The sequence below is a fragment of the Moraxella bovis genome (genome assembly GCF_002014975.1).
Classification (GTDB): domain Bacteria; phylum Pseudomonadota; class Gammaproteobacteria; order Pseudomonadales; family Moraxellaceae; genus Moraxella; species Moraxella bovis.
Genome location: NZ_MUXV01000048.1, coordinates 1 through 57,671, shown reverse-complemented (window position 1 = coordinate 57,671; position 57,671 = coordinate 1). Strand labels below are relative to the sequence as shown.

The 57,671-nt window shown below is 45.1% G+C and carries 60 protein-coding genes and 2 pseudogenes; 42 read left to right on the top strand and 20 right to left on the bottom strand.

Annotated features, from left to right (window positions below; translation table 11 throughout):
- Positions 1 to 7 precede the first annotated feature (7 nt).
- From B0182_RS10965 to dnaJ, 8 genes and pseudogenes are all read right to left on the bottom strand, one after another.
- Positions 8 to 871, bottom strand: coding sequence for a PilW family protein (locus tag B0182_RS10965; RefSeq protein WP_244893685.1), 864 nt, complete (start codon positions 869 to 871; stop codon positions 8 to 10).
- Between the two features lie 18 nt (positions 872 to 889).
- Positions 890 to 964: pseudogene (locus B0182_RS15375) on the bottom strand (prepilin-type N-terminal cleavage/methylation domain-containing protein); the annotation flags it as partial.
- Positions 964 to 1,518, bottom strand: coding sequence for a type IV pilus modification protein PilV (gene pilV / locus B0182_RS10960; RefSeq protein ID WP_078274974.1), 555 nt, complete (start codon positions 1,516 to 1,518; stop codon positions 964 to 966). The pseudogene B0182_RS15375 and the gene pilV, both read right to left, overlap by 1 nt.
- Entirely contained in the window at positions 1,512 to 2,027 is a 516-nt protein-coding gene (locus tag B0182_RS10955) for a GspH/FimT family pseudopilin (protein ID WP_078274973.1), read from the bottom strand. The genes pilV and B0182_RS10955 overlap by 7 nt, the downstream gene beginning before the upstream one ends.
- 353 nt (positions 2,028 to 2,380) lie before the next feature.
- A complete protein-coding gene (locus B0182_RS10950) occupies positions 2,381 to 2,737 on the bottom strand; it encodes a hypothetical protein (RefSeq protein ID WP_029103448.1) in 357 nt (118 codons plus the stop codon).
- Between the two features lie 527 nt (positions 2,738 to 3,264).
- Positions 3,265 to 4,002 (bottom strand): hypothetical protein, encoded by a 738-nt coding sequence (locus B0182_RS10945; RefSeq protein WP_078274972.1) that lies wholly within the window; start codon positions 4,000 to 4,002, stop codon positions 3,265 to 3,267.
- 120 nt (positions 4,003 to 4,122) lie between these two features.
- Entirely contained in the window at positions 4,123 to 4,917 is a 795-nt protein-coding gene (dapB, locus tag B0182_RS10940) for a 4-hydroxy-tetrahydrodipicolinate reductase (RefSeq protein WP_078274971.1), read from the bottom strand.
- Between the two features lie 254 nt (positions 4,918 to 5,171).
- Complete coding sequence (gene dnaJ / locus B0182_RS10935) at positions 5,172 to 6,362, bottom strand: molecular chaperone DnaJ (RefSeq protein ID WP_078274970.1); 1,191 nt, start codon at positions 6,360 to 6,362, stop codon at positions 5,172 to 5,174.
- Positions 6,363 to 6,451: 89 nt separating this feature from the next.
- Between dnaJ and B0182_RS10930 the strand changes: the two genes are divergently transcribed.
- Positions 6,452 to 7,201: a DUF2939 domain-containing protein gene (locus B0182_RS10930; protein ID WP_078274969.1), complete on the top strand. Its 750-nt coding sequence runs from the start codon at positions 6,452 to 6,454 to the stop codon at positions 7,199 to 7,201.
- A gap of 74 nt (positions 7,202 to 7,275) precedes the next feature.
- On the opposite strand, the gene erpA is transcribed toward B0182_RS10930, so the two are convergent.
- Positions 7,276 to 7,608 (bottom strand): iron-sulfur cluster insertion protein ErpA, encoded by a 333-nt coding sequence (erpA, locus tag B0182_RS10925; protein WP_062500809.1) that lies wholly within the window; start codon positions 7,606 to 7,608, stop codon positions 7,276 to 7,278.
- A 114-nt stretch (positions 7,609 to 7,722) separates the two neighbouring features.
- On the opposite strand from erpA, the gene B0182_RS10920 reads away from it, so the two are divergent.
- From B0182_RS10920 to B0182_RS10900, 5 genes are all read left to right on the top strand, one after another.
- A complete protein-coding gene (locus tag B0182_RS10920) occupies positions 7,723 to 9,654 on the top strand; it encodes an ABC-F family ATP-binding cassette domain-containing protein (RefSeq protein ID WP_078274968.1) in 1,932 nt (643 codons plus the stop codon).
- Complete coding sequence (locus B0182_RS10915) at positions 9,651 to 10,298, top strand: J domain-containing protein (RefSeq protein ID WP_078274967.1); 648 nt, start codon at positions 9,651 to 9,653, stop codon at positions 10,296 to 10,298. The genes B0182_RS10920 and B0182_RS10915 overlap by 4 nt, the downstream gene beginning before the upstream one ends.
- Before the next feature lie 85 nt (positions 10,299 to 10,383).
- The gene (locus tag B0182_RS10910; RefSeq protein WP_078274966.1) at positions 10,384 to 15,174 is read left to right on the top strand and encodes a RecQ family ATP-dependent DNA helicase; all 4,791 of its coding nucleotides are present in this window, start codon (positions 10,384 to 10,386) and stop codon (positions 15,172 to 15,174) included.
- A gap of 101 nt (positions 15,175 to 15,275) precedes the next feature.
- A complete protein-coding gene (locus B0182_RS10905; protein ID WP_078274965.1) occupies positions 15,276 to 16,244 on the top strand; it encodes a YheT family hydrolase in 969 nt (322 codons plus the stop codon).
- Positions 16,241 to 17,350 carry a metallophosphoesterase gene (locus B0182_RS10900; RefSeq protein ID WP_078274964.1) on the top strand — a complete coding sequence of 370 codons (1,110 nt, stop codon included), beginning with the start codon at positions 16,241 to 16,243 and terminating at the stop codon, positions 17,348 to 17,350. The genes B0182_RS10905 and B0182_RS10900 overlap by 4 nt, the downstream gene beginning before the upstream one ends.
- 314 nt (positions 17,351 to 17,664) lie before the next feature.
- Here B0182_RS10900 and B0182_RS10895 read toward each other — a convergent pair whose 3' ends face one another.
- The 3 genes from B0182_RS10895 to B0182_RS10885 form a co-directional block, all read right to left on the bottom strand.
- Entirely contained in the window at positions 17,665 to 18,054 is a 390-nt protein-coding gene (locus tag B0182_RS10895) for a S24 family peptidase (protein WP_244893689.1), read from the bottom strand.
- A 27-nt stretch (positions 18,055 to 18,081) separates the two neighbouring features.
- On the bottom strand, positions 18,082 to 18,369 hold the full coding sequence (locus B0182_RS10890; RefSeq protein WP_078274962.1) for an ORF6C domain-containing protein: 288 nt from the start codon (positions 18,367 to 18,369) through the stop codon (positions 18,082 to 18,084).
- Between the two features lie 194 nt (positions 18,370 to 18,563).
- The gene (locus B0182_RS10885) at positions 18,564 to 18,863 is read right to left on the bottom strand and encodes a helix-turn-helix domain-containing protein (protein ID WP_078274961.1); all 300 of its coding nucleotides are present in this window, start codon (positions 18,861 to 18,863) and stop codon (positions 18,564 to 18,566) included.
- Positions 18,864 to 19,027: 164 nt separating this feature from the next.
- Between B0182_RS10885 and B0182_RS10880 the strand changes: the two genes are divergently transcribed.
- The 9 genes from B0182_RS10880 to B0182_RS10840 all read left to right on the top strand — a co-directional run bounded on the left by B0182_RS10880 (position 19,028) and on the right by B0182_RS10840 (position 24,167).
- Positions 19,028 to 19,237: a helix-turn-helix domain-containing protein gene (locus B0182_RS10880; protein WP_078274960.1), complete on the top strand. Its 210-nt coding sequence runs from the start codon at positions 19,028 to 19,030 to the stop codon at positions 19,235 to 19,237.
- 14 nt (positions 19,238 to 19,251) lie between these two features.
- Positions 19,252 to 19,740, top strand: a complete 489-nt coding sequence (locus B0182_RS10875) for a DNA-binding protein (RefSeq protein ID WP_078274959.1) — start codon at positions 19,252 to 19,254, stop codon at positions 19,738 to 19,740.
- Positions 19,741 to 19,807: 67 nt separating this feature from the next.
- Positions 19,808 to 20,437, top strand: coding sequence for a DUF3164 family protein (locus B0182_RS10870; RefSeq protein WP_078274958.1), 630 nt, complete (start codon positions 19,808 to 19,810; stop codon positions 20,435 to 20,437).
- 10 nt (positions 20,438 to 20,447) lie between these two features.
- Complete coding sequence (locus tag B0182_RS10865) at positions 20,448 to 20,681, top strand: ANR family transcriptional regulator (protein WP_078274957.1); 234 nt, start codon at positions 20,448 to 20,450, stop codon at positions 20,679 to 20,681.
- Between the two features lie 92 nt (positions 20,682 to 20,773).
- Positions 20,774 to 21,493 (top strand): DUF2786 domain-containing protein, encoded by a 720-nt coding sequence (locus B0182_RS10860; RefSeq protein WP_078274956.1) that lies wholly within the window; start codon positions 20,774 to 20,776, stop codon positions 21,491 to 21,493.
- Positions 21,400 to 22,296 (top strand): phage portal protein family protein, encoded by an 897-nt coding sequence (locus tag B0182_RS10855; protein WP_158079698.1) that lies wholly within the window; start codon positions 21,400 to 21,402, stop codon positions 22,294 to 22,296. The genes B0182_RS10860 and B0182_RS10855 overlap by 94 nt, the downstream gene beginning before the upstream one ends.
- A gap of 1 nt (position 22,297) precedes the next feature.
- Entirely contained in the window at positions 22,298 to 23,638 is a 1,341-nt protein-coding gene (locus tag B0182_RS10850; RefSeq protein ID WP_158079697.1) for a phage minor head protein, read from the top strand.
- Positions 23,639 to 23,643: 5 nt separating this feature from the next.
- Positions 23,644 to 23,973, top strand: coding sequence for a hypothetical protein (locus B0182_RS10845; protein WP_078274953.1), 330 nt, complete (start codon positions 23,644 to 23,646; stop codon positions 23,971 to 23,973).
- 2 nt (positions 23,974 to 23,975) lie between these two features.
- The gene (locus B0182_RS10840; protein WP_078274952.1) at positions 23,976 to 24,167 is read left to right on the top strand and encodes a hypothetical protein; all 192 of its coding nucleotides are present in this window, start codon (positions 23,976 to 23,978) and stop codon (positions 24,165 to 24,167) included.
- Here B0182_RS10840 and B0182_RS10835 read toward each other — a convergent pair.
- Complete coding sequence (locus tag B0182_RS10835; protein WP_078274951.1) at positions 24,148 to 24,336, bottom strand: hypothetical protein; 189 nt, start codon at positions 24,334 to 24,336, stop codon at positions 24,148 to 24,150. The genes B0182_RS10840 and B0182_RS10835 overlap by 20 nt on opposite strands.
- A 22-nt stretch (positions 24,337 to 24,358) precedes the next feature.
- On the opposite strand from B0182_RS10835, the gene B0182_RS10830 reads away from it, so the two are divergent.
- The 7 genes from B0182_RS10830 (at position 24,359) to B0182_RS10805 (ending at position 28,618) form a co-directional block, all read left to right on the top strand.
- Positions 24,359 to 24,706 carry a hypothetical protein gene (locus tag B0182_RS10830; RefSeq protein ID WP_078274950.1) on the top strand — a complete coding sequence of 116 codons (348 nt, stop codon included), beginning with the start codon at positions 24,359 to 24,361 and terminating at the stop codon, positions 24,704 to 24,706.
- A 118-nt stretch (positions 24,707 to 24,824) separates the two neighbouring features.
- Positions 24,825 to 25,775 (top strand): hypothetical protein, encoded by a 951-nt coding sequence (locus B0182_RS10825; protein ID WP_078274949.1) that lies wholly within the window; start codon positions 24,825 to 24,827, stop codon positions 25,773 to 25,775.
- Between the two features lie 9 nt (positions 25,776 to 25,784).
- Positions 25,785 to 26,159, top strand: a complete 375-nt coding sequence (locus B0182_RS10820; protein ID WP_078274948.1) for a hypothetical protein — start codon at positions 25,785 to 25,787, stop codon at positions 26,157 to 26,159.
- A gap of 44 nt (positions 26,160 to 26,203) precedes the next feature.
- A complete protein-coding gene (locus B0182_RS10815; protein WP_078274947.1) occupies positions 26,204 to 27,196 on the top strand; it encodes a major capsid protein in 993 nt (330 codons plus the stop codon).
- A gap of 154 nt (positions 27,197 to 27,350) precedes the next feature.
- Positions 27,351 to 27,470 carry an Acb2/Tad1 domain-containing protein gene (locus tag B0182_RS15370; RefSeq protein ID WP_425319930.1) on the top strand — a complete coding sequence of 40 codons (120 nt, stop codon included), beginning with the start codon at positions 27,351 to 27,353 and terminating at the stop codon, positions 27,468 to 27,470.
- A 2-nt stretch (positions 27,471 to 27,472) separates the two neighbouring features.
- Positions 27,473 to 27,799 (top strand): Gp49 family protein, encoded by a 327-nt coding sequence (locus B0182_RS10810; protein ID WP_078274946.1) that lies wholly within the window; start codon positions 27,473 to 27,475, stop codon positions 27,797 to 27,799.
- Between the two features lie 66 nt (positions 27,800 to 27,865).
- Positions 27,866 to 28,618: a phage tail tube protein gene (locus B0182_RS10805; RefSeq protein WP_078274945.1), complete on the top strand. Its 753-nt coding sequence runs from the start codon at positions 27,866 to 27,868 to the stop codon at positions 28,616 to 28,618.
- Between the two features lie 43 nt (positions 28,619 to 28,661).
- Here the strand turns inward: B0182_RS10805 and B0182_RS10800 are convergent, their stop codons facing one another.
- Complete coding sequence (locus B0182_RS10800) at positions 28,662 to 29,006, bottom strand: helix-turn-helix domain-containing protein (protein ID WP_078274944.1); 345 nt, start codon at positions 29,004 to 29,006, stop codon at positions 28,662 to 28,664.
- 122 nt (positions 29,007 to 29,128) lie between these two features.
- Here B0182_RS10800 and B0182_RS10795 point away from each other — a divergent pair, with 122 nt between their 5' ends.
- The 10 genes from B0182_RS10795 (at position 29,129) to B0182_RS10750 (ending at position 39,524) form a co-directional block, all read left to right on the top strand.
- Complete coding sequence (locus B0182_RS10795; RefSeq protein WP_078274943.1) at positions 29,129 to 29,335, top strand: helix-turn-helix domain-containing protein; 207 nt, start codon at positions 29,129 to 29,131, stop codon at positions 29,333 to 29,335.
- A 106-nt stretch (positions 29,336 to 29,441) separates the two neighbouring features.
- A complete protein-coding gene (locus B0182_RS10790) occupies positions 29,442 to 30,041 on the top strand; it encodes an antA/AntB antirepressor family protein (protein ID WP_078274942.1) in 600 nt (199 codons plus the stop codon).
- 1 nt (position 30,042) lies between these two features.
- Complete coding sequence (locus B0182_RS10785) at positions 30,043 to 30,258, top strand: hypothetical protein (protein WP_078274941.1); 216 nt, start codon at positions 30,043 to 30,045, stop codon at positions 30,256 to 30,258.
- A 142-nt stretch (positions 30,259 to 30,400) separates the two neighbouring features.
- Entirely contained in the window at positions 30,401 to 30,589 is a 189-nt protein-coding gene (locus tag B0182_RS10780; protein ID WP_078274940.1) for a type II toxin-antitoxin system HicA family toxin, read from the top strand.
- Positions 30,590 to 30,651: 62 nt separating this feature from the next.
- A complete protein-coding gene (locus B0182_RS10775; RefSeq protein ID WP_078274988.1) occupies positions 30,652 to 31,059 on the top strand; it encodes a type II toxin-antitoxin system HicB family antitoxin in 408 nt (135 codons plus the stop codon).
- A gap of 75 nt (positions 31,060 to 31,134) precedes the next feature.
- A complete protein-coding gene (locus B0182_RS10770; protein WP_078274939.1) occupies positions 31,135 to 36,219 on the top strand; it encodes a phage tail tape measure protein in 5,085 nt (1,694 codons plus the stop codon).
- Positions 36,220 to 36,272: 53 nt separating this feature from the next.
- Positions 36,273 to 37,079 carry a hypothetical protein gene (locus B0182_RS10765; protein ID WP_078274938.1) on the top strand — a complete coding sequence of 269 codons (807 nt, stop codon included), beginning with the start codon at positions 36,273 to 36,275 and terminating at the stop codon, positions 37,077 to 37,079.
- Positions 37,080 to 37,424 (top strand): hypothetical protein, encoded by a 345-nt coding sequence (locus B0182_RS10760; RefSeq protein WP_078274937.1) that lies wholly within the window; start codon positions 37,080 to 37,082, stop codon positions 37,422 to 37,424. It abuts the gene before it with no gap.
- Complete coding sequence (locus tag B0182_RS10755) at positions 37,412 to 39,241, top strand: hypothetical protein (protein WP_078274936.1); 1,830 nt, start codon at positions 37,412 to 37,414, stop codon at positions 39,239 to 39,241. The genes B0182_RS10760 and B0182_RS10755 overlap by 13 nt, the downstream gene beginning before the upstream one ends.
- Before the next feature lie 58 nt (positions 39,242 to 39,299).
- Positions 39,300 to 39,524, top strand: coding sequence for a DUF2190 family protein (locus B0182_RS10750; RefSeq protein WP_078274935.1), 225 nt, complete (start codon positions 39,300 to 39,302; stop codon positions 39,522 to 39,524).
- Positions 39,525 to 39,651: 127 nt separating this feature from the next.
- On the opposite strand, the gene secA is transcribed toward B0182_RS10750, so the two are convergent.
- Positions 39,652 to 42,540, bottom strand: a complete 2,889-nt coding sequence (secA, locus tag B0182_RS10745; RefSeq protein ID WP_078274934.1) for a preprotein translocase subunit SecA — start codon at positions 42,538 to 42,540, stop codon at positions 39,652 to 39,654.
- A 354-nt stretch (positions 42,541 to 42,894) separates the two neighbouring features.
- Positions 42,895 to 44,184, bottom strand: a complete 1,290-nt coding sequence (gene hemL / locus B0182_RS10740; protein ID WP_078274933.1) for a glutamate-1-semialdehyde 2,1-aminomutase — start codon at positions 44,182 to 44,184, stop codon at positions 42,895 to 42,897.
- Between the two features lie 331 nt (positions 44,185 to 44,515).
- On the opposite strand from hemL, the gene B0182_RS10735 reads away from it, so the two are divergent.
- Entirely contained in the window at positions 44,516 to 44,731 is a 216-nt protein-coding gene (locus tag B0182_RS10735) for a hypothetical protein (protein WP_147287302.1), read from the top strand.
- Positions 44,732 to 44,780: 49 nt separating this feature from the next.
- Here B0182_RS10735 and B0182_RS10730 read toward each other — a convergent pair whose 3' ends face one another.
- Positions 44,781 to 45,704: a pseudouridine synthase gene (locus B0182_RS10730; protein ID WP_211271644.1), complete on the bottom strand. Its 924-nt coding sequence runs from the start codon at positions 45,702 to 45,704 to the stop codon at positions 44,781 to 44,783.
- Between the two features lie 121 nt (positions 45,705 to 45,825).
- Between B0182_RS10730 and B0182_RS10725 the strand changes: the two genes are divergently transcribed.
- From B0182_RS10725 to B0182_RS10705, 8 genes and pseudogenes are all read left to right on the top strand, one after another.
- Complete coding sequence (locus tag B0182_RS10725) at positions 45,826 to 46,152, top strand: ArsR/SmtB family transcription factor (RefSeq protein WP_078274930.1); 327 nt, start codon at positions 45,826 to 45,828, stop codon at positions 46,150 to 46,152.
- 134 nt (positions 46,153 to 46,286) lie between these two features.
- Positions 46,287 to 46,595 carry an LLM class flavin-dependent oxidoreductase gene (locus B0182_RS15230; protein WP_280522597.1) on the top strand — a complete coding sequence of 103 codons (309 nt, stop codon included), beginning with the start codon at positions 46,287 to 46,289 and terminating at the stop codon, positions 46,593 to 46,595.
- Positions 46,496 to 47,272 carry an LLM class flavin-dependent oxidoreductase gene (locus tag B0182_RS10720; RefSeq protein WP_280522603.1) on the top strand — a complete coding sequence of 259 codons (777 nt, stop codon included), beginning with the start codon at positions 46,496 to 46,498 and terminating at the stop codon, positions 47,270 to 47,272. The genes B0182_RS15230 and B0182_RS10720 overlap by 100 nt, the downstream gene beginning before the upstream one ends.
- Before the next feature lie 254 nt (positions 47,273 to 47,526).
- A pseudogene (locus B0182_RS14960) lies at positions 47,527 to 48,143 on the top strand (oxidoreductase).
- The gene (locus B0182_RS14955; protein WP_244893682.1) at positions 48,059 to 48,625 is read left to right on the top strand and encodes an oxidoreductase; all 567 of its coding nucleotides are present in this window, start codon (positions 48,059 to 48,061) and stop codon (positions 48,623 to 48,625) included. Before B0182_RS14960 ends, B0182_RS14955 begins: the two are co-directional and overlap by 85 nt.
- A 67-nt stretch (positions 48,626 to 48,692) precedes the next feature.
- A complete protein-coding gene (locus B0182_RS14420; protein ID WP_158079696.1) occupies positions 48,693 to 48,845 on the top strand; it encodes a hypothetical protein in 153 nt (50 codons plus the stop codon).
- Between the two features lie 152 nt (positions 48,846 to 48,997).
- Positions 48,998 to 49,402: a hypothetical protein gene (locus B0182_RS10710; protein ID WP_078274929.1), complete on the top strand. Its 405-nt coding sequence runs from the start codon at positions 48,998 to 49,000 to the stop codon at positions 49,400 to 49,402.
- Between the two features lie 132 nt (positions 49,403 to 49,534).
- Positions 49,535 to 50,029 carry an Rrf2 family transcriptional regulator gene (locus B0182_RS10705; protein ID WP_078274928.1) on the top strand — a complete coding sequence of 165 codons (495 nt, stop codon included), beginning with the start codon at positions 49,535 to 49,537 and terminating at the stop codon, positions 50,027 to 50,029.
- A 280-nt stretch (positions 50,030 to 50,309) separates the two neighbouring features.
- Here B0182_RS10705 and B0182_RS10700 read toward each other — a convergent pair whose 3' ends face one another.
- A complete protein-coding gene (locus B0182_RS10700; protein ID WP_078274927.1) occupies positions 50,310 to 52,670 on the bottom strand; it encodes a helix-hairpin-helix domain-containing protein in 2,361 nt (786 codons plus the stop codon).
- A gap of 480 nt (positions 52,671 to 53,150) precedes the next feature.
- On the opposite strand from B0182_RS10700, the gene B0182_RS10695 reads away from it, so the two are divergent.
- Positions 53,151 to 55,079, top strand: a complete 1,929-nt coding sequence (locus tag B0182_RS10695; protein ID WP_078274926.1) for an NAD(P)-binding protein — start codon at positions 53,151 to 53,153, stop codon at positions 55,077 to 55,079.
- A gap of 76 nt (positions 55,080 to 55,155) precedes the next feature.
- On the opposite strand, the gene recF is transcribed toward B0182_RS10695, so the two are convergent.
- Together recF and dnaN are read right to left on the bottom strand one after the other, a co-directional pair.
- Positions 55,156 to 56,301: a DNA replication/repair protein RecF gene (gene recF, locus B0182_RS10690; RefSeq protein ID WP_078274925.1), complete on the bottom strand. Its 1,146-nt coding sequence runs from the start codon at positions 56,299 to 56,301 to the stop codon at positions 55,156 to 55,158.
- A 10-nt stretch (positions 56,302 to 56,311) separates the two neighbouring features.
- Positions 56,312 to 57,454, bottom strand: a complete 1,143-nt coding sequence (gene dnaN / locus B0182_RS10685; protein WP_078274924.1) for a DNA polymerase III subunit beta — start codon at positions 57,452 to 57,454, stop codon at positions 56,312 to 56,314.
- Positions 57,455 to 57,671: the final 217 nt, after the last annotated feature.

The following is a 57,671-nucleotide window of genomic DNA, read 5'->3' as shown; positions in this document are numbered from 1 at the left end:
GACATGATTAAGAACGACCACGTGAGTTACGTAGCATGATGTTAGTCTCATAGACACGACGAATAAATCTGCCTTGACCATCTTTCATCCCAACTTGATTACCTAAAATGCTATAAGTTGGATTTTCTGGAGCGTCAATCGATGAGACACTACCTTTAGTCAAAAGACCAAGCTGAATGGCGATGATTGCTGTGTTAGCTCCCATACCATTATATTCTGTCGGCGTCACATAATGAATACCGTCACCATTGGCAACACCAAATCTCACCTGAAAATCATCAATGCCTGAGACAATCAACGCCCCGTCATCGCCAAAGCGATGGATGTTATTCTGCTCGGTGGCACCCGTTAGAATGGTCGCATCTGCCGTACCCTGACCACCATCTTCAACGATGACATCAGAGACATATAGACCAGCATCACAGCGAAGCTCTAAGGTATCGCCATTGGCTCGGACAAAGTATCGCTCGATAATAATCTGACCATCAATGGGCCCGACAGGGTTACCTGGCATTTCTAAAACACCCGTTCTAGGCCCTAACACCAAATTACCTTCACAGTCACGCATGTTCACAGGTGCTCTATACTGAATGGTTAGCTGATCACTACCACCACCATTGGTGTTTGTCGTGGTAGCATCTAATGCATCTCGACTAAGAAGATCAGTGGTAAGATTGCCTAACGCGCGAACAGCCTCAGCATTAGCGCCACCTGCTAATACGCCACTGTCCACAGCACTGGCCTTGGAAGCCTCTGACAGACCCAAACCCGCCATACGGATATTATTCTCAATATGTTGCAGACCAAACACATTGGCATCTAGGATACTAGAACCCGCTTCTTGGACAGTGGCTGTACGTACGCTGATCACATATACCTGACCAACTGCTGCGATGATAAGCAAAGCTAACACAAGAGAGATCATCAACTCTATGAGAGTAAAACCTTGTTGTTTATTGATCATTAGTAAGTCTCCAATACAACACAGCTTGAACCACGATTGTAGGTGCCTTGATCAGAAATACAGTCTTCATTGCCACCACCAACGGTCGGAGTTGTCTCTCCCCAGCTTGCAATCAGACAAACACGCACCAATCCTGCACCAGGACAGTCCAAAGCGTTTAGCATCATTTGGTTATCTGCAGCCAGTCTCATGGCTTGATGGGCAGTATAATCCACCTGCTGTGCTGCAGTGCAAGCGGATGTTGCACAGTTTGTGTCAGGTGCAGCTGGTATGGCTGCTGCATAAGTGGCAGGGTTTGCACTAGTGCCATGTGCAGCGATGGCATCACGATATCTTTGCTTCATGTCTGCGGTAGGATGCAAACGCATGTCCTCTGCAATATTACGTACTGCTACCATGGCATCGCTACGAATAAGCGTCTCATCTGTTGCCTTTACCGCTCTCATCTGCATGGCACTAAACCCAAGCACAGCAACAGCAAGCAGTAGTAATGATACTATAACCTCTACCATGCCCAAGCCATGTTGGCCAATACAGGTATTCTGTCTTAACATTGGCTATTCTCCGAACGTAAGCTAACATTACCATTAACATCAACCGCCACCACTCGTCCTGCACGAGTTCTTTCACTATCACAAGCAACCGTAAAGGTCGATGCTGGATTAACTCGCTTGTTTGCTAAAAATACCACCGTGGCAGCACCGCTTGATGTTGTTACTGGCGTTGAGGTGTTGATATTAAAATTCTTTAATGTGGTACCCGCTACCGTCAATGTCGCATTATTTCCCGTCAGAGTAAGTGTCACATCCTGTCGGCGCATCATACTCTCTGCACGTGCCTCTTTCATGGCAGCGACAATGGTTTGGGCGGTAGATTTATTACGCTGACTCTCTAATGACCTATTGATATTTGGAGCAGCAATAGTGGCTATGACACCTATAATTACAACAACAATGATTAGCTCAACCAAGCTAAACCCCAGCTGTTTAGATGGTATCACATGACCACATCTAGATACTGAAAAGGACACGGTGTATTCCTTATAATTTTGCCGAATTGTCATACAATCTCAGCTTTTTAGGACAAAAATACAAATATAGATAAAAGAATTGTTGCAAAAATATTCCACATATCGCAAATTTTAGGGGAATAGGGCTTTTACTTTCATTATTCATACAAAAAACATAGAAATACAGCCTGTTTATGCTAAAGCTCATATTATGCAACAATCCATTGACGGTCTGTAGGATTTTTATTTTTTGCGAATTTATTTTGTTATTATACAACTAGGGCACCCCAAAATACCAAATATAGCGACCAACCGACAAATAATTGGCATTATTGGCAAAGTGATTGTTTGAAAATAAAAAACACCTGCCAAAGACAGGTGTTTTTTAATCATTATCTTAATTAGAATTAAGAGAAGTCTAATTCAGTTTCAAAACCTTTTAGGCTGTGACGAGCCATTGCTAGGTTTGATTTTTGACGATCAAGCACTAGGTACAAAAATAGATTCTCGTTACGTACTAGTGGACGGAGAAGGTGATATTGACCGCTTAGAGTAATCAGGATGTCTTCAATAGACTCGTTAAGACCCAATGCTTTTGCAGTTTTACGCTTAGCACGTACCACTTCAGTGTTACCAGCAGCAGCTAGTTCTAGGTCAACGCCAGTACCCAAAGCAGCTAGGGCAAGACCTGATTCGCTATCAACCAATGCTGCTGCAATGAAACCGTCGATGTCGCTTAGACCGTCAAGAGATAATTTAGCCATGATGCTATTCCTTAAAAAGTAAATTAATATTGAGATTAATGACGATTTAAGTAATAGTTATCAATAATTAAAGATTTTAAAATTAACAAGTTAATTTAAAATTTTAATGACTATTAACAAATTTCTAAAAATCGTCATATCATAACAAAATCATGTATTAGCATTTTGTTATGTGTGTATTAAACCACACCAAGAAATAAAATGCAAGCATTATTTTGAAATTTTGTGCGGAAAAAATAGAAAAATCAATTTTTTAATAAAAATTTATATAAAAATCAATTACTTTTATAATGTACACTCTACAAAATGAAAAAGTGCTACGGTTTCCGTTCGTGGTGAGCCTGTCGAACCATGACGGAAAATAGCTCAGGGCGAACAGTTTCCGTGGTAAAATTCAATTTTGTTAGCTGTATGGTTTTTTTAAAAGATTATTTTTAATTTTTAAAACTATTGATTTAAGCAAACACCCAATATGGCTCAAGACATACCTAATATAATAAATGATAATCATATACAATATCTTACCATCAATCCACCCTAACCCAAATCGGCATGGTCTGTGAATATTGGCTCGTGCCATAGCTCCCACGTGTGGTGTTGTCGGTGCGAATGTCGCCGATTTTTGTCCATTGTCCACGGTGTAGCATGATGTCATTGGATAGATTTTGGATGCTAAGCGTGCCTGTGCGTGCCGACTGGTGTAGACTTAGGCGGATTTGACCGTTTGGTGAGACGGTCGCTTTGGCAGAAAAACCATCTGTGAGCGCCACCCAAGACGCACCAAAATTCACCCACACTCTGCCATATCGCTGATGAGCTTGCCCACCTACAAGCCCGATGAGCGTGCTTTGAGTGATAGACACAGGCGAGCCTGACAGGGTTTGTACGGTGTAGTGCTGATTTGTGGTGCTTTGGCTTTGGGTGTTGTGATATTGCCCGTTTATCCACACCTGCCGAGAGATGCCGACATTGACATGACCGCCTTGACTGCTTTGGGCGGTTTGGTTGTTTAGGGCAAGCGAGATGTTAAGCTGGGTGGGGGCAACATCCACTTGACGGACAAGGGCGGAGATACGCTCATAGTCGGCAGGGGTCGCCTTGATGATGAGTTTGTCTTGATATAGCCGTGCCGTGCCACGATTGCCAAGCTCATCTTGGATGATGTCAAGTAGGGCAGGGCCGCCATAGGTGTGAATGACATACATTTGGGTGTTGGCGTGGGCGAGCGTGGCAAGAAAGCTTAAAATGATGAGTGGTTTTTTCATAAAAAATAAAAGGTTAAAATGGCTTTTTAAGTAACTTTTAGCTATTTTAACCTTTTTTAGAAAGGAGCTTGTAGGTTTATTGTGTGCAAAAATTACCAGTCAAACCATTTGACAAGCCATTTATTTCAACCCAAGCACGTCCTGCATGTCATACAGCTGTGCAGGTTGGTTATGGAGCCACAAGCCAGCTCGTACTGCCCCATTGGCAAAGGTCATACGGCTTTGGGTTTTGTGGGTAATCTCGACAATCTCGCCATTCATGATAAATTCCACAGTATGTTCACCGACAATCTCACCTCCACGCACCGCATGAATGCCAATCTCGCCATCGGTGCGTTTGGCTTGCCCTTGTCTGCCATAGACAGCGGATGTTTTGAGCGTTTGTCCACGGGCATCTGCCACCGCATTTGCCATCATGAGAGCCGTGCCGGACGGTGCGTCTAGCTTATGTTTGTGATGATGTTCGATGATTTCGACATCTGCGTCCATGCCTAGCACTTTGGCGGTGGTGGCAAGTAGATTTAACGACAAATTCACCCCTGTGGAGTAGTTGCCAGCATAGACGATAGGGATGTGTTTGCTTGCCTCATGCAGTTTGGCTTCTTGGGCTTCGTCAAGCCCTGTTACTCCCATGACAAGGGCGACTTTGTTGGCGATACACGCCTCTAACACCTCATCTAAGGCATCGGGCAAACTAAAATCGATGAGCACGTCCACCCCTGACAAATCTAGCGTAGAGAGTGTAACCCCACATTTACCCACGCCCACAAACTCGCCTGCGTCCACGCCGATAAGGCTAGATATAGAACGGACAAATGCTCCCGCTAGGTTGGCTTTGGGGTTGTCTAGTGTGGACTGGATGAGCATACGCCCCATGCGACCTGATGCACCCATGATTGCGATGTTTAGTGCCATGATGATTTTCCTTGGGATTAAAGTTTAAGATGATTTGATGATAACCAAAAATTTGCCAAAAGTAAATTTAAAAAATAAGATTTTGGCTCAAAAAGCATGCTACAAGGGAAAACTATTGCCTGCTCATAACGGTTTTCCGACCCGTAGGCATGGCTCAGAGCGAACGGAAAACCTAGTTTGGCATACTTTTTAGGCTACCACCAAAAATAAAAAACACGGTAAAATTTTACCGTGTTTTATTTGAAAGGTTAGGTTTAATCAAAAATGTCTTTAACTTCATCTTTGATTTTATCAAAAAAGCCTTTTTTCTTGGCACTTACTCCGTTGTCGCCATTTAGGGTTTTGGCGAATTGTTCGAGCAGGGATTTTTGTTCGCTTGTCAAGTTAGTGGGTGTCTCAACGATAATGCGACAAATTAAATCGCCCTGCATGCCACCACGCACGGTCGTTACACCCTTGCCACGCACACGCAGGAGCTTGCCACTTTGGGTGCCTTCGGCGACTTTGATTTTTAGGCGACCACCGCCTAACGTGGGGATTTCTACTTCATCGCCAAGTGCGGCGGTGGCGATATTGACAGTAATATCAAGGTGCAAATCCGCCCCATTTCTGATAAAGATGTCGTGCGGTCTGACATGAATCTCGACATATAGGTCACCATTTGGCATGCCACTGTCGCCCGCTTCGCCCTTGCCTGATAGGCGGACACGGTCGCCATTGTCCACGCCGGCAGGGATGGAGACTTCTAGGGTCTGAGATTTGTGCTGTTTGCCTTTGCCATGGCAGTTGTGGCAGGGGTTTTTGATTTTTTTGCCAGTGCCGCGGCAGTCAGGGCAGGTTTGCTGCATGACAAAAAAGCCCTGTTGGACACGCACCTGACCATGTCCGCCACAGGTAGGACAGCTGACGACATCGCTGGCAGACTTTGCCCCTTTACCATCGCAGGTCTCACAGTGAACGCTCGTGCTGTATGTGATTTCTTTTTTACAGCCAGCCACCGCTTCTTCTAGGGTGAGATTGATTTGGTAGAGCAAATCCGCTCCTTTGCTAGCACGAGAAGAGCCACGAGAGTTGCCAAACATATCACCAAAGATGTCGCCAAAACCGCCACCGCCACTAAAACCACCACGAGCCCCACCGCCAAAGAAACTGCCAAAGATGTCGTTTAGGTCATCGGCACTAAATCCGCCAGCATTGCCAAAACCACCGTTATTCATGCCCTGCTCAAAGGCACTGTGTCCCATGCGGTCATAAGTGGCACGTTTTTGAGCATCCGAAAGCACTTCATACGCCATCGTCGCTTCTTTAAACTTTTCTTCGGCACTTGGGTCGTCTGGATTTTTGTCGGGGTGATATTTCATCGCAAGACGACGGTAGGCTTTTTTAATCTCTTTATCGTCTGCCGACTTGTCCACGCCCAAAATGGTATAAAAATCTTTACTCATGTGTTGTCCTGATTGGCTTTTGGCTACTTAGGCGACCCAAAAAGGTCACGATTTGCAAAAATAAAAACTTGCCTATTTATGGTGCTTTTATGCCATTTATCAAGCGTGATTGGTGTGATTTTTTACCAATTTTCAAAAATTTATGGCAAAATACCCCACATCATCCCTATTATCATCATGTGTTTATGAAAATCACCAAACTGCTCTTGGCACTTGTCATCATCGCCCTTGTCATCGTGGCAGGCTCGCCCTATTATAAGCTCTACACCCTAAAAAACGCTTATGACAATGGCGACTACGCCCCCATTATTAACAGTATAGACTTTGAGACACTACGCCCAAACCTAAAACATCAGCTCATCACCAAAACCGATAACTGGCTCGGCTCTAACGACGTGGTGCAGGGTTTGCCACTCTTTGGCGGACTGCTTGGGCTAGATGGTGCCAAGCTTAATACCATCGCCCACAGCTTTATCAATACTGCCGTGGATAAGGGCATTACCCCTGAGAATCTAACTCGGCTTGCCCAAGGCGACGTTCAGCCTGAGATTGAACCCATGCTTGTGGGCATTGCCTTATTTGGCGGTTATGTTGATACCGAACGACTGCTCACCGACTACATCAGCACAGGCGACATGAACATCGCCATCAATAATCAAAAAACCGCCATCGCTACCAAGGCAAGCGATAACATCGGACAGCCAACCCAGCCCAAGCTGTCGTACTGTGGTATCAACTGCTTTGAAGTTGATACCACCATCAAAGATAAGCCCTATACCACCATCATGCACCGCCATCAAGTGCTAGACTGGCAGATAGTTAATATTGTACTGCCTTGATTTGTCAGACTGAACGTGCAAAACAAAACCGCCATTAAGACGGTTTGATTGCTACTAATCCAAGAATCCTCAAACTAAATCGAAAAAGACGAGCCACAGCCACAGGTAGTCGTGGCGTTGGGATTGTCCACGACAAAGCGAGAACCTTCAAGCCCTTCGATATAGTCAATCGTTGAGCCGTGTAGATACTGATAGCTAAGACTGTCCACCACGAGCGTGGCATCGCCATTGTCAAAGGTGGCATCATCATCGTCTAGCTCATCGGCAAAATCAAAGCCGTAGGAAAAACCCGAACAGCCACCGCCTGTGACATAGACCCGAAGCATGAGCTCATGATTGCCTTCGGCATCTTTTAGTTTTTGTAATTTTTTGGCGGCATTGTCGGTTAGGGTCATGACATTTTGCATGGTTTTTCTCTTTTTAAAATTTTTACAATTCTTAGGGATGATTATACCATAATAAGCCCAAATTTTAGCGATACAAGGTATAATGGATAATTTTTATAATTTGCACAAAAAACCATGATAGAACTCTCCCAAGTCGCCGTCCGCCGAGACGGTCGCCTGCTGTTTAGCGGGGTCAATCTACAACTTCATCAAGGTCAAACTATCGGACTCACTGGCAACAACGGCACGGGCAAATCCACGCTGTTCGCCACACTCTTAGGCGAGCATGGCACGGACGCGGGCAGTGTGTCCATGCCAAAAAACTGGCAAATCGCCCACATGGCACAAGAAGTCCACGCCAGCGAGCAGACCGCCCTAGACTATGTATTATCAGGCGATGATGAATGGTATCGTCTTAACGACAAAATCCAAAACCAATCCGCCTTATCCGAGCATGACATCGCCCCCATTTACCAAAGGTTTGATGAGATAGACGGCTATCGCACGCCGTCTAAGGCAAGTCAGATTTTGTCAGGGCTAGGATTTGGCGAGCATGAACATACCCGTATGGTGCGTGAGTTTTCGGGCGGTTGGCGTATGCGATTAAACCTAGCTCGCACGCTCATGCACCGAGCAGACGTGCTACTGCTTGACGAGCCGACCAACCATTTAGACTTAGATGCGATTTTGTGGCTCGAAGATTGGCTTGGTAAATTTGACGGTCTCATCATCGTTATCAGCCACGACCAAGCCTTTATGGATACCATTTGTACGCACATCGCCCACATTGAGCAAGAGAGCATCACGCTCTACACTGGCAACTATGCCCAATTTATCCGCACCCGAGCCGAACGCTTAGCCCAGCAACAACAAACCTTTGAACGCCAAGAAGCGATTAAGGCTCACCTTGAAAACTTCATTCGCCGTTTTGGGGCAAAAGCCACCAAAGCCAAACAAGCCCAAAGCCGTGTCAAACAGCTTGCCAACATGACCGACATCACTCCCGTCATGGCGGACAGTGAGTTTAGTTTTGCGTTTTATCCACCTACCGCCTTATCATCACCGCTCATCAGCCTAGATAATGCGTCTATCGGCTATGATAAGCCCTTGATAAATAGGGTCAATTTGCAAATCACGCCCGACACACGGCTTGGCGTGCTTGGGGCAAATGGGGCAGGCAAAAGTACACTGATTAAGGCACTTGTGGGCGATTTACCGCTACTTTCAGGCACGCACCGAGCGTCTGATAATCTCATGCTTGGCTATTTTAATCAGCACCAAATGGACGCATTGGACGAATCTGCCACCCCGCTCATTTTGCTTAGGCGACTGGCTGGCACGACATCGGACGCGGATTTGCGGGCGTTTTTGGGCAGTTTTAATTTTCGTGGCGATAAGATTGACACACCTTGCCGTCTGTTTTCTGGGGGCGAAAAAGCACGGCTAACCCTCGCCCTTATCGTCTGGCAACGCCCCAACGTGCTGGTGCTGGACGAGCCGACCAACCACCTTGACCTATCCATGCGTAACGCTCTCATGCTCGCCCTACAAAACTTTGAGGGGGCGTTAATCCTAGTCTCGCACGATAGGGATTTGGTGATGAACGTCTGCGACAATCTCATGCTGGTGGCGGACGGACGAGCGGACGAATTTACAGGCGACATGGCGGACTATGCTGAGCATTTAAGACAGGCTCGCCTTGCCAAACTTGCCCAAAACAAGGCAGAAAATAAAGAGACCAAAGCCAACACCACCACGGCCGTCAGCGACAAACCTGCCCTATCCAAAGAAGAAATCCGCAAAAAAAATGCCGAAAACCGCCAAAAAACCGCCCCACTTCGTAAAGAGATTGAAAAACTCGAAAAAGAGCTAGATAAACTCACCAGCGAGCTTGGCGAGATTGAACACGCCTTATCCGACCAAAGTCTGTACGATGATGACAATAAGGATAAATTGCTAAATCTACTTGCCAAACAAAGCGAATGGCAAAAACAAGTGGCGGACATCGAAGAGAATTTACTGTTAAAAATGGACGAACTTGAAACGTTGGAGAATGCTTTGTCGTGAAAAAACAGCCCCCCAAACACGATTATTATGCCATTTTAGGCGTGCCAAAATCCGCCAGCACGGACGACATCAAGCACGCCTACCGTCAGCTTGCCAAACGCCACCACCCCGACCGTGCAGGCGAAGGCGGACAAATCGTACTAATAAACGAAGCCTACGCCACCCTAAAAGACCCCAAAAAACGTGCCGAATATGACGTGTATCACGCCGTCTATTTTAGTGCGGTAGGCAAATTGACCCAAAAAATCAACCAAGAAATCCAAAAATCGCCCACTGTTATGGCAAATTTGCAAAAATTTGAAACAAACGCCCAAAGATTTGCCAACTTTGCCGAAAAGCGTATCCACGAATTACAAAGAGATTGGCAAGCGGATAAGGGCATTTTTAAAAATGCCAAAGCCCTACTTGCCAAAGCCCAAACCATCATCGCCCAAACTGCCAAAGAAGCGAGCAAACCCCCAAAAAACACCTTCCCCACGCTCGTCATCAGTAGGGAGCTTAGTCAGCAGGGCGGACAAATCACCTTTACCCATCAAGGTCGCACCGTTCGCACCACACTCCCGCAAGGTCTAACAGACGGCTCACAAATCAAGCTCACGATTGGGGGTGTGGGGGTGTGGTTTGTGATACGGATTGCCAATTAACATACATGGATAGAAAAGTGCTAACGACTGGATTTTTACCCAAAAATTTTATAAACTAAACCAAATTCATCAGCACCCAAACCCCATGCCTTACATTGCCTACCTTGACCTAGAAATTGACACCCATACCAAAAAGATTATGGACATTGGGGCGGTTTTTGCCGATAAAAATCTACATACTGCCAAAATTAGTGAGATTATCAACCAAATAAAAGACGCAGATTTTATCTGTGGGCATAATTTTTTAAATCACGATTATACTTATATTCAATCGGATTTGCAAAGCATTAATAAAAATCCCACAGACATTATTGATACGCTCTATTTGTCCGCCTTATTATTTCCAAAAAGACCGTATCACGCCCTAAATAAAGACTATAAAACCGATTTTGAAAACTCCAACAATCCTCTAAATGATTGTATGATTATAAGAGAGCTGTTAGAACAAGAAATCATCGCTTTTCATCAATTATCAGAAAATTTAAAAATCATCTTTTATCAGTTATTAAAAGAAAAAGCAGGGTTTGCACCATTTTTTAAAATTGTTAATTTTAATCAAGAGTGCTCATCAATCGTTACGCTCATTAAAAATCACTTTCAACATAAAATTTGCGAGCATTCCATCTTAAATGAGTTTATTCAAAAATATCCGATTGGACTGTGTCATGTTTTGGCACTCATTGAGTGTGATGAACGCCATTCTATTAACCCAAGCTGGGTGTTATATAAACACCCAGAAATTGAGTATATTTTTAATGAACTTCGTGCCACACCGTGTCATAAATCCTGTGTTTATTGTGATGAGAAATTAAATGCCAAAAAAGCACTGGGTAAATATTTTGGTTATGATGATTTTAGAAGTTATGATGATAAGCCATTACAAGCACAGGCAGTACAGTCTGCCATTAATGGTGAGTCTTTATTAGCGGTATTTCCCACAGGGGGCGGAAAGTCCATTACTTTTCAAATTCCTGCATTAATGGCTGGAGAAAATAAAAAAGGCTTGACGGTTATTATTTCGCCCTTGCAATCTTTAATGAAAGACCAAGTGGACAATTTAGAAAGTCGTGGTATTACCGAAGCAGTTACCATTAATGGACTGCTTGACCCCATAGAACGCCAAAAAGCCATTACTCGTATTAAAGACGGCACGGCAAGTTTATTATACATTTCGCCTGAAAGTTTGCGTTCTCGCACCATTGAAAATTTAATTGCCAGTCGTACGGTTGCTCGTTTTGTCATTGACGAAGCTCACTGTTTTTCGGCGTGGGGGCAAGATTTTCGGGTGGATTATTTGTACATTGGCGAATTTATTAACCGCATTCAAAGCCAAAAAATGGTTGGGCTCAATATTCCTGTGTCTTGTTTTACCGCCACTGCAAAACCACAAGTCATTCTTGATATCAAACATTATTTTAAAGAACAATTGGATTTGGAATTAAAATTATTTTCGGCAAGTGTTGAAAGAAAAAATTTGCAATATCAAGTCATTCCCCAAAATAATGAAGAACAAAAATACCAAACACTGCGAGAACTGATTCAAATTTATGACTGTCCAACGATTATTTATGTTTCTCGTACCAAAAAAACTGCAGAGATTGCCACGCAATTATCCCAAGACGGATTTAATGCCTTGCCCTATCACGGCAAAATGGACAGCGAATTAAAGATATTTAATCAAAATAGCTTTATCACGGGCGAAACGCAAATAATGGTGGCAACTTCTGCGTTTGGAATGGGCGTAGACAAAAAAGATGTGGGCTTGGTGGTGCATTTTGAAATATCCGATTCTTTGGAAAATTATGTGCAAGAAGCAGGACGTGCAGGACGAGATGAAAATATACAAGCCAAATGCTATGTGTTATTTTCCAATGATGATTTGGATAAGCATTTTATTTTATTAAATCAAACCAAAATATCACAAAAAGAAATCGGGCAAATATGGCGTGCCTTAAAAGAAAAGTTTGCCAAAAATAAAGCAATGTCCATTTCCGCCCTAGAAATCGCCCGCCAAGCAGGATGGAATGATGAAATTAATGACATAGAAACTCGTGTTACTACCGCGATTAATGCCCTAGAAGAATCTGGTTATGTTAAGCGTGGGCAAAATATGCCAAAGGTTTTTGCCAATAGTATTTTGTCGCCCAATACCCAAACCGCCATTGAAAAAATCAACAATTCTACTTTAATTGCTTTTGATGATAAACAAACCGCCATTCGTATTATCAAAAAACTCTTTTCACAAAGAAGTCAAAGGCAATTAACCGATGAACAAGCAGAATCCCGAGTGGACTATATTGCTGATGTTTTGGGATTACAAACCGAAAAAGTCGTCAAACTCATTACTTTAATGAGAAAAGAAGAAATCTTAGCCGACCAACAAGATTTACAAGCCTATATTCCTAAAAATAGCCGAAGTTATCCGATTGTTAATAAAATTAATGAATTGTATGGCATTGAGCTTTTATTATTGGAACAATTTCAACTGGGCGAAGGGGTATTATGCACAAGCCTAAAAGCACTCAACCATAAATTTGCCAATCAATATCATCATGATAAAATCAGTCCAAAAACCATTAAATCTTTACTTACTTTTTGGAAAATAAAAAACTGGATAAAACGAGCCGAAGAGTCTTATCAAGAAATCAATTATGAGCTAAATCATTCTTATGATGATATTTTGGCTTTTATGCAAAATAAAAAAGAAAAAGCCATTTGGCTTGCAGGTTATTTATATCAACTGGCACAAGCACAAAATAAAGAAAAAAGCGATAAAAGTAATGAGACTTTGCCCGTTGATTTTTCATTGGGAGAATTACAATCGGCTTTTTATAATGGTCAAAAATCCAAAATTAGCTTTGATGAGTTAGAAGACGCTTTATTTTATATTTCCAGAATGGGATTAATTAAAATTGACGGTGGATTTTTGGTGATGTATCAACGGCTACATTTAACACGCCTAGAAATGGATAATAGAAAACAATACACCAAAGACGATTATAAAAAACTCTATCATTATTATAAAACTCGCCGTGAGCAAATTCATATTGTCGGTAAATATGCCAATTTAATGACCGAAAATCAAGAATCCGCCCTACAACTTGTCAATGATTATTTTAGCCAAGAGTATCAAAAGTTTTTAAAAACCTATTTTAAAAACAGCGATGTTTTAAATAAAAATATGACCGAACAACGCTTTAATGAGTGGTTTGGTAATCTATCAAGCGAGCAATTAGCTATTATTAATGACAATCAAAGTCAGCATATGGTGGTATTTGCAACCGCAGGCAGTGGCAAAACAAGGGTGCTGGTGCATAAATTGGCAAGTCTTTATCAAATGGAAGACATTAAACACGAGCAATTATTAATGCTCACCTTTTCTCGTGCCGCCGCCATAGAATTTAAATCGCGTTTGGTGGAGCTTTTAGGTAATGCAGGACGATTTATTGAAATAAAGACTTTTCATTCTTATTGTTTTGATTTATTGGGACGGGTTGGTGATTTGAAAGACGCCGATAAAATCATTAAACAAGCGATTGATAAAATTAACAAGGGCGAAGTAGAAGAAAGTCGTATTGCCAAGTTAGTGTTGGTCATTGATGAAGCCCAAGATATGAATAAAACCCAATTTGAGTTAATTCAAACTTTGATGGCAAAAAATGAAGAAATGCGAGTGATTGCGGTGGGTGATGATGACCAAACCATTTATACTTTTATGGGGGCAAGTCCTGATTATATGGGGCGGTTGTGCGATATGGGGGCGACACGCCATTATCTAACGCATAATTATAGAAGTCAAAAGCACATTGTGGATTTTTGCAATCATTTTGCTAAAAATATTCATAATCGTTTAAAAAGTGAAGAAATCATTGCTGTTAATAATGCACAAGAAAAAGTAAAAGGCGTACATTATTCTGGCGATGTTATGCCTTATTTAATAGAACAGGTAAAGCAAAAAATCTTGCTGGGTGGCAGTATTGGCATATTAACCCAAACCAATGAAGAAGCGATTTATATTGCAGGACAATTAAGACAGCACAATTTACCGTGTAAATTGGTGCAGTCCAATGACGGATTTAAGGTAAAAGATTTATTAGAAGTACGGGTATTTGACCATTATTTAAAGATTGCAGAACATCAATCTTTAATTGATGATACCACTTGGCAATCCGCCAAAGAAAAAACCAATAACGAGCGTTGCAAAAACAGTAAAAATCTATTTTTACTAAACAATTTAATCAATGCTTTTGAATTGGCAAATCCCAATCAAAAATATGTGTCAGATTGGCGTATTTTTATAGAAGAATCAAGATTGGAAAACTTTTATCACGTAGAAACGGGCGGTATTTTTGTTTCTACCATTCACAAAGCCAAAGGACGAGAATACGACAGTGTTTTTGTATATTTGGACAATCCTAAATACCAAACAGACGATGAAAAAAGGGTGCTATATGTTGCGTTTTCTCGTGCCAAACAGCATTTAAGTATTTTAAGCAATCAAAAAGGGCTATTTGAGTTATGCCAAAATATTGATATGGCAAATTATACGCATACCAAGAAAGAAGTAAAACAGTTAGCACTATATTTAACCCATGAAGATGTAAATTTGGGTCATTTTAAAGAAAAACAAGAACTGATTAAAAATTGCTTGAATGCTGGTGATGCCTTATTTGCAAATGATACTGGTGTATTTTATGACCAAAAACAATTGTTTGCTTTTTCTAAATCGAAGTTTATTCCCAAGCTAGGTAAATATTTAAAGAAAGGCTATTATGTTATTGGCAGTGAAATAAATTTTATTGTTTTATGGTATGATAAAAATACCCAAAAAGAATATCGTATTATTTTACCAATTATTTATTTACAAAGTTATTGATATTAAGCAATTAATTTTATACAAATCTTTAATTTATTTTACATTGAAAAATTATTACATTTGTACTAAAATAGCTACTTTATTAATCAGCCATTATTAATATGATGACAACCACCTTTCACCCACCCATTTGGCTTAAAAATCCCCACCTACAAACCATTTTGCCCCGCTACATCGTCAAATACACGCCCAATTATACACGCAAGCTCATCAAAGATTCTTTGAATGAAAGCGATGTGGCGTTTGATTACCTACTGACTGACGATGTCAAGGTGGACGGCAAATACCAAAAACCACTCATCGTGCTATTTCATGGCATGGAAGGGTCAAGCCAAAGCCATTATGCCAAGTCGCTCGCTTTTGCAGTACACGGGGCAAATTGTCATTTTGTGGTCGCTCATTTTCGCTCGTGTGGCGGTGTGGCGGTCTCAGGCAAGGTATTTTATAACGCAGGGGATACTGGCGAGATTCATCATAATTTGACACATTTACAAAACGAATTTGCCCACATCTATGCCGTTGGCGTGTCTCTTGGGGGCAATGCCCTTGCCAAATACATGGGCGAATATGGCACAGACGTGATTTGTCAGCGTGCGGTGGTGGTATCCGCTCCTGTGGACTTGGCAAGCAGTTCAGTGGCTATGGAGCGACTTTTAGGGCGACACATTTACACGCCATACCTGCTAAACCCCATCATTAAAAAAGCCCTAGACAACCATCTCACCACCGATGAGATGAATATCCTTAAATCCGCCAAACGCTTGGGTGATTTTGACAATGTTTTTACCGCTCCCCGTCATGGCTTTCGCTCCAAAAACGACTACTATCGTCAGTCGTCTGCTTTGCCTTTTCTTATCCACATCAACAAACCCACGCTCATCATCACAGCCCAAGACGACCCATTTTTGGGCGTAACTGCCGAACGCTCGGACGTGTCTGATGATGTGCGTCTATTGGACACCAGATATGGTGGGCATATTGGGTTTTTGGATTATGATTATCGCACTCGCTCGTTTGATACGGGCTTTATCGGTCGGCAGGTGATGGGGTTTTTTGGGGTGGGACAATGAGACGACTTTTCTTTTTAGCCACAACGATTTTACTCATTGAGCTGTTTACTTACATCGGAGCAAAGGGTATATTTTGGCTTATCAAACCTTATCTACCCAATGCCAAAACGGCGGTGTTTGTGGGTATGTTTGTCATCACGCATTTGTTTTTGGTTACGCTGTTTGTGGGCATGTTCCGCTTTGGTATGAGTTATATGGCGGTGCTGTGGCTTGGTGTGCTAAGTATCATCATGACCACACTGCTTGTGATTGCCATAAAACACATCTCATCTTTTGGTACTATCATGGGCGGGGTAGATGGGGTGATGGTGCGTACCTTTGGCGTGGCAAGCTTTATTGGATTGGTTGGCTTGTCCGTTTATAACGCCTACACGCCTGTGGTGCGACATCTATCCATACAGATTGACAAACCGATGAATCCTGTCAGGGTCGCTGTGGCAAGCGACACCCATTTGGGTTCTTTGGTCGGCAGTCGCCAGCTTAAACGTTTGGCAGACATTTTAAAACGTGAAAAAGCAGACGTACTGCTCATGCCGGGCGACATTATGGATGATGACACGCACGTTTATCATGGCGAAAAAATGCACACCGCTTTTGACAATTTGGTCAAATCAGTCAATGGCAATCTCATCGCAAGCCTTGGCAATCACGACCTGTATAACGCCAAAGAACGCCATGCCATCGTACAGGCGGTGCGTGATAGCGGAGCGATACTGCTTGATGACACCGCTCAGATGTTTATTATCAATGACGTGCCAATGACGATTATCGGGCGATATGATGACCATTACGCCGACCGTCTGCCCACGCACGAGCTCATGCGTGGCGTGGATACTCGCTATCCTGTGATATTGCTTGACCACAGACCAAGCGAGATTGTCCAAAATGTACAGCTACCCATAGACCTACAAGTATCAGGGCATACCCACAACGGACAAGTTTTCCCTGCCAATTTTATCGTCAAAGCCATCAACCGTGTGGCATACGGACACGAAAAAATCAACGGCACGCATGTGGTGGTCTCATCAGGCTATGGCTTTTGGGGCGTGCCGTTGCGCTTGGGCTCACAAGCAGAAGTATGGATAATTGACATGCGTGGCAAGTGAGAGTTTAAAACAAAAAGGGCATGACGCCCTTTTTTTGATGTATGGGGGACTGATTAAACCTGCATAGACCAGACCAGAGAGCAGACCAAGCCCGAGCCATTGATACATCTAAGCTGTGGGCGGTTGGGCGGTCAAGAATATGCAGAAAACAAAATGATTAAAATTGATGGAAAGTGATAGAAAAATGATGAAAAAACCTGCATAAATGATAAAATTTTGATGGGCGTTTAAATAGTGTTTAAACGCCCATCATCCAGCCTAAAAATCAAGCGACCATACCAAGTAGTGGTCGCTTTTTTATGCGTGAGTGGTAGCTAGTGGGGTAAGTCGTAGCTGATGTGGATGACTTGCCCATAGATTTCAATGTCGGAGCTGTCTAGGTCGGCTTTTGATAGGTCTATGGGGTCGTAAATGGTGTTGTCACTGATGAGTCGTAGCCCTGTTGGTAGCCACTGGGTGCGTTTGACATACAACTGCTCGCCGATGCGTATCACATAGATACGACCGTCTTTGGCGGTGTTTTTTGATTTGTCAATTAAGACAGTAGCGTTTTCTGGTATTGTGGGGAACATACTGTCGCCGTCTGTGTTAATGGCGACAAGCTGGCTTGCTGTAAGGCTTGTGCGGTTAATCCAGTCTTGGCGAAATGCCAAAAACTCATCTGTGCCTATCACGCCATCGCTAAACTTACCGCCCCCCTGCACTGGCAATAACCCCTTTAAAATAAAAGCTCATTGTGTGTTTGGTATCATACCTTGCAAAAATGACAATACTTCATCGTAGTTGTCTTTCTTTATGCTGTGGTAATTGGAAACACCACAATGCTCAACCAACGCCAACCAAATATCCATAATCGTTTTTTGGGGATTGTTCAAATGCACTTCATTAACAAGTTTTTCTAGTGTGTCTTTTTGTTCTTGCGACAAGCATTCTTTTCTGTATCTCTCCACCTCGTAAGAAAAAAGAAAAATTGGCTCTTCTGTGGGGTCTTCTAGAAGTGTTGGTTTGTGGTTAATCATAACGATTTCCTTATTTGCTAGTTTACAGTTTGTGTTCTGTAACCGTAAACTTTTTAGAAAATTAAAAATTTGGTTTACGGTTTATGTATATTGTTGATTTACAATATAATTTTTTTGGATTTATTGAATTTTCTTAATTTTAAACCGTAAACTCACAAAAACCATTTAAGAGTAAAAATTTTACGGTTTATCTTTCAATTATTTAATAAAAATCTCATTACCGCACTTTTTTGCTCATCGGGCAACTGTCGCAATTTTTCTATTAACTGTCTCTCATTTTCATCTAATTGGGTGAGTGCTGTCTGTTGCCCCGTTACCAAATATCCAACATCTACGCCTGCTTGGTGGGCTTTTTGTAGGTAGTCAGCATCTGGACTGCGTTTACCACTTTCGTAATTGGACTGTGCCAACAATTTGACACCACACAACTCGCCAAATGTCTCTTGGGTTAGCCCAAGTCGTTTTCTTTCGGATTTTAGGCGTTCGCCAAACATTTGATTTTCCTAGATTTTTAAAAATATTTATTCAAATGAATAAAAAAATATTGATTTATTCATTTGAATAAAATATAATGCACGCATACAAGGAAATATCCTTGTAAAAACAGGTTAAAAGAAAGGGTAATTATACCATATTTTCAAGCAAATTGGGAGTTTTTATGACCAGAGAACAGCAGTCAAACCTAATAAAACAAAGGTTGTACTCGCAAGGTATGACTGTCAAAAATTGGGCGTTGGCAAATGGTTATCCAGTAACCGAAGTCTACAAAGTGTTAAATGGCGAACGCAAGGGGCTTTATGGGCGGTCGTTTGAGATTGCTCAAAAACTTGGGTTTTGGGATTTGGATAAATTTAATTCAAATGAATAAATTTGGGGTATAATATGAATGCTTATTATACAGCACAAGAATTAGCAGACTTAGGGTTGCAGTTGTTGCCAAAAACCAAAATGGGCGTATTTAAAAAAGCCAAAAAAGAAAACTGGCTCTCTCGCCCCCGCACAGGTCGTGGCGGTGGCTTAGAATACGCCTTTGATGGTCTGCCAAAAGCGGTGCAAGATGAAATCACCACCAAGCACCTTATGGCACAAGTTAAAGGCGATGCCCCTACCCAGCGTGTCAGTGGTAGCGAAAAAGCCTTGATTGCAACAGAGCGAGATGTGGCGGACTTGACCGACAAAGACCGCACCACGGCGGACAGTCGGCTATTGATGGCTCTATTGGTAACTCGTTATGCAATAGAACAACAATTGCCTAGAACCCGTGCGATTAAACTTGTGTCCAAGCTGTCTCGGGCGGGAGAGTTGCCGACGTACTGGCACGCCAAGACAGACAAGCAAACTGGCTGTTATTCTTTATCGTGCTACACGTGATACATCTTATCATTGCTTTGATACGTTTTATTTAACCACCCCAACCCATCAACCCATGGAGAATGTTATGACTAACCCAACCCCAAACACCCAAACCGCCCCTGAGGGCTATGTGATGAACGCCAAAGGGCATTATGTACCGTTATCGGCTGTCAAAGAGATTGACAAACTGCGTGATGACGTTGTCCAAGACATCATCAGCCGTGCCAAAGAGCTAAGAAGTCAGATGATAGGTGTTAAAGACATCATGTTTAGCAATTTTCATGACTTTGTGGAGCTGTCTGCCCGTGAGTATGATACCAAGATTGGTGGACAAAAGGGCAATGTAAGCCTGCTTAGCTTTGACGGCAGATACAAAGTACAAATAGCTGTCCAAGACAACATCGTCTTTGATGAGCGTCTGCAAGTCGCCAAATCTCTCATCGATGAGTGCTTAAATGAGTGGACACAAGGCTCAGATGACAAAATCAAAGCCATCATCAATAATGCCTTTGACGTGGACAAAGAGGGCAAGATTAACACCCGCCGAGTGCTGTCGCTACGCAGTCTTGACATCAATGATGAGAAATGGCTACAAGCGATGGATGCCATCTCGGACGCCATCCAAGTTGTATCATCCAAGGAGTATATCCGTGTCTATGAGCGAGACAATGACGGCAAATACCAACAAATCACCCTAGATTTTGCCAGTGTATAAGGAGCTAACCATGATACCCAATGCACATAGCCTAAGCATCATCAATAACCCAAGCCGTCCCAAAAACGAGCAGGCGGCACACGCCGAGCGTCTGGGCTACTACGCCCAAGCCAAGCGACTGTGGGGGCAGGTCATAGTAGAGTCCAAAAAAGACAGCCTGCTACGCCACTATGCCAGCATTCGCCGAGCCTTTTGTGAATCGGCCATCAAAAATGGCTACAAACGCCCAGAGTTAAGACTCTAAGGCTCTAAGGCTAAAACCATTAACATCAGGCGTTTAAATCGGGGTAAAAGTCGATTTAAACGCTTTTTTATAAGAGAAATTTGGAGTAAAAAATGAACCCGAAAATCCTAGAAAAAATCAAACATTGCCTTGCTTTGTCCAAGTCAAGCAATGAACACGAAGCTGTCACCGCCCTACGCCAAGCACATGCCTTAATGAAAAAGCATGGTGTGAGCGAAGCGGATATCGCCCTATCCGACATCATAGCAACCAAAAACTCACAAAAACTTGCTCAAAAACCTGCCCTATATCAAGTTGCCCTAGCCCATGTGATAGCTGATATTTTCGGTTGTCAGACGATGATAGGCTACCATGACAACCAAAAGCGAGCGATATATTTTGTGGGTGTGGGTGCAAATGCCGAGATTGCCAATTATGCCTATGACGTGCTATTTAGACAACTAAAATCCGCCCGCCAAACATATATCAAGCAAGAACTATCCCGAGTTCGACTGACCAAAAACAAAACTGCCCGTGCAGACGCATTTTGTATTGGCTTTGTCTCACAAGTCAAAGACTTAACCGCCCATTTGGTTGTGGATAATCCACATAAAGAGATGATTAAAGCCTTTGTCGATAAAAAAACCAATGGTAAGCAAATCCCTATCAATAAAGGCAGTCAGTCAAAAAGTGCAAGAGCAACTGATTATATGCATGGCGTTAGGCGTATCCATCCGTATTGCTACGGGGTAAAAATTGGGCGTTTTTGGGGCAGTTTATCAAACGCTATGCTCAGCCGTATGTCGTGGGTAAGCAAGGCGGATTTAGCATGATTGAGAGCTTTACCGCTAGACTGTTTGAGTTTATCAATGGCGGGGCAACTGGCATTGGGGTAGATGATGACATTAACATCCATCAGCTAAGTGCGGACGGTTCGGCTTTTGAAATGGCAGAGCGTATGGCAAACAGCCGTATCCAAAAGCTTCTATTAGGACGTGTTAAAACGTCAGAGTTATCTAGCGGTAGCCGTGCATCCCAAGAGACAGACGACAAAACCCGCATTGACCGTATCGGCTCGTACTTAGAACTTGCCAAAGAGGCGATAAATCACGCCCTAAACGCCATGATGGCGGTCAATGCCCACTACGGCACGCCCCTTGTGTCGGGTGGGCAGGTGTGGTTTGACTGGAAAAACGAGAAAGCGGTGGATAAGATGCGAGCCGAGCGAGATAAGCTGTATCTGGACACAGGGACGATAGTTTTAACGTCTGATTATTACAAAGACGTGGTGGGCTTTGAAGAACATCACTTTAAGATTGTAGAGCCTAGCCCTGCCACCGAGCCACAGAATATGCCGTTATCCATGCTGTTATCAGATACACATGATGATACAAGCCATAACCATGACGATGATGAGTCGTTGAGTGATAAGCAGATTAAGATTGCCAATGATAAAGCCGAAAAGGTGCTGGCATTGGTTAGAGACGTGGACGACTTTGCAACGTTTCAAAAAAGACTGGCAAACCTTGATTTGACTGATGATGACTTTGTAGATGAGCTTGCCAGACAAAACTTAACAGCTTATGTGGACGGCTTGACAGGCAAGGCCCATGCCGATGGGCAAATGGGGGTATAGCATGCCAGAGATTAACCATGAGCGACTGCCAAACAAAGAAGCCATTGCCAGCTTTGGTGGTAAAGCCCTACTGACTGCTCAGCACCATGCAGAATTAAAAGCGTATGAACACGCCTTAGCCTTTACCGTGGCTCGTATCGCTGATAAGGACATGCTAACCGAAGTCCACAAGGCGATGAAGCAGGCGATAGAGAACGGCACCAGTTTTGCCGATTTTAAAAAACAGCTTAGACCGTACCTTATGGCAAAGGGCTGGCTTGCCCCGACTTTTAAAAATGACAACGTGGACGATGACAAAGAGACGTTTAGAGATTATCAAAAACACCTAGGTCATCGCTTGCGGACAATCTACCATACTAACAAAGCCACCGCCTATGCAGGCGGACAATGGGAACGCATACAGCGTACCAAGGAGTTGTTGCCTTATTTGCAATATATGCCAAGTGTATCGGTAAATAAGCGAGACAACCATAGGCAATTTTATGACATGGTACGCCCTGTGGACGACCCCATTTGGGCAAGTATCATGCCCCCCAATGACTTTGGGTGCAAATGCTGGGTCAAACAGCTTACCAAAACCCGTGCCGAAAAAATCCTAAATGAACAAGCCGAAAAAGGCATCGTCTATGACATTGAAATGGAAGAGGTCAAACACCCCCTAACAGGCGAGATGATGACCGTGCCAAAGGGCGTGCATTTTAGCTTTAATCATAATCATGATAGGCTGACAGCTCTGTTGAAGTTGGCGGAGGAGAAGCATGGTTTGGCGTTTGGGCTTGATGCACAAACTACCCTAAAATCATTTATGGTAAGCTATGCAACACAGACAGGGTTTGTACAAACAGCAGATTTTGGTGGCATTGTCTATCGTGAGTCTGAAAAATTAAGACTTGAACAAGAGCTAAATGGCAGTACACGACCTTTTGAAGGCATGGTGGCAGATGAATGGCAACAAAAGTTTGATGTAGAGCTGGTGCGATTTAACCCTAATATTCACAAAGTCATGTTATCAAATGAAAAAACAGGCACGCCAAAATCCGCAGACTATGCCGTAATTGCCAAAGACAGCGAACCCAAAGACTGGGTAACGATTGATTTTTTATTTGCCTTTGACAACACGCAAGCAAAAGAAATGGCTTACCAAATTTTTGAAAGCAAGAAAAAACGCCATGCTGATGCTTGGGATAGGGTTAAAGACACGATAGATGAACATTTATTGAAGGCGGATATTGTACCAATGGATTTACGCAAAGCAGATGCAAGAATTGCTACAAAAATCATCGCTTATGTGCTATCATTACCCAAAGAAAAACAAAAACAGATTGTGTTTGTTGTGGAGTAATCATCATGACAATGTTATACATTAACGAATATAACCACTCGGATAAGACAGAAAACCTTGCGATAGATTTAGATGACCGCTCTGGTAAGTTTTTATTTGACTTGTTGCTTGACCCTATCTCAAACAGTATGGCAAAACAAGGCGACAATGAGTGGGGGGTAGATTATCAGTTGTGGTGGAATATTGCAGAAAGTCAATCGTTAAATGACCTGCCTAGCGATATTTTTATGCAGGCTTATGGACTTATCCAAAAATCTGACAATCAAGACCTAAAACCTTTCATGCCAGAGATTTTGCAAAAAATGCAAGCCGACCCACGTTTTAAAAAGGTGTAATGATGAATATAGAAAAAGAGTTAATAAAGCAGATTTTTTTGAGCATTTATAATGGCGATATTGGTAGTCTGCATCTAGCATTCAAACAAGCCAAAATCATTGCCGACTGCCTAACGACAGGCTATGTACCCAGTAATGAAAGTTTGTTTAAAATGCTAGATAACCAAGATGATTTTAGACTTTATGAGCGTTAAGCACCCCCAAAACATCAAGATATATCGTAACAATACAATCTTTTGGATTATCTTTTAGCTCTTTGGTGAGTCTTAGATTGTTTTGTGATTGTGGGTTATTGATAATGAGCTTGGTAAGCTCCAAGGCGATGTTCTCGTTGGTTTCGTTGGTGTCTGGATGATTTGACATAAGTTCTCCGTTGTTCTTTGCAATGACCGCCCTATCTGACACATGGGGCGTTTTTTATTATAGCACAGGGGTGAATCCAAAGCCCTACTTTGAACCTGCCCCCAAATTGGGGTTTTTTTATGATTTTTTGACCCCACCGCCAAAACCTGCCCCAAAGATAGCGTTTAAATTTTGCTGTAACCCCTTTAAATTTGTTAGAATAAAATTTTTGCACCCATTGCACCACGTCAATTTTATCACGCCAAAAATCCCCTTAAAATCGCTTATGGGGCGTGCCTGTCTTTTTGGGCTGTCTATACCTACCGCCAAACCGCCATTTTTGGCGAAATCAAGCCCTTTTTACTCTGTCAAAATCGGCTGTAACCCTTGATTTAAACAAGTTTAAACGCTCTTTTAGGGTGCTTTAAACAACATCCCTGAACCCCGTCATCTTATCGCCCCTACTGTCATCTGTCATAATCGCCCAAAAATTGACATATAAGGCAAGCATGCACTACCTACTCACCGAGACCACCCCTGCCACGATTGCCCCTGCCAACCAAACGGACAAGGCAGTCAAACGCACCTTTAATGGCATTGCCAACAGTGGCAAGCCCTTTGTCTATCATGGCGTGCGTGCCATTGCTGATTTATCTGACATCACTTTTGCTGACAAAGTGCCTGCTTTATTGCTCCACGACCGAGACAAGCGAGTGGGCTTTGGCGTGCTGTCTGTGGCTGACAATCAGCTCATCATCAAAGGTGAGTTACTAGATAACGAGCATGGACAAGCCTTAGCCCGTGAGTCTGATGACGGCTTTCCATTCCAGATGTCCGCCCACATCATCGCCGACTACGAAGAGAAGCTGTCGCATGGACAGACGGCGGTGGTCAATGGGCAGACGCTGACGGGCGAGATTACCATTTTAAGAAAATGTCGAGTTTCGGAAGTGTCTTTTACGCCCACAGGCGTGGACAATCAGACCATGGCGATGATTTTATCCCAAACCCACAACCAAAAGGAAAATGCAATGAGCAATCCAAACCCACCCCAAAAAAGCGGAACTGTTGATGAAGCGGTTTTGGCACGCATGACTGAGCTTACCAACCAAGTGCAAGAGCTGACCGAGCAAGTTCAAGAGCTGACCAAAGAAAGAGATGAGCTAAAAGCACAAAAAGCCAAAGCAGACGAACAAGCCAAAACTGCCGAGATTGAAGCTCAGCTATCACAAAAAGGCTTTACCAAAGACAACACAGGCGACTGGCAAGGCATTGATAACGCAACCGTGCAGGTGCTGTTGTCGCTTGATACAGACAAAGCCAAAACCATGATTGGCTCGCTGTCTGCTCCCAAGCAGGGCTTGCCTGAGTACCTACTATCCGAACAACACGGCACAGGGCAATCTACCAATCCTGCCCCAACCAATCCCTTGGTTGCTAACGCCAAAGCACGCAAATAGGAGTTTATCATGTCTGATACCCAAGCAGTCCCAGCCGTCGCTACCCCTGAGCCTACCACGCTCATCACCATAGGCGACATTCTAAAATCCGAAGCCGACCGCCATAGCCGTGAGAACATCACAGCGGACAACATCAAAATTGGTCAATTAGTTCAGCACCCAATCCGAAAAAAGTATCTGGTGGCACTGTCAAACACAAATGCCAGTGGGCTTGTACTGGTACAACCGCATAACTGCGTGATTAACCTAGCCGTCATTAAAGAAGCCGACATCAAAGCCGCTGCGGCATCGGTAGAAAAGTTCATCAAAGAAGGTGATGAATACGGCATTAAGTACATTGGCAAGCCTATCGCTGACACCGCCAGCAGTGGCGTAGGTGTTTAAATACACCACAAACCTACATTAAACCCATTTTAAAAGGAAAAATTATGCCTTTATCAGACAATCAAATCTTTGGCGTAGAGTCGCTGAGTGAAGCCATCAATGAATTGCCAGCCACGCCGTCCATCTTGGGCGATTTGGGGATTTTCAAAAAAGACTTTAAGACCACCACCTATGTGTCGGTAGAACGCAAAGAAAATATCCTAACGCTCGTTGCCAATACGCCCCGTGGCAGTGCGGGCGAGCCTGTCAAATCTGCTCGCCACGCCCCAAAAACCTTTAACATGATGCACCTAGTCAAAGATGACGTGGTGCGAGCCGATGACGTGCAAAATATCCGCTCTTTTGGTTCACAAAATCAGACGCTTGCCGTTGCTGAGCTGGTTAATGACAAAATGCTTGCCATGAAAGCGGACATTGATTACACCATTGAACACGCACGCTTGGGGGCATTAAAGGGCAAAATCCTAGACTCAGACGGTAAAACAGTCATCACCGACAGTTACAAAGAGTTTGGCATGACCCGCAAAACGATTAACTGGGAGCTGTCTAACCCCGCCACCCAAGTTACCAAGCTCATCAACAGCTACAAGCAAGACATTGCCAAGCTACGCCGTGGCGAGTCGGTAACAGGTCATCTGTGCTTGGTGTCGCCTGAGTTTATGAATACGCTCATCGCTCATCAAAGTGTGGAGAAATACTACGCCCGCCACCAAGACGGTCTGCTGTATCGTGAGGGCAATACCGACGTGGAATTTGTCCATAACGGCATTAAGTTTGTGGTGTATGCCGATGAGTTTGAAAGTGGGCTAAAACTTGCCGATGATGAGGGTATTATCCTGCCATTGGGGACACGAGGGGCATTCTTTGAATACTACGCTCCTGCGGACATGAACGCCACGGTAAACACCAAAGCCCTTGCCTACTATGCCATGCGTGAAAAGCTGGGCATGGATAAAGGCTGGGAGCTACACGCCCAATCCAATCCCTTGCCACTGGTGCTACGTCCTGATTTGGTGCAGACCATTAAATTAACCTAATCGTGATGTCGGCGAAATCGGTTTTGCCGGCATATTCCCAAATTAAGGTAAGGCTTATGAAAGAAAATGAAGAAATAACGATTGAAGCAAGGCTACTGACTTTCTTTGAAAAGCACAAGAAATTAAAAAGGCAAAAGCTCCGCTTGATAAAGTAATGAATGCTTTAAGCCAAGATGAGCTGGTAGACAAAAGAAAACTTGCCCTTGCAAAAACCAAACTAGAAGAAGCAATGCTATGGCTGGCTGATAGCTTTGCCCCACAAACACAGGAGTAACCATGACCAAATTCCTATCCGCCCTTGCTGTCGCCTGTATCAGCTCAGGACTACTTAGCCAAAAAGAGCTTGATGATAAAAAGCTATCACAGGACTTTTTGGAAAGCCAAATTGATGAGAGCAAAACCCGTTACACACGCATTGGCGACCGTCTAATGCACTGTACTATTACCACCAAAACAGGCTTTGTGGTTACGGGTGAGGCATTGTGTGCGTCCGCCACCAATTTTGATGAAAAAACAGGTCAAGCCATTGCCTACGACAACGCCTTTGAAAAGCTCTGGCAGGTGTATGGCTTTTTACTACATCAAGCATTAAATGCTGGTTAAATGACAATGTTGGCGAAACAAATGTCGCCAACATATCCCAACTCTTTAATTTATAAGGATAAATCAATGACACAACAAACACAATCCCTGCGGGGGCGTAAATATTCTGGTGATTTGTACGCTCGTAAATACGGCTCATCTGATGTATTTGAAAAAATGGGTAATGTTACCGAATTTACAACCAAAAGCGAAACCGAAAAAGACGAACTTAAAAGCACAGGTCGGGACGACTTTGGACAAGCCATTGAAGTGGAAACCGTGCCACAACCGATTGAAATTTCGCTTAAATTTAACACCTTTGACCGCCACGCCTTAGCCCGTGTGCTGATGGGCGAAGCGGTGGACATTGGCGGTGTGCCAGAAGTTATCAATGAAACTGCTGTCAAAGCGTCTAAAACGGGCTGGATTAAGCTAAATCACAACGACATTGACCCTGAAAACTTTAAGCTGAAAAACAAAAGCAAACAAGACATTGAAAAAGCCAAATACGAGCTAAACCCCCGTTTGGGTATGGTGCGTTTGCTTGACAGTACAGGCATTAATGACGGCGATAACCTACACTACGAAGGCAAAACAAAGGGGCGTAAAGGCTTTGCCATTGATGCCAATACCTTGCAATCAATCCCGCTTGAACTCTACCTAGACGGCAAAGACCGTATCAGTGGCAACGATGGCGTGCTGGAAGTGGCTCACGTTGTTTTGTCGGCTGATGGCGACATCAACTGGTTTGAAGACGGCTGGTGGGAGTCTGGACTAACAGGCACAATCGTCAAAGACGAGGGTAAACCTGCCATGCGGTTTACAGAGTTTGTGGGCTAATCCACGCCTGCCAAAACAAAACCCCATAAAAATGGGGTTTTGTTTATTTTGCAAGATTATCCAAAAAAGCAAGGAGTGCCTGTTTTGCCTTTGGATTGAGATTTTTTAGGTAGTCTATCAGCCTTAAATCATCAGCCGTATAGTTCGCTTGCCAGTTAGGTAGATCGGTTTCTTTTTGTCCAAAAATCAACCAACCAATATCCACATTGTACAAGTCTTTGAGTTTTATTAGAAAACCAACATCAGGTAATCGCTCACCGTTTTCGTAGTGGTGCAAGGAAGTTGAACCAACTTCCAAAGACTTAGCAAATTCTGGTCTTGTTAGGTTGTGGGAGTTTCGGATCTGCCTTAGGCGATTGCCAAAGTCTACTTTTTTTTCATCTTTCATAAAAAAATTCACAAAAAGGTGTTTACAAATTCAAAATTGTGAATTATAATATTCACAACTTCACGATAATGAAGTTATTATATCACATTTATGAATTTTAAACAAACTTTTAGGAGACTTTTATGTCAGAAAATACCCCTTATCATACCCCCCAAGAAGCCAAAGCTTGGCTAAAAGAACAGGGGTTTAGTATCGCAGGTTGGTCAAAAGCCAACGGATTTAGCCCCGAGAGTGTCCGCCAAGTACTGGGCGGTAAAAACAAAATGCTCTATGGCGAAGGTCGCAAAATCGGCAAAGCCCTAAATTTGCCAGTGCCAGAAATAGAATAACGCCTATTTAAACAACTTTTAAAAGCCATTTAAATAAGCGTCTTAACCACGAGTTGCCTGTACTTTAGTCGGTCTCGCAACTCATTAACCAAAAGGAAAAATCCTTATGACTACACAAATTGTACCACAAATCCGCCCCCTTGTCCAAACTTTTCAAGGGAAAATTAACGGTGAAACCCAGCCCCTTGTCAATGCTCGTGAACTGCACGCCTTTTTGGAAAGCAAACAAGACTTTTCAAATTGGATTGCCAAACGCATTGAAAAATATGGGTTTGTAAACGGTAAGGACTTTTCAATAAATTTATTGAAAACCCCCAACGGCGGTCGCCCAACCACCGAATATCATATCACCCTAGATATGGCAAAGGAACTTTCAATGGTAGAACGCTCCGACAAAGGCAAAACCGCTCGCCAGTATTTTATTGCTTGTGAAAAGGCTCTGTTTGCAGACCAAAGCACAGTTAAAAGCCTAATCGCCCAAAACCAAGCCCTAAAAGACGAACTGTTAAAAGCCAATAATGACTACAAGGCATTGGCGGTAATGCACGATGGCGGACTAGAAAACTGGCAAATGGGAATGGCGGTAGGACTTGCTCCAAGTACCGTCAGCAAAAAACTTGCCAAAATGCGAAAACTGGGCTTGATTGGCGAACGCTACGAAGTGGCGGACAATAAAGGGCAATTAACTTTGGGATTGGGGGAATAAGATGGACAATGTAAAAACAGTCAGAGTAATTGACGATGTGGACGAAAGCCTATATCAGTCTTTGGCATTGCTACAAGTGTTGGGGGATTTGGCGTTTTCATATCCTGTCAGCACCAAAACCGTGCAGATTGATGTGTCCAGTCTTGCTACTACGCTGGATATGATAGCAAACAAAATCAGAACCGCCCAACAGCGTTTGACGGATATGCCACGCTAATTTACCCCAACAAAAAAACACCGCTCAAAGCAAATTTGGGCGGTGTTTTTTTTGATAATTTTTAAAAAATAACCCCAATAACTCTTGACTTATTGCATAATTGGGGTTATAATAACCCTACATTCAACAAGCGGAGTTTAAAATGCCCCCAAGTAGCGATGAGATGATAAAGCGAATTACCGAAGACGGTTGGTATTTTGTAAAACAAAAAGGCTCTCACAAGCACTACAAACACCCAACCAAAGAAGGTAAAGTAACAATCCCAAACGGTCGTGAAAACCTACCCAAAGGAACGCTAAAAAGCATCATCAAACAAGCAGGGTTGGATTAATCCAACCCCCCACTTAAAACGGCATTTTAACCCAAAACAATCTTGCAAACAGGAGCGAAATGATGTTATTTCCCATTGCCATTGAAAAACCTGCCAATGAAAACGAATGTTATGGCGTGATTGTGCCAGACATTGCAGGGTGTTTTAGTGCAGGCGATACACCTGATGAAGCCATTAAGAATGCTTATGAAGCCATCAGTTTGCATTTGGCAGGCATGGCAGAAGATGGCGATACACTACCTACCGCCAAGCCCATTTTTTATCATCAAGACAATAGCGAATTTGACGGTATGTTGTGGGCAGTGGTGGACGTGGATATGTCTGCCTTTATGGGTAAGGCGGAGAAAATCAACGTTACCTTGCCAAGCCTACTCATCACCAAAATTGACGAAAAAGTCTTGTCTCATAAATCGCTATACAAAAGCCGTTCTAATTATTTGGCACAATTGGCGATGGCAGATTTGGGGTAGGCTCTGAACCCCGTCATCTTACCCCAACCGTAAACCCCCTTTAAAATCCCCTTAATTAAATTAAGGGGATTTTTTATGAAAAGTTTGGACACTGCCTTAACCATACATGCAGGCGTGAAAGGCATTAACGAGTTAAAACGCCTATCTGATGAGATAAAGGCGACAGGCACGGCAACAGACAGTTTGGACAAAGCCACCGATGAGCTACAAAAGTCATGGAAAGGCTTATCCGCCGATGAGCAGACCAAAAAAGTCAAAGCATTGGGCGATGAGTTTAAACGCTTAAAAAGCATCAGCGATGCCAAAATCGCCCTAGGCATTGATGAAGATAATAAAGCCAAAAAACAACTAGAAGAAGTCCACAAAGCCTACGAACGCCTTAAACTCTCAGGCAAGCTAACAGGCAGTGAGCTTGCTCGTGCCAATGAATTACACACCAAAAAAGTCAAGGAGCTAGAAGAACAGCTGGGCAAAACCACACTCACGGCAAGTGAGATGGCAGGCGAGCTTGGTAAAATCGCAGGCAGTGCAGGTAGCATGGCAGTGGTCGCCAAAGCCGCCATGGAATTTGAGACCGCCATGGCAGGGGTTAAGAAAGTCGTGGACGGCACGCCCGAGCAGATGTCTAGACTCTCTAAAGAAATCAAAGATTTGTCGGTAGAGCTTGGCATGACTGCCACCGAAGTGGCACAGATAGCAACAATGGGTGGTCAGCTTGGCGTGCCGATTGACAAATTGGGCGAGTTTACGACCATGGCAGGTCAGATGTCAGTGGCATTTAGCATGAGTGCTGATGAGGCAGGTAATGCCGCCGCCAAACTTGCCAACGTCTTTAACATGCCCATCGAACAGGTGGGTGAGCTTGGCGATGTCATCAACACGCTGGGTAATAACATGGCAGCCAAAGAGCGAGAGATAGTCGATGCCATGCTCAGAGTGGGTGGCACCGCCCGCCAGTTTGGACTTGCCAAAGAAAAAGTGGCAGGACTGACCGCCGCCATGATTGCCCTAGGCAAACCGCCAGAAGTGGCAAGCACCGCCATCAATGCCTTGCTAACCAAACTACAAACCGCTCAAAACCAAGGGGCGGGGTTTGCCGATGGCTTGCAGATGATAGGCACCAGTGCCGATGAGATGGCAGACAACATCGCCAAAAACCCCCAACAAGCCCTATCAGGCTTTTTAGAAAAGCTAGGACAGCTTGATGAACGTCAACGCTCTATGGTGTCTGTCAAGCTCTTTGGGGCGGAGTATGCCGATGACATTAACCTACTGGTCGGCTCGCTTGGCACTTATAATCAAGCCTTGGGGCTTGCCACGGACAAAACCGCCACGGCAGGGGCGATGCAAAAAGAATTTCAAGCCCAGATGGATACCGCCGCCAAAAAGGTGACTCAAGCCAAAGCCGAACTCATGGCACTGGCGATTAACATCGGTCAGCACCTACTGCCCATCATCAGCACCACAGCCGAAGCGGTGGGCGACATGGCAGGTACACTTGCTGATATTGCCCACGAATACCCGACCATCACTCAGCTTGTTACGCTCATGGGTGGGGCGGTGGTGGCTGTCAAGGCGTTAAATAGCGTGATTGCTCTGACGGGTAGTTTGGGCGGTAAGTCTGCTTTGCAGATAACAACAGGCTTTTTGGGTGCCAAAGGTGCCATCGATGCGACCGCTGTTAGTGCTGACAAGATGAACACTGAGCTTGGCAATGCAGGTGTGCAGACAGCAAGCCTTGCCAAACAAATGACCAGCTTAAATGGCATTATGGGGGCATTAACTGCTTGGACGATAGGCAAAAGCATTGGCGATTGGGCTTATGAGAATAGCAGTGCCGTCCGAGCCATTGGTGATGAGATGGGGCGATTGCTTGCTTATGCAGATGCCATCTTTACCGACCGCACCTTTGATGATGTTCGCCAGAATTTTGAAACGTCTGCTGAGAGTGCCAAACGTTTGGCAGATGAGACAGCGAATGCAAAAACTGCTACCGACAACCTTGCCCAAAGCCAAGACAATGCCACAGACACTGCTCTTGCCCAGTCCCAAGCCAACACCGAACTCATCAACAGTCTTGCCATTGCCAAAGCAGAGCTAGAACAGCTTGAAATACAGCTTGCCAATATGGGCATGGCAGGGCAAAAGAACACGCAGGATTATAAAGACTTACAAACTCAAATCGAAGCGACCAAGACGACCATCAAAAACTTGACCGATGAAGCCCAAAATCAAGGCTTGGGCGAGGCGATTAAAAGCGACCTTGAAAAAGCCAGTGGGGCATTTGGTGCCCTAGGTCTTGACATGGACGAATTTGCCACGGGCATTGACGGCAAAACCAAATCCGCCTTGCAAGGGTTTAGTACGGTCATGAGTTTGGCAGGCGATGATGTCAATAAAATGGCAATGGCTTATAACGCTGTTAAGGCTCAGGTTGGCGACAATGCCAAAGCCCAAACCGAGTTAAACGGGCGACTACTTGAAGCAGTAAACGGCAACAAAGAACTCGCCCAATCCGTCAAAGACACCGCCACCGCCCAACAAAATGCCAAAAAGTCTGCCGATGAACAGGCAAAAGCCCTAGACGCTCTGGGCGTGTCCATGTCCGCCATCAACAGCATGTATGTGCGTGCGGTGAGTTTTCGTCCCGCCAGCAGTGCCGATGTCGTCTCAGACACCGCTAAAATCATCGTCAGTGAAAACACCCAGTCTTATAACTACATCGTCAATCTGCCCCATCCTAGCACGGTGAGCGTACAATACCGCTCACAGGGCAAGTGGTACAGGCTCACCCAAGGCTCACAAACGCACGGCTCGATTAACCTAAACCCCCAAACAGGCACACTCTCCATTACGTGTAGCGAACTGCCCGACATCGGCTCGGCAATCGTCATCTATTGGGGGTCATCTGCCACCTTTATCAAGCGAGCCGACCTTGTGCCAAGCGTTAAAAGTGTCATCAGACTGCCCACCACACCCGACCCATCGTCCATCACGTTATCATGGAGCGGTGGTAGTGCCACGGTCAATGCCCAAGGGGTCATCAGTGGCGATGTCACGGGGCGTTATAGTGACAGCGTACTGACTTTGGATAGTGCCATCACAGGTGTAACAGTCGGCTATAACACGGGCGATAAAATCAGCCAAAATCACCCAACCCCTGCCCGAGACTTGCAGGGCAATGTCAGTATTGATATTGGCGATTTTGTCGCAGGGACGTTGCAACTGACCTATCCTGTCACCGTGGAGGGTTATGATGAGATTGCCCTAGGGGCGGTGATTAGCACCAGTGGGCGTAAAGGGCGTAATATCACCCAATCAGGTGACGGCTCGCACGGCACTTATGGGGCTGGGACGGTCTTTATCACGCTGACCGATGATGGTAAGGGCAATCTGATAGACAGCCACGGCAAAACCGTGGGTAAAATCACAGGGGGTAAGGCGATATTTAACCCTGACACCACGGTGTCCATCCCCAAAGCTAAGTACGGCAAAGATAAAATTGGCGAAAAAGTGTACTCGCAAACAGAGACAGAGCTAACCTGGAATAATATTACCTATGCCACAAAGACGTATCAAGACATCTACCGTACGAGCTTTGCAGGCTTTGACTATGTGCCAGCAGGGGCAACGCTTGCCTCTAATGCCGTCATCACAGCCAGCTATTATGACACACACCCTGCTACCGCAAAGTCTGAGCCTGTGGCGGTTAGCACATCTATTAAGTTTGTCATCAATACAGGTGAGCTAATTATCCCAAGCTCAGTGCGGTTTGTGATGAATGGTAAATCCTACTTTGATAAAGACGGCTCTATATACACTAACTTAAACACCGCCACAGGGCAGGCGGACAAAATAGGAAGCATTGATTATAGTACAGGCGAGCTGATACTCTCTGACCCCATTGGGGCAGTGTCGGTGCAATCTTTGACCACGAGCGTCAGTGCAGGTCGTACCGACTCCATCAGTTTTATCACGCCGTCCGCCCCCATTCGTCCCTCATCGCTGACCATCTCGGCAACCACCCTAGATGGCAAAAAAATCTCTGCCACCGCCAATGCCAAAGGCGAGTTTGACAGTGAGTACATCTTAGGATTGGTGGACGTGGAGTATGGTTTGGCAAGTGTCAAATTTGGCAAATGGGTAAACGCTGACGGCCACGAGAGTGAGAGCTGGTATAACGCTGATGCGGTCGTGGACGGACAAATCTTTAAGCCTGCTCATGTGTTTAGCTCGTCCATTACATACAGTACCGTGGCTTACTCTTATCTGCCTGTCGATAGCACCACCATACGCATTGACACCGTCAGGCTGCCCCAAGACGGACGTGTACCTATCTTCCGCCGTGGCGATACCATCCTTATCACCAACAGCCTAAAACAAGCACTCGGCTCGGCTCACAAGGCAGGTCAAACGATACAACTTGACCGCACCTACTTAGACCGCCTGTGTATTACCGACAGTACAGGCAAGGCGGTCAATGCCGAGCTGTGGGATTATGATTTGGAGGCGGGCAGTATCACATGGACAAGTCCGCTCGATTTGTCCGATTATGCTCTGCCCTTATTTGCCACTTGCACGTGGGAGGAGCGAAACCGCATACACAGCGTAGACATTGACGGTACGCTGACCCTCATCTTTCCGACCAAACGGGATTATCCGTTGGAGGACACTTATGTGGCAAGCGTACTCATCGGCGGTAATTTGCAAGTGCGAGCTTCCGTGCCATTTACCCAAAGAAACTGGACGAATGTGTGGCAAGACGCCCGCATTGGCGACGAGCCATTAAACCGCTTAAATGTCAAAGACTATCCCATTGTCTTGACCGATGACGGGGCAATCGATGAGAAATGGCTGATTAAGTTTACCAGTAGCTCACAGTTTGAGCTGTACGGGCAAACACTCGGCTTTGTGCTAAAAACCGACACCTTACAAGACTTAGCCCCAATCAATCCGTCCACCAAAAAGCCCTACTTTACCATACCCAAACAAGCCTTTGGGGCTGATACCCCATGGAGCGTGCAAGAAGTGGTACGGTTTAACACGTGGGGGACACTGCTACCTGTGTGGGTCATCTGTGCCGTCCAGCCGTCAGCGGACAACCCTAAGGGGTCAGACGGCTATACGCAGGTGTTGTTTGGCGATACGACCGAGATTTAAAGCGGTTTTAAGTGTATTTTAATGTTAATTAATCAAGCTTTAAAGGATAATTTATGAGCTATTTAAATCCCATCACCCTAACCCCCAAACTCTACCAATCCACCGACCTACAAGCCCCACAGCTCACAGGGGCGATGGGCGATTATAAAAGCGTGTGGAAAGCCTGTCTGGTAACAGGCTACGGTAATAAGGCAGGGGCAGGATTTATGCTTGACAACGAAACCGACCATTCGTGTGATTTTATCAGTCCGAACATCATGATGGACAAGTTTGGTGTGGAGGAGGATAATTCGGCATATAAGCCTTATTATTATAATGACACAAATAAGGCATCGCAATGGGCTAGCAACACACAAAAATCACACGCCAGAAATCCAAGCTGGACAATGTTAGTCTGCGAACTCGGTGTGTATTTTGTCATTACCACAGATGGCATGAGCCAAGTGGGGTATTTGGGTCTCATTAAATCAGCGATTAATGATAATAATATTAACTTTGTACGGCTAAATATTGGGAACTTATCAAGTTCTAATTACAACAGCTTTTTAGGCAGTCTTAAAATTGGCAACTATACCAACGCCCGTATCTTATCTAATGGCTATGACTTAGTAAAATCGCTCAAAAAAGACTTCTTGGTTAGCCTAGTCTCTGATGTCTTTTGGCGACAAGATGGGGCATTGCTCGGCTCTCAGCCCGCCTTACTGATACAAAACAGTCTGACTTTGCCAACGGATATTCAGATCACCGAATATCAAGGCAGACCTGTGTTGTATATATATGTGGTCAATGGTACAAATAGTTATTACCAAGCCAATTATAGCTTTGGGGTGATGATTTACTTAGACTACTGGGAGTACTAAATGCAAGTACACAGCAAAGCAGATGTGGCTCTTGCCCTACCTAATGTGGGCTACATCGCAGGGGATAATGACGGTATTGTAACAGTGGGCGGTGTCCCTGCCCGCCGTGAAATGGTGGTGTTTAATATGGATTTGTCGGTGCATTCACGCTTTTACAGTCTTGACAACGGGCATTATCTGATTAACAATCTTGACCCAAATCAGCAGTATCTCATCATGGCACGAGACCTGCCCCCATCCGATGGGGTGGAGCGTTACGAACCTGCCACTTGGGATTATGTAACCCCCATGAGCGACAAAACCCAAGCCGAGCAAATGGAACTGTGGCAGTCATGGCAGACCTGACCCGTGATAAATTGCCCTTGCCACTGACACGGCGGATAAGCGACAGACCACCGTCCGACCGCTTACCGCTTACCCTAAATCGTAAGTTAAGCACGCTGGATGTGGTCTTGCCAACACCGATTGACCCAACACCTAAGCCCACTGACCCAACCCCAAAAAGACAAAACCCTGTCATGGCAGAGTTTGATAGCCTAATATCTGACCCACAGGGCGTGAATATGGGCAGACAAGTGAGTATAGCAAGTGATGAGGTGGCACGGGCGTATAGTGTGGTGTATGGTGATACGCTAACAATGGCTTATGGGCGTGATATGTCTACTCGTCATTTTGCCCCTGTTGCTAGTGGGGCAGATAGTGCTATGGGTACGCCTTATCTGATTGGCAGTGTCTATCAGCACACATGGCAAGCTCTCATGGCACTTCACCACGCTCATCACATCAGCGTGAGCGATGGTGTGGGACTGTTTAGTTGTAATCTTGTCAAATATGGGGCTAAGGGCTATTTGCAGGGCGGTACGCAGGGCAATTTATCAGACGTGGCAGGACTATTTGGCGATAACACCCACCAAGCAGGCAGTACGCTGATTGCTCGCCCTAGCACACACACGATAACCCACAGCACTCCTGTGCCATGTCGTTATTATCCTGTGCCAGAGCCTGAGCCTGACAAGCCCGTCTCGTATTGTCGTATCAGACCACCATCTGACCGCCTGCCACTGGCTTTAAGACGCAAACGAGGCGAGCACCCTGCGGGTGCCTTGCCCCTACCGCTTATTTGTTGGCATGACTTACCACCGACTGCCACCCCCAATTTAGGAGCTTATATCGTGCATAATACCATCACTGCAACCATCGGTGGGGTCAATGTAAATCCCTTGTCATTTAGCATTAAGACCGACATGGACAGCTTTTGTTGGCAAGGACAAATTGAAATCCCCACCAAAGACTTTGATAAAATCAAAGACAAGCTAGGCAGCCGTGGTAATGAGCCGATGATTAGCGTGGTCATTAACAACCACCGCTTTGTCATCATTGCTGAGGAGCTTAGCAAAAACCGCTCATTTGTCAATCACAGCTACACGTTATCAGGACGAAGTGTTACCGCTCGCCTGTCAGCAGACTATGCGACAAATAAACAAGGCGGGTTAAATCAAGCCCTCTACGCCAGTCAGCTTATCATGAGTGCGATGGTAAATACAGGCATGACGGCAGAATATCAAGCCCCTGATTGGCTGATTAAAAAAGGGGTATATAGTACCGACAAAACCCCGATGGGGGTAATACATGATGTGGCAGAGGCGTGTGGGGCGTTTGTGTATTCGCATCCGCACGAGCCAAGCCTTGTCATTAAACCTCGCTACAAAGTGCCTGCGTGGAAGCTTGCCACGGCTGAACCTGCTTTAATCCTTGCTCTTGACCCTGTAAAAAGCATCAGTGAGCAACAAAGAGTAAGTCCTCTTTATGATAATGTGTGGCTGACCAGTACAAGCCGTCTTGATAACGTCTATCGCAGACAGTCGGCACGCATGACAGAGGCACCCACACAGTCTGACGAGCTATTGACCGACCAAATCGCCACCATTGCCAAAGGCGTGCAAATACTGTCAGAATCAGGCACGCACATGGACATGACGGTAACGACACGTTGGGCGGATAAATACGGCTTGCCCCTTGCGGTGGTGGGCGATGTTTGGCAAATCAACGATGACGGCGGTTATAAGGCAGTGGTGGTCAGTGTTGAGGTGCAGGTCAAGGTGGAAAATGGCGTGCCGACCATTTGGCAGGTGGTAGGGCTTGATAGGTATATGGGAAATTAATAGCCGATTATATTATACATTAATGCTCTAAAAAGTCAATAATTCAAAGGCAAAAAAAATGAATTTATATCAAACATTTAGCAAGCTCTTTGCCACACCCAAAGGCGTGGCACAAATCACAGGTCAAAAGGGGCAAGGCGTGGTGGTCGGGCAGACACTCGGTGGGGTGTTTGTCGTGCTAAACGGACAGGCAGAGGTGGGCGATATGGTCTATTATGACCGACAGACTCATGAAATCACAGGGCAAGCTCCGCAGGGGGAGCGAGGGGAGTTTGGGGTGTAAGTTTGTTAGATTAATATCTGCATACTGTGATAAAAATATCTGCATAATTGAGTTTTCTTTATGCAGAAATTTTTGCGATTTTATGCAGATATTTTTGCGATTTTACAGATGGTTATGTTTTTAAATGCTAAATCTTACCATGACATTGCTTATACTTTAAGCCACTACCGCAGGGGCAGGGGGCGTTACGGTTGATATTGGCAGGGATAAAGACATCATCGATGCTTTGGGGTGCTGTGGTATCGCTCACATCTGCCATGCTTTGGTTGGTGTCAGTGCCAGTATTGGCGTTGGTATTAGTGTTGGTATTGACGTGACCGTTTGGCGAAAGGTTCGGCATGGATGCCGCACCGCCCAGACTGACCGTGATACGCTGAACGTTTTGGGTGGCTCGTGGGCGACTCTCATCGGTGACAATCTCGCCTTCTAGCCCCATGTCATTATGCTCGAAATGCAGTCGCATCATCTCGGCTTGACGGCGACGTTCTTCTTCCATTTGGGCAATCTCTTCTGGGGTTGCGATATGCACCCGTGCCAAGTCCTGCACCACGTCTGATTTAATCGCCCCAAGCATGGACTGGAACAAATCAAAAGATTCACGCTTGTACTCTTGCTCAGGATTCTTTTGGGCGTAGCTACGCAAATGAATGCCTTTACGGAGCTGATCCATTTGGGTCAAATGCTCTTTCCAATGGCGATCAAGGTTACGGAGCATAAAATCACGCTCCAATCGGGCAGCGTTTTGCTCGCCCATAGACTCACGTTTTTTCTGATAATGGGCGATGGCAAAATCAATAATCTTAGCACGCAAGCCCTCTTCATCAAGACGGCGGTCAGCATCTAGCCAATCATTAATCGGCATATAATAGCCAAAGGCGTCCTCAATCTCATCTTCTAGCCCGTCAATGTTCCACTGGTCATCGACCGAACCCTCTGGCACGAACTGCGTGATAAGAGCGTTATACACCTCATGGTGCATAGCTTTGATGGACTCTTGTAAATCAACCTCTTCTAGCAAGCCATCACGCTGTCCATAGATAACCTTACGCTGTTCGTTAGCGACATCATCATATTTTAGCAAGCTTTTGCGAGCGTCAAAATCACGAGCTTCTACCTTTCCCTGTGCGTTCTCAATCGAGCGAGACACCATTTTATGTTCAATGGCTTCGTCCTCTTTTAGCCCCATGGCACGCATCATCGACACCACACGGTCGCCTGCAAAAATCCGCATCAAGTCATCTTCTAATGACAAGAAAAAGCGAGACTGACCAGGGTCGCCTTGTCGCCCTGCACGCCCACGAAGCTGGTTATCAATGCGGCGTGATTCGTGGCGTTCAGAGCCGATGATGTGCAGACCCCCTGCCGCTTTGACCGCTTCGTTGCGAGCTTGCCATTGGCTTTGTAACTCGCTCTTTTGGGCATCGGTGAGTGCGTCCAAATCCTCTATCTCCGCCTGCCAGTTACCACCTAGGATAATATCCGTACCACGGCCTGCCATGTTGGTGGCAATGGTTACCGCAGACGGTCTGCCTGCTTGGGCGATGATTTCGGCTTCTCGTTCGTGCTGTTTGGCGTTTAGGACGTTGTGTTTAATGCCAGCTTGGTCAAGCAAATACGACAGCTCCTCACTTGCCTCAATGGTTGCCGTACCGACCAGCACAGGTGCGCCCTTGGCAGTGATTTGGCGAATCTCACGGATAATCCCTTGATATTTGCCCAATTTGGATAAGAAAATTTGGTCGTTTAAATCCACACGAGCAATCGGACGGTGCGTTGGAATGATGACCACATCAATGTCATAAGTCGATTTAAACTCCGCCGCTTCGGTATCTGCTGTCCCTGTCATGCCAGAGAGCTTGTCATACAGACGAAAATAGTTTTGGAACGTGGTGGTCGCCATGGTTTGGTTTTCGGCTTGAATTTCCACGCCTTCTTTGGCTTCTACCGCTTGGTGTAGCCCCTCGCTCCACCGTCTGCCCGGCATGGTACGCCCCGTATTTTCGTCCACAATGACAATCTCATTATCATCAGAGATGATATAATGCACGTTTTTAATAAACAGATGATGAGCCCTAATCGCCGCCTGCACATGAGCCAGTAGAGGCAAGCGAGCAGGACTGTATAGGCTTTCGTTTTCGCCAAGCTCGCCCACTTCCACCAAAAAATGCTCAATTTTCTCATAGCCCTTTTCGCTAATCTCAATGGCTCGGTTTTTCTCATCAATCCAAAAATCCTCCGCCACGTTGTTTTTATTATCCTCTTCGTTGTCGGATTTTTTTAGGCGGGGAATGATGTTGTTAATCAAGGCATACAGATGAGCCGAGTCCTCGGCTTGCCCTGAGATGATGAGCGGTGTCCGAGCCTCATCAATCAAAATACTGTCAATCTCATCGATGATACAGTAATTGAGCGGACGCTGTTTTTTCTCATCTTTGCTAAACACCATGTTATCACGCAGATAATCAAAACCGTATTCGTTATTGGTGCCATAAGTGATGTCGGCACGATAAGCATCAAATTTCTCATGGGGGGGCTGTTGGCTATAAATCACGCCCACCGTCAGCCCCAAGAAACTAAACAGCCCACGGTTTAGCTCAGCATCACGCCCTGCCAGATAGTCGTTCACGGTTACGACATGCACGCCCTTGCCACTGATGGCGTTTAGGTACATGGCAAGGGTTGCCATTAGGGTCTTACCCTCGCCCGTTTTCATCTCGGCAATCTTACCCTCGTGCAAGGTCATGCCACCGATGAGCTGGACGTCATAGTGTCTCATGCCGTTCACACGTTTGGACGCTTCACGGCACACGGCAAACGCCTCGGGCAAGAGCTTATCAAGACTCTCACCATTGGCGTGACGGCTTTTAAACTCATCGGTTTTTTGGCGTAGCTCATCATCAGACAGTGCTGAGATTGTGGGTTCAAGGGCGTTAATCTTGTCCACCTGCCTTTGCATACGCTTTAATTCACGTTCGTTTTTGGTGCCGAATACAGCACTGATGGCTTTTGTTAACATGGTTTTTTTCCAAATTGCACAGGGCAAAATATTTTATAACAGCAACTTTAATTAGGGCGTGTTGAACTTTTATATTTGCAATGAAAAATGAGAAAAATCGCACGTTTTTCAAGGAAAAAACTTGAGGCTGTGAGTTTTCTATCAGGCAAGTTTTTATTATGAAAAACATCCGACCACTTAATCTGATAAATCTTAAGATTTTAACTTAATTTTAAAAATTAAGTGGTCGGATAGCCATTTTTCATGCAAAAACGATTAGTTTTTCTAAAATATGTCTATATTGTAAATAGTGTTATAAAGGGTAGGCACGCCCTAGTAATACAATCAAATTATATGGTAGTCAATTTTAAAAAATCAACCAATCAGCTCACCAAATGCCTTATCCGCACACACAAGTGTCCGCTCAATGTCGTCATCGGTATGGGCGATGGACATAAAGGACGCTTCAAAGGCAGACGGAGCAAGGTATATGCCCTGTTTTAGCATGGCATGGAAAAACTGGTTAAAGCGTTTGGTGTCGGCGCATGCCACGTCATTAAAGTTTTTGGGCAATTCTTTGGCAAAAAACAGCCCAAACATACCGCCCACATGACAGCTTGCAAAATCTATGCCGTGTTTGTCGGCAAGTGCTTGTAAGCCGTTTACCAGTTTGGCAGTTTTGGCGGTCAATTCTTCATAAAAATTCGGACGAGTTAATTCATCAAACATCGCCTTACCTGCACGCATGGCTAAGGGGTTGCCAGACAATGTCCCTGCTTGGTAAACACCGCCCAAAGGAGCGATACATTCCATAATCTCACGCTTACCGCCAAATGCTCCCACAGGCAAGCCAGCCCCGATGATTTTGCCAAAGGTGCTAAGGTCGGGGGTAATGCCAAAATGGTTGCTTGCTCCACGCAGTCCCACACGAAAGCCCGTCATCACTTCATCAAAAATCAACACCACCCCGTGCTTGGTGCAAAGCTCACGCAGGGTGTTATGAAATTCTTGGCTTGGGATAACCATGTTCATGTTGCCCGCTATCGGCTCTAAAATCACGCACGCAAATTCATCGCCAAATTTGTCAAAGGCAGAACGCAACGCATCAATGTCATTATAAGGCAAGGTTACGGTATGCTTGGCAAAATCAGCAGGCACGCCCTTGGATGTCGGCTCGCCAATGTCCAGCATACCAGAGCCTGCCTTGACAAGTAGGCTATCTGAATGCCCATGATAGCACCCTTCAAATTTGACAATCTTGTCTCGCCCTGTGTAGCCACGAGCCAGACGAATGGCACTCATGGTCGCCTCCGTCCCTGATGACACCATGCGAACGAGCTCAATGTGTGGAATAATATCGGCAATCAAATCCGCCATGGTCGTCTCAAAGGGTGTGGGAGCCCCAAAGGACAAGCCGTCATCACAGGCGAGCTTTACCGCATCGATGACCTTGGGGTGAGCATGTCCCAAAATCATGGGCCCCCACGAACCCACATAGTCGATGTATTCACGCCCTTCGGTGTCGTACATATACGCACCCTTGGCACGGCTCACGAACACAGGCGTACCGCCCACTCCTGCAAAAGCGCGCACGGGCGAGTTTACACCCCCTGGAATGTGGCGTTTGGCTTTTTCAAATAAGACTTGGTCGGCGGTAAGTGTCATGGCAGTTCCTATATTATTAATAAAAAGAAAATGAACAAATCAGCCTATTTTATCATTTTTTGGCATGACTGTCTGATTTGATTTTGCTTAATGGGTGTTTGGTAAGAGATTGGAAATATTCATTCGTTTTGTTAAAAATAGAAATTTACAAAAATACTGATGAATTTTACACAAAAATGCTATTTTTTATTTAAATTTTTCAAAAAAACCGATATAATAGTACAACAAATAACACAAAAAATATTTATCGTAATATTTATTTACATAAAATTACAATAAATTGAGCAAAAAGCAAACATCAGTACCACGGAGATTTGACATGGTCATGAGCATGAGCCCCAATGATTTTGTCAATAAGAAATCAGTTGCCCCCATGAATGACAACAAACACCCCACCAAGCAAGAGCTTGACACGCTGACCGTCCAAAATATGGACGACAAAAAGCACGACTCGCCCCTTGTGGCGTTTTTAAAAAAACACCAAACCTTTTTGACACTCCAATGCGTGCTACTTATTTTGCTTGGGGTAAGTTTTTTATTTTGGTGATTTAACACTGGCAAATCTACCCCAAAACCCTGCCCAGTCGCAGGGTTTTTTATAAAGCTAGATTTTGCTTTGATGTAAATTCCCACCGCTCGCCTGTGATGGGGTCGTTAAATACAAGGTGTTTGGCAAGTAGTTGCAAAGGATTGATAAAGTCATCTTTGGGTTTATGACGGACTGATGGATAATAAGGGTCATGACAGATGGGTATGCCAAGATGGTTTAGATGAACTCTTAACTGATGAAGTTTGCCCGTCGTAGGGCGAAGCTCGTATTTGGCAAGGTCGCCTTTGACCGCCAAAATATCAATGTGCGTGTGGGTATTGGCAGGTTTGTCAGCATTGACACGCATGACATAAAACGGCTCGCCACGCTCCAAATGCAAGCGAACATCTATCGGAATTATTAAGTTATGATTAACAGTGGCGATGGCGTGATACACTTTGGTAATGGCATGATGAGCAAATAAGGCTTGATACTGATGGCGTGTGGCGACATTTTTACTGATGAGTATCAGCCCTGCCGTCTCTCTGTCTAGCCTGTGAATGGGGGACAAATCGGCATTGCCCGTATCAGCTTTTAGGCGAGCAAGCAGGGTCTGTTTGACATAACTGCCCGATGGCGTTACCGCCAAAAAATGGGGCTTATCTACCACCATGAACTCATCATTTTCAAAGAGAATCTGATGATCAAACGGCACGGCAATCTCATCTTGTAGGGCTCGATAATAATAAATCGTCCATCCATGCACATAAGGCGTCTCTGCCGTCAAAGGGGCGACACCGCCTGTCATCTTATCTGAAATATCTCCCCAAACATCGCCACTGTCAAAGCGTGCCTGCCACTCATCAGGGCTGATGTGGGGGAATTTTTGGCATAAAAACGCCAGTAGACTCTTGGGCTGATTGTTTAATTTTTCTAAATAAAGACAACTTGGAGAAATACCGTCTTTCATGGGCAGTGTGGTGTGGGGCATGGTGTGTTTTTTTGATTACGTTATCTTGACGCCATTTTATCATATTTATGATAGCGTGATGAGCTTGACATATCTAAATTTATAGATATAATAATATATTATTTTTAGATTATCTGTATTCATGAAATCCACCGACATTTTTAAAGTGCTTGCCAACGATGTCCGCTATCAGATTTTGCTGTGGCTCAAAGACCCTGCCATGCATTTTGGGGCGGACGCTTTACGCTGTGACGAAACGGGTTTTGACGGTGGGATTTGTGTGGGTGTGATTGCCGACAAATCAGGGCTTGCCCAGTCGGTGATTTCAAGCTACTTAAATAGCCTACAACAAACAGGGCTAATAGAGAGCAAACGCCTTGGCAAATGGACGTATTACCGCTACTGCCCAAGCGGTGTGGACGGCTTTATCCGCCAAGTGCATGATGAGATTGGCAGGTTGTCTCATTAAAATAATTTGCCTTTTGCGGTGTGTTGATAATTGAGCGAATACGATTTGCCCCCACCCATCCATTTAATCAAATAGCCCCAAAAATTTTGCCAAAACATATCTAAATTTTTATAAATGTAAAAGCGAGAAAAACCATGACCGATTTGTCTATTTTAAATCTAGCCCCCTTACGAGACGGCGAGACTTTTAACCAAGCGATTGATAATTTGGTAGAGCTTGCACAGCTTGCCGAACGCACAGGCTACACTCGCTACTGGATTGCCGAACACCACAATATGCCCTATATCTGGCAAGTTCCGCCACGAGCCTACTTATCCAGCGTGTGCTTGACAAGACAAGCACAATCCGAGTCGGGTCGGGCGGTGTCATGCTCCCCAATCATTCGCCCTTTGTCGTTGCCGAACAGTATGGCACGCTGGCAAGCCTATATCCTGACCGTGTAGATTTGGGGCTTGGGAGAGCCCCTGGTACTGATCCTGCCACCGCCCGAGCCATTCGCCGTCATCAAGATGAGTTTGCGATGAGTTTTCCTAGTGATATCAAAGAGTTGCAGTTTTATTTTGGCAATGACGACAGCGACAAAGTTCGAGCCTACCCTGCCAAAGGGCTAAACGTGCCACTGTATATCTTGGGTTCCAGCCCTGAGAGTGCGTATTTGGCGGCAGAGCTTGGTTTGCCTTATGCCTTTGCGTCTCATTTTGCCCCACGGTTTTTGGTGCAGGCGGTGGAGATTTACCGCAGGGAATTTAAGCCATCTGACGTGCTTGACAAGCCCAAAGTTATCGTTGGGCTAAATGCCATTGTTGCCGATACCGACAGCGAAGCGAAGCTCCTTTCTACCACCAGTTTGCAGTTTCTCTTAAACGTGGTAACAGGCGAACGCTCAGGCATGAAACCGCCTACCTCTGACATCGAGAGTCGTATTCCACCGCATACCCTATCTATGGCAAAGAGCATGACGGCATGTAGCGTGATTGGCTCGCCACAGACGGTCAAAGCTCAGTTAGAGCAATTACAAAGCCGAGTCAATGCCGATGAATTTATGGCAGTAAGCTATATTTATGACAAAGACAAACAAGCTCGCTCGTATGAATTGCTTGCTGATGTGGTAAAAGGTTGATGTTTTAAATAAACTTCCTGTAAAACTAGTTTTCCGTCGCCCTGAGCTATGCCTGCGGGTAGCGGAAAACCATTATGGGCAGGCATAGCTCACCACGAACGAAAAACCGTAGTACTTTTTCATTTTATAGAGTGTATTTGGATAAAGAACCCAAAATCCAATACATGTTACAAGGGCGAATGTGATTCGACCCTACCGTTCAATTTAAAAACACCAATTTATCAATTAACCATTTTATTTTAAAGAGAAAAATTATGAATGACACCACCCCACTTTTTACCCCGTTTACCCTAAATAATGGCGTAGAAATCAAAAACCGCCTTGTCGTAGCCCCAATGACCCACCATGCGTCCAACCCTGACGGCACACTGTCCGATAAAAAGTGGGCGTTTTTGGCTTATTTATCACAGCGGCGACTTTGGTACACCCAAGCGGTAAAGCCTTTGTCAGGCAACCGTCCGCCTATAATGAGAGCCATTTGGCAAGCCTGACCGAAACCGCCAATATCATCAAAAAAGGCGGTGCAAAAGCGATTTTGCAAATTCATCATGGCGATTATCAGTCGCTTGCCCAGTTTGGCGAAGTCATCGCCCCGTCTGACACGGATAACGGCAAACAGTCCGCCAAAGCCATGAGCGTGGACGAGATACAGGCGGTCATCACAGGCTTTGGCATGGCAACCGACCTTGCCATACGAGCAGGGTTTGATGGCGTGGAGATTCATGGGGCGAATAATTATCTTATTCAGCAGTTTTTCTCACCCCAAGCCAACAAGCGAGATGATGAATGGGGCGGAAGCTTGGAGAACCGCTTGCGTTTTCAACGGTCAATGAAACAAAAGCCAAACACAACAAGGCAGAATTTATCGTAGGCTATCGTTTTTCGCCAGAAGAAGCAGGCGATGATGGTTTGACAATGGCGAACACGTTTGATTTGATTGATGCTCTGGTAGATGAGCCTTTGCAATATTTGCACGTCTCGTTGTGGGATTTTTATAAAAAGGCAAGACGTGGGGCGGACACCAATTTGACTCGCATAGAACAGCTCCATGCCCGCATTGGTGGCAAGTTACCGCTCATTGGCGTGGGTTGTCTGCTCTCTGCCGATGATGTGGTACGTGCGTATGATACAGGCTGGGCAGAATTTATCGCTGTGGGCAAGGCAGTACTAACCAATCCCAATTTTGCCACACTATTAAAGACAGGCGACACCGACAAAATCGCCACGCACATCGACCCCGAGCGTAATAACGACATCTACAAAATCCCAAACCAGCTTTGGGCGTATCAGCAAAAAGGGCTTGCCTATCTACCGCCATTAAAGGGTAAAGAATGGCAACCTTTGGATATATAATCAAATAAGGGCGAAATGATTCGCCAATCCAATCTTTTATTTTTATAAACCCAACTCGGAGACACCCATGACAAATTCACAAGCAATTCATTTGGACGATTTAAACCTTGATGAGCTGGACTTTGATACCATGCTTGGCGATTTGGCGGACGTGAGCGTGGTCGGCGGATTTGATGGCAACAATGATGACGGCTGTGAAGGCGGTGCGTGTAAGATTTAGATTACCCAAATCTTTTGACGATTTAATCAGGTCTTGGAATACAAGAGCTGATTAAATCACTTTAAAATCAACAATCATTACTTCCAAATACGCTACCCAAATGATAAAAACCTTGCTATACTAACCTTATGGCAATTATCATAACGTAAATCATGAGCGACAACACCAATAATCAAAACTGGCAAGAATTTCAAGAACTTAGCAATCAACGCATCTTATCAGAACAGCCTGATAATACAGTCACCACCAGCACAATCAAACCACACCAACTCACACCTTCGGAACAAAATACCGCAGTTTTTGATACGCAAGGCATGGCACTCATCTTTGGCATTGGGGCTTTTATCATTTCGCTTATCTGTCTTTATACTGTTCTTAAAAACTCCAAAAACAACCAACAAGACAAACCTAATAAACCAAGAATAAAACGCAAAAGCTCAACTCCGTTTGGCATTCGCCCAGAATTTTTGGAAGAAGCCAAAGGTGAAAGACAACACCGAATTACACAGCGTAAAAAATACGGAATATTTGACAAAGACGGGAAACGCTTAAAATAAATGCCTATTGTCACTTTTGATTGATTTTTCATTGATTATTTCCGTCATAACCCACACAAACAGCAACAAGCAAAAAACAGTAAAACCCCCATAAATTTGTTATAATATTCTTTTAACTTGAAGAATAACAACATGAAACTGACCAATTATAGCGATTATGCCCTGCGTTCTTTGATTTATCTGGCGGTAACGCCCAAAGATGGTGGGCTTGCCAACATTGACGACATCGCCCAAGCCTACGACATCTCAAAAAGTCATCTCACCAAAATCATTCATCAGCTGGGTAAATTGGGCTACATTGAGAGCGTGCGTGGCAAAGGTGGGGGCATTCGCCTAGCCAAAGACCCGAGCAAGATTAACATCGGGCGACTCATTCGCCATACCGAGAGCGATTTTGGCATATTAGAATGCTTAGATGACAACTCCAAAAACACAGACGGCAAAATCAGCTTAGTCAATATCGGCGATGATACCAACAGCTGTATCATCTCGCCTGCCTGCCTTTTAAAGGGCATGTTTTATAAAGCCATGCTTGCCTTTGTGGCGGTGCTAGATGGCTACACCCTTGCTGACGTGCTGGCCAATGACAAAGAGTTATTGACACTTCTGGATAAAAATATGGGATAGGTATTTGTAAGCATATGCTGACAAAACTTTGCGATTTTTGCGTATTTTCTTATGGTCGTCATTTTGGCATAATACATCCATCAGCAAGGAGATGGCAAATGGATAAGCCAACATGGATGAACGCTGATATTATGGATAAACCATGGAACACCGCAAGTAGCAAAACCACATAACAAAAGCCACAAATACCCCCATTTGTGGCTTTGTTTTTGTTGTTAGATTTGTACATGACAAAACAAAGGTGGGCAACCCCACCTTTATTCTTAATGACTAACCCAAACTATTTAAGCCCCGCCTGCTGTAACAACGCCCCAAAACTTCCTACTTTGGCAGGTTCGTTTTTAGGTTTGTTAAATTCACGTTTTGGCTTATTATTGGGCTTGTTGTTTGGTTTGGTATTTGACTTGTCTTTAAATTCTTTATCCGCTTTATCGGACTTTGAGACGTCTTTTTTGTCAGGCGATTTCATAGACAGTCCAATGCGACCTCTTGGCTCGTCCACCAACAGCACACGCACTTTGACGATGTCTTGGGGTTTGACTATGTCCGCAGGGTCAGCCACAAAACAGTCGGACAGCTCAGAGATATGCACAAGCCCGTCTTGGTGTACGCCAATATCCACAAAACAGCCAAACGCAGTTACGTTCGTTACCACACCTTCTAGCTCCATGCCGATTTGCAAGTGCCCCATTTCGCTCACGTCATCACGGAATTTGGCGGTTTTAAATTCGCCACGGGGGTCATGGGCAGGTTTGGCAAGCTCGGCAAGCACCGTGGCAAGCTGGCTAAAATTGTCCGTGCTGTCATTTAGCGATTTGGCAAGGGTCTCGTTGCCCAGCACGTCCGACAGCGATTTGTCCGCCTTACGCAAAATCTCATAAACAAGTCCATAACTCTCAGGGTGTACGCCTGTTGCGTCTAGTGGCTCAGTGCCGTCTTTGATACGCAAAAATCCTGCCGACTGCTCAAAAGTCTTTACGCCCAAGCGTGGTACGGCTTTTAGCTCTTCACGGTTTTTGAATACCCCATTGGTACGGCGGTAGTTCACGATTTGTTGGGCGACATTTTTGTTCAGCCCTGCGATATGGGCAAGAATAGCAGGGCTTGCCGTGTTCACGTCCACGCCCACTGCATTCACACAGTCTTCGGTTACTTTGTCAAGGCTAGATTCTAGCTCGGCTTGATTGACATCGTGCTGATATTGCCCCACGCCGATTGCCTTTGGCTCAACCTTGACAAGCTCGGATAAAGGGTCTTGCAATCGTCTGGCGATAGACACCGCCCCACGCACCGACACATCAAGCTCGGGTAGCTCGTAACTTGCAATCTCACTTGCCGAATACACGCTCGCCCCCGCCTCACTCACCACCACCGCTTTGGCAGATAGGCTGTTCTCGCTAATGACCGACCTCACAAGCTCGTCCGATTCACGGCTTGCTGTGCCGTTGCCAATGGCGACAAGCTCCACGCCATAATCAGCAATGAGTTTGGCAATCACCGCCTTTGCCTTGTCGGTCGTGGGGTCGGTAAAGGGGTACACGGTATCGGTCGCCACGACATCGCCTGTGCCGTCAATCACCGCCATTTTTACACCATGACGGATACCAGGGTCCACGCCTAGAATGACTTTACGTCCAGCAGGGGCGGTCATGAGTAGGTGTTTTAGGTTTTGGGCGAATACGCCAATGGCGTGCGTCTCAGCGTCCAGTCGTCTTTCGGTCAATAGGCGATGCTCTATCTGTGGTCGCCATTTGGCATTCCACAATCTGTCTGCCGTCTCGCTCAAAAACTGCCCACGCTCGTCCGTATCGCTCGCCCCAAAAGCGGTTTTGATTTGATTGACAAACGGCTCATCTTCGCCAAGCACGGATAGGACAAGCACGTTTGCCTGTCTGCCACGAAGCATGGCAAGTAGGCGATGATTGGAGAGCTTGGCAAAGGTTTCGGTATGGTCAAAATAGTCTTTGAATTTCTCGCCTGCTTCTCGTTTTTCTTCACCCACAAGCTCTGAATGAATGCTTGCTGTGGCGTTAAAGCCCGTCCGCACCTTGTCAAACAAATCCAAATAGAGCGACCATTCATCAAGAATAATCGCTTGCACGCCTGCCAGTTGTAGCTCACGAGTGCTATAATCCACATCAAAGCTCTCGCCCTGCTCGTCCGTTACCGTGCTAACAGGCGTGTAGTCGGACAGAGCAGCGTCCAAGCTCTCTCCTGCCAAAATCCGCTCAGCAATCGGGCGAAGTCCTGCCAAAGTCGCCTTAGCCGACAAGGTACGGCGTTTTGGGCGGTAGGGTTCATAAATGGCGTCAAGCTCCAATTTACTCATGGCGTTTTTGACACGCAGGGTAAGTTCGTCCGTGAGGGCGTTTTGGGCGGTCAAAAGGTCAAGTACTTTGTTACGGCGAACCTCCAAATCCCGCTCGTGCGTTAGGGCTTTTTCTAGGGTGCGAAGCATATCATCATCAAGTCCGCCTGTCTTATCCTTACGATAACGGGCAATGAATGGCACGCTCACCCCTTCGTCTAATAAGTCGGCAAAGGCTTGAACCTGCTCGGCACGCACGGCATGGTCTGTGGCAAGTTTTTGGTAGATGGCGGTGTGGTTGATGGCATTAGGGCTTGTGGCTTGGGTATCCATAATATCCTACTGTATGAGAATGATAAATGTGCTATTATAACAAGTTTTGGGGGTGTTTGATAGGCACAAATCCACGCCCCGATTTGTCTATTTTCATCCATTTTACACAAGGTACCACCATGATTACGTTTGTCATTTTGCTGATATTGGGTGTGCGAGCATTGATAAAGGGGTTTGGGGCATGATTTGCGTTTGTAAGCATATACTTACAAAACTTTGCGATTTTTGCATATTTTCTTACAAGATAACTTTTGGCATAATACACCCATCAGCAAGGAAGACGGCACATGGATGCGCCACCACGGATGACCGCTGACACATGAACCACGGATGATAGACGGACTACAAAACCCATACGATAAGCCCTAACGCAAGTTGGGGCTTTATCGTTTTCAAAAACTTCTATCTATACCCATCACTTTTTCATTGATTTTTAAAAATTTTGCGTTACAATCTATCTTTTTATCACCTGCTTAAATAATGAACAAACGTATCACTCGCCGTGATTTTTTAAACGGCTCAGCCCTACTCATCACCTCCCTTGCCACAGGCACACTAACCGCTTGCAGTGATGACACTCCCACGCCACAGGCAGACTCTCCCAAAACCAGTGGCAACACCCTACCACCAACCGCCAAAACCAGCTCCAACTATCCACCCGAACTGACAGGCTTGCGTGGCAATCATGCAGGCAGTTATGATGTCGCTCATGAGATGGCATGGAAAAAAGTACAGTTTGATGTCTCAGGCGAAAGCGTATCAGAGACGGTAGATTTGGTCGTGGTCGGGGCAGGCATTAGCGGGCTTGCCAGTGCCTATTTTTACCAAAAAAAGTTTCCCAGTGCCAAAATCTTAGTATTAGACAACCATGATGACTTTGGCGGTCATGCCAAACGCAATGAGTTTAGCGAGAGTGTTGATGACAAAGACATCTTTCGACTCAGTTATGGCGGTAGTGAATCCATCGATACCCCAAGCGATTATAGCGATGAAGCCATGGGACTGCTTAATGAGCTTGGTATTGATGTACAAAAATTCTACACCTATTATGACCAAGATTATTTTAAAAACCTAGGCATGAACAAGCAGGGCGTGTTTTTTAACAAAGCCATCTTTGGACAAAGCGTGGTACTGCCCGATGAGCCCAATGCTGACAACGCCACAGAGCTGTTTGCCAAAGCTCCTTTATCAGATACGGACAAAACCGCCTTGATAGAGCTATACACCACTCCCAAAGACTATTTGGGCGACATGACACTGGGCGAGCGAGAAGACTATCTACAATCCATCAGTTATGATAAATTTTTAAAAGACCATGTCAAACTCCCCCAAGGAGCGATGGCGTATATGGAAGAGCTTTGTTTGGAATACTGGGGATTTAACATTGATGGTCTGTCAGCTTATGATGCCTTTTATGAAGGCTATGCAGGACTTGAATTATCAGGGCTAGAAGCCGATAACGATGGCGAGAGCGAACCTTATATTTTTCACTTTCCTGATGGCAACGCCTCCATCGCTCGCCTACTGGTCAAAAAGATGATACCCGCAGTTGTCGCCAACCCCGACCACGCCAACGGCAAAAGCGAGATGGAAGTCATCGTATTGGACAAATTTGACTACACCAAGCTTGACACACCCGAGCAGTCTGTCAATATCCGCCTAAATGCCACCGCCGTCCAAGTCAAAAACATCGAAACCGACGACAAAAAAGGCGTGATGATAGGCTACAAAAAAGACGGTAAGCTCCACCGTGTGGACGCTCATCACTGCATCTTAGCATGTCAGCATGGCATGATACCATTTATCGATAACGACCTACCTCAAACGCAAAAGGATGACCACTTACAAAACATCCGAGTGCCAATGATTTATACCAAAATCTTGGTCAAGGATTGGCAAGCCTTTAAAAAGCTCGGTGCATGGCAGTTTTACGCCCCCAAAGCCCCTTATTGCTTTATCATGATAGATTATCCTGTAAGCATGGGCGGTTATCACTACCCCAAAGACCCGAGCGAGCCTATGGTTATTCATATGGCACGCATTGCTGTACCTTATGGTACAGGCAAAGACGTGCGTGAAGCTTGTAAAATCGGACGCTCCGAGCTGTACCGAGCCAGTTATCACGACCTAGAAAAGCAAGCCCTTGACCAACTGCGTGAGATGTACGACGTAGTAGGAGAGAATCTTGACGACAAGATTCTTGCCATCACCATCAACCGCTGGGGGCATGGATACAGCTATGAACGCAACGTCTTATTTGACAAAGATGATATTGCTGAGAAAACGCTAGATAGCGTCAAACAAGCTCATGGTAATATCCACATGGCAAACTCTGATGCCAACTGGATGCCTTATGCGGACGGGGCAATAAACCAAGCGTGGCGAGCCGTCCAAGAGATTAAGGCATAAGTGGAAAAGCCTTAATAAAACAAAAGAGCTTGAACACCAAGCTCTTTTTATCGCTTATTTATTACACATTCTTGTTTCACGTGGAACACTCATCTGGCGTGATATCACCCTGTTTCACGTGAAACTTTTTAAAGGTCCTTGGCTCATGCAGGGCTGATAGTTTTTGGGCGACCATCTCCGTCGTCTCATCTTGCAAACTGGTTATCATGAGCTGACAAGGCAGTGACAGTAGTGTGTCTAGTAGTACATTCATCGCCCCCACATCAAGCTCTGCATCAATATCATCAACAAGCACCACAGGCTGTACCTGCTGATACGCACACATCACTTGTAGTTGTGAGAGTCTTAGGGCGATGATGAGCAGTTTTTTCTCGCCCCGAGAGAGTACATCCACCGCCTGACTTTTGATGTGTCCGCCATCACCAGACTGCTTTAACATCACCATCACATCAGCACGGTGAGCCCCCACGCGGGTATAGCCCAGCTCCATGTCAGAGCCCAAGCGAGACGCTAATATAGAGAGTAGTCCTGTCTTATCATCAAAGCCTGCTTGATAAGACAGGTAAATATCACCCTGATAATGTGGTAGTAGTCGCCCCATCATCTCATCAAAGCACACCTGCCACCGCTCAAAGACCGCCTGCCGACATTGGTGTAGCTTGTCTGCATGATACGCCAGTTGACTGTCCCATGCCCGCACTTCGCCCGCTCGCTCACGCACACGGGGCGATTTTAGTAATAGATTTCGCTGTTTAAGCAGTCGCTGATAGGCAAGCCACTCTCCATAAAACTCCTGTTTCACGTGAAACGTCAGCCAGTCCAACATCTGCCGTCTGGCATGACTACCCTCTTCTAACACCGTCATCCCACTAGGGTCAATGGGCAACACTGGCAAGGCATAAGTCAGTGGACTTTGGGTTGTCACGGTTTGCCCATTGAGTTTTAACACCGTCGTTGCCAGCTGTCGCTCATCTAAGTTTTTTTGCACTGCTAACATGTCAGACTCTGTCATCGCCCACACCGTGCAGGATTTTTGATGATGACTGATGTAACGTTTGGGTTCATGATGACGAAAAGTTTTACCCCGAGACAACAAAAACACCGCTTCTAAAAGCGATGTTTTGCCACTGCCATTACGACCCACGAACACATTACAATCAGCGAGTGTCAGACTTATCTGAGCTAGGTTGCGTACGTGGGTGATTTGAAGCTGTGTGATCATGCCCTGCCCATCACACACGCATGGGCATGACAACATATTGATAATTGTGGTCATCGCCCACTTGATAAATGCGTGTCGGACTGGTCGGATGTACCATTTCTAGGCGAATGTCACCCTCTAGCACATTTAGCACAGCTCGCAAATAGGACTCATTAAATGAAATCTCAATCGGCTCACCTGTGTAATTGACCGCCACCTCTTCTCTGGCTTCGTCTTGCTCACGGTTGGTTGAGATGACATCCACCGTCTCGCTTTTAGCAAAGTGCAGTAACACGCCAGGGGAGTCTTTGGTGTTTACCACCGCCACCCGACGCAAAACCTCGACCATGCTGTCTTTATTAAAAATGGCGATTTTATCGTTATTGGTTGGCATGACACGGCGGTAATCGGGGAATTTACCCTCAATCAAACGGGCGGTCAAAGATATCATCATCTGCCCGCCAAAGTTTAAACTGACGGTCAAAAAGTCATTATCTAACCCCAAAGTTACCATGTCGCCATTTTCTTCGGCGGTTTTTAGTAGGTCGGTCAAGAGTTTTTCTAACCCACTGACCGCCTTACCCGGGATGATGACTTTGGTTTCATCATGACTGTCCGCCAAGGTCTGATACGCCACTGCCAAACGATGTCCATCGGTTGCCACTGCGGTCAGTTTGTCACCCTCAATCTCAAAGAGCAGTCCTGTCAAGTAGTGACGTACGTCTTGGGTCGCCATGGCAAAGCGGGTGTGCTTGATGAGATTAAATAGAGTGTCACGTCCGATTTTAACCAGCTTTTCTGAGCGTGGCTCGCCAATGCTTGGATAATCCTGAGCAGGTAGCGTGCTGAGCATGTATTTACCCTTACCACTGGTGATGTAACAGCGACTGCCCGCCACTTCAATGCTGACCATGTTATCAGGCAGAGCTTTACAAATACCAAAGAACTTATCCGCAGGAATGGTTACCGCCCCTGCCGTCACGCACGCCCCCTCGGGCAGACTGATGACATTGGTCAGCTCCACCTCCAAATCGGACGCGGTCATCGTCAGGCTTTGTGGTTCTAGCACGAGTTTTAGGTTGCCCAAAATCGCCATTTGGTGATGATTATCCACCGCCTCAATGATGAGCGTCATGGCTTTGATGAGCAGGGCTTTATCAATGACTAATTTCATAAAAATCCTTAATATTTACAAAAATGTAGGGCGTGTTGAATATTGGTATTTGCAATAAAAAATAGGAGAAATCGCTCGTTTTTCAAGGAAAAGTTCGCAGTTGATATTACAATATCAACAAGGATTTTGACTTCGAGCCACAATCCGACCACTTAATTTTAAAAATTAAGTTAAAATCTTAAAAATTTATATGATTAAGTGGTCGGATAGCCATTTT

Excerpts from the sequence above, each read along its gene's own strand:
- B0182_RS10775 (WP_078274988.1), top strand. The coding sequence starts at position 30,652 with ATGTTATTTCCCATTGCCATTGAAAAACCTGCCAATGAAAACGAATGT.
- B0182_RS10725 (WP_078274930.1), top strand. The coding sequence starts at position 45,826 with ATGAAATCCACCGACATTTTTAAAGTGCTTGCCAACGATGTCCGCTAT.
- B0182_RS10945 (WP_078274972.1), bottom strand. The coding sequence starts at position 4,002 with ATGAAAAAACCACTCATCATTTTAAGCTTTCTTGCCACGCTCGCCCAC.
- B0182_RS10840 (WP_078274952.1), top strand. The coding sequence starts at position 23,976 with ATGAATATAGAAAAAGAGTTAATAAAGCAGATTTTTTTGAGCATTTAT.
- B0182_RS10880 (WP_078274960.1), top strand. The coding sequence starts at position 19,028 with ATGACCAGAGAACAGCAGTCAAACCTAATAAAACAAAGGTTGTACTCG.
- B0182_RS10845 (WP_078274953.1), top strand. The coding sequence starts at position 23,644 with ATGACAATGTTATACATTAACGAATATAACCACTCGGATAAGACAGAA.
- B0182_RS10780 (WP_078274940.1), top strand. The coding sequence starts at position 30,401 with ATGCCCCCAAGTAGCGATGAGATGATAAAGCGAATTACCGAAGACGGT.
- B0182_RS10790 (WP_078274942.1), top strand. The coding sequence starts at position 29,442 with ATGACTACACAAATTGTACCACAAATCCGCCCCCTTGTCCAAACTTTT.
- B0182_RS10910 (WP_078274966.1), top strand. The coding sequence starts at position 10,384 with ATGCCTTACATTGCCTACCTTGACCTAGAAATTGACACCCATACCAAA.
- dnaN (WP_078274924.1), bottom strand. The coding sequence starts at position 57,454 with ATGAAATTAGTCATTGATAAAGCCCTGCTCATCAAAGCCATGACGCTC.
- erpA (WP_062500809.1), bottom strand. The coding sequence starts at position 7,608 with ATGCAAAATGTCATGACCCTAACCGACAATGCCGCCAAAAAATTACAA.
- B0182_RS14420 (WP_158079696.1), top strand. The coding sequence starts at position 48,693 with ATGACAAATTCACAAGCAATTCATTTGGACGATTTAAACCTTGATGAG.
- dnaJ (WP_078274970.1), bottom strand. The coding sequence starts at position 6,362 with ATGAGTAAAGATTTTTATACCATTTTGGGCGTGGACAAGTCGGCAGAC.
- B0182_RS10770 (WP_078274939.1), top strand. The coding sequence starts at position 31,135 with ATGAAAAGTTTGGACACTGCCTTAACCATACATGCAGGCGTGAAAGGC.
- B0182_RS15370 (WP_425319930.1), top strand. The coding sequence starts at position 27,351 with ATGAATGCTTTAAGCCAAGATGAGCTGGTAGACAAAAGAAAACTTGCC.
- B0182_RS10860 (WP_078274956.1), top strand. The coding sequence starts at position 20,774 with ATGAACCCGAAAATCCTAGAAAAAATCAAACATTGCCTTGCTTTGTCC.
- dapB (WP_078274971.1), bottom strand. The coding sequence starts at position 4,917 with ATGGCACTAAACATCGCAATCATGGGTGCATCAGGTCGCATGGGGCGT.
- B0182_RS10750 (WP_078274935.1), top strand. The coding sequence starts at position 39,300 with ATGAATTTATATCAAACATTTAGCAAGCTCTTTGCCACACCCAAAGGC.
- pilV (WP_078274974.1), bottom strand. The coding sequence starts at position 1,518 with ATGTTAAGACAGAATACCTGTATTGGCCAACATGGCTTGGGCATGGTA.
- B0182_RS15230 (WP_280522597.1), top strand. The coding sequence starts at position 46,287 with ATGACCGATTTGTCTATTTTAAATCTAGCCCCCTTACGAGACGGCGAG.
- B0182_RS10905 (WP_078274965.1), top strand. The coding sequence starts at position 15,276 with ATGATGACAACCACCTTTCACCCACCCATTTGGCTTAAAAATCCCCAC.
- B0182_RS10815 (WP_078274947.1), top strand. The coding sequence starts at position 26,204 with ATGCCTTTATCAGACAATCAAATCTTTGGCGTAGAGTCGCTGAGTGAA.
- B0182_RS10955 (WP_078274973.1), bottom strand. The coding sequence starts at position 2,027 with ATGACAATTCGGCAAAATTATAAGGAATACACCGTGTCCTTTTCAGTA.
- B0182_RS10795 (WP_078274943.1), top strand. The coding sequence starts at position 29,129 with ATGTCAGAAAATACCCCTTATCATACCCCCCAAGAAGCCAAAGCTTGG.
- B0182_RS10755 (WP_078274936.1), top strand. The coding sequence starts at position 37,412 with ATGGCAGACCTGACCCGTGATAAATTGCCCTTGCCACTGACACGGCGG.
- B0182_RS10700 (WP_078274927.1), bottom strand. The coding sequence starts at position 52,670 with ATGGATACCCAAGCCACAAGCCCTAATGCCATCAACCACACCGCCATC.
- B0182_RS10760 (WP_078274937.1), top strand. The coding sequence starts at position 37,080 with ATGCAAGTACACAGCAAAGCAGATGTGGCTCTTGCCCTACCTAATGTG.
- B0182_RS10830 (WP_078274950.1), top strand. The coding sequence starts at position 24,359 with ATGACCGCCCTATCTGACACATGGGGCGTTTTTTATTATAGCACAGGG.
- B0182_RS10805 (WP_078274945.1), top strand. The coding sequence starts at position 27,866 with ATGACACAACAAACACAATCCCTGCGGGGGCGTAAATATTCTGGTGAT.
- B0182_RS10900 (WP_078274964.1), top strand. The coding sequence starts at position 16,241 with ATGAGACGACTTTTCTTTTTAGCCACAACGATTTTACTCATTGAGCTG.
- B0182_RS10835 (WP_078274951.1), bottom strand. The coding sequence starts at position 24,336 with ATGTCAAATCATCCAGACACCAACGAAACCAACGAGAACATCGCCTTG.
- B0182_RS10885 (WP_078274961.1), bottom strand. The coding sequence starts at position 18,863 with ATGTTTGGCGAACGCCTAAAATCCGAAAGAAAACGACTTGGGCTAACC.
- B0182_RS10695 (WP_078274926.1), top strand. The coding sequence starts at position 53,151 with ATGAACAAACGTATCACTCGCCGTGATTTTTTAAACGGCTCAGCCCTA.
- B0182_RS10850 (WP_158079697.1), top strand. The coding sequence starts at position 22,298 with ATGCCAGAGATTAACCATGAGCGACTGCCAAACAAAGAAGCCATTGCC.
- B0182_RS10890 (WP_078274962.1), bottom strand. The coding sequence starts at position 18,369 with ATGATTAACCACAAACCAACACTTCTAGAAGACCCCACAGAAGAGCCA.
- B0182_RS10710 (WP_078274929.1), top strand. The coding sequence starts at position 48,998 with ATGAGCGACAACACCAATAATCAAAACTGGCAAGAATTTCAAGAACTT.
- B0182_RS10800 (WP_078274944.1), bottom strand. The coding sequence starts at position 29,006 with ATGAAAGATGAAAAAAAAGTAGACTTTGGCAATCGCCTAAGGCAGATC.
- B0182_RS10810 (WP_078274946.1), top strand. The coding sequence starts at position 27,473 with ATGACCAAATTCCTATCCGCCCTTGCTGTCGCCTGTATCAGCTCAGGA.
- hemL (WP_078274933.1), bottom strand. The coding sequence starts at position 44,184 with ATGACACTTACCGCCGACCAAGTCTTATTTGAAAAAGCCAAACGCCAC.
- B0182_RS10865 (WP_078274957.1), top strand. The coding sequence starts at position 20,448 with ATGATACCCAATGCACATAGCCTAAGCATCATCAATAACCCAAGCCGT.
- B0182_RS10825 (WP_078274949.1), top strand. The coding sequence starts at position 24,825 with ATGCACTACCTACTCACCGAGACCACCCCTGCCACGATTGCCCCTGCC.
- B0182_RS10765 (WP_078274938.1), top strand. The coding sequence starts at position 36,273 with ATGAGCTATTTAAATCCCATCACCCTAACCCCCAAACTCTACCAATCC.
- B0182_RS10875 (WP_078274959.1), top strand. The coding sequence starts at position 19,252 with ATGAATGCTTATTATACAGCACAAGAATTAGCAGACTTAGGGTTGCAG.
- B0182_RS10930 (WP_078274969.1), top strand. The coding sequence starts at position 6,452 with ATGCCATTTATCAAGCGTGATTGGTGTGATTTTTTACCAATTTTCAAA.
- B0182_RS10950 (WP_029103448.1), bottom strand. The coding sequence starts at position 2,737 with ATGGCTAAATTATCTCTTGACGGTCTAAGCGACATCGACGGTTTCATT.
- secA (WP_078274934.1), bottom strand. The coding sequence starts at position 42,540 with ATGTTAACAAAAGCCATCAGTGCTGTATTCGGCACCAAAAACGAACGT.
- B0182_RS10730 (WP_211271644.1), bottom strand. The coding sequence starts at position 45,704 with ATGCCCCACACCACACTGCCCATGAAAGACGGTATTTCTCCAAGTTGT.
- B0182_RS10705 (WP_078274928.1), top strand. The coding sequence starts at position 49,535 with ATGAAACTGACCAATTATAGCGATTATGCCCTGCGTTCTTTGATTTAT.
- B0182_RS10870 (WP_078274958.1), top strand. The coding sequence starts at position 19,808 with ATGACTAACCCAACCCCAAACACCCAAACCGCCCCTGAGGGCTATGTG.
- B0182_RS14955 (WP_244893682.1), top strand. The coding sequence starts at position 48,059 with ATGGGGCGGAAGCTTGGAGAACCGCTTGCGTTTTCAACGGTCAATGAA.
- B0182_RS10785 (WP_078274941.1), top strand. The coding sequence starts at position 30,043 with ATGGACAATGTAAAAACAGTCAGAGTAATTGACGATGTGGACGAAAGC.
- B0182_RS10820 (WP_078274948.1), top strand. The coding sequence starts at position 25,785 with ATGTCTGATACCCAAGCAGTCCCAGCCGTCGCTACCCCTGAGCCTACC.
- B0182_RS10920 (WP_078274968.1), top strand. The coding sequence starts at position 7,723 with ATGATAGAACTCTCCCAAGTCGCCGTCCGCCGAGACGGTCGCCTGCTG.
- recF (WP_078274925.1), bottom strand. The coding sequence starts at position 56,301 with ATGATCACACAGCTTCAAATCACCCACGTACGCAACCTAGCTCAGATA.
- B0182_RS10735 (WP_147287302.1), top strand. The coding sequence starts at position 44,516 with ATGAGCCCCAATGATTTTGTCAATAAGAAATCAGTTGCCCCCATGAAT.